Source organism: Mycobacterium sp. SMC-13 (assembly GCF_045311035.1).
Classification (GTDB): domain Bacteria; phylum Actinomycetota; class Actinomycetes; order Mycobacteriales; family Mycobacteriaceae; genus Mycobacterium.
Genome location: NZ_JBJIAI010000002.1, coordinates 501778 through 557835, shown reverse-complemented (window position 1 = coordinate 557835; position 56058 = coordinate 501778). Strand labels below are relative to the sequence as shown.

The 56058-nt window shown below is 68.5% G+C and carries 56 protein-coding genes (2 of these 56 cut by a window edge); 34 read left to right on the top strand and 22 right to left on the bottom strand.

Annotation, left to right across the window (positions count from 1 at the left end; genetic code table 11):
* The 4 genes from ACJH6I_RS05895 to ACJH6I_RS05880 all read right to left on the bottom strand — a co-directional run.
* Window positions 1-3416: the 5' portion of an ATP-dependent helicase gene (locus ACJH6I_RS05895; protein ID WP_318986408.1), read on the bottom strand. Its footprint begins 1078 nt before the window's first position; 3416 of the gene's 4494 nt are visible here — the first part of the coding sequence; it begins with the start codon at window positions 3414-3416; the stop codon falls past the left edge of the window.
* 91 nt (window positions 3417-3507) lie between these two features.
* A complete protein-coding gene (locus tag ACJH6I_RS05890; protein ID WP_318986409.1) occupies window positions 3508-4296 on the bottom strand; it encodes an SDR family oxidoreductase in 789 nt (262 codons plus the stop codon).
* Window positions 4297-4311: 15 nt separating this feature from the next.
* Window positions 4312-5862, bottom strand: coding sequence for an aldehyde dehydrogenase family protein (locus tag ACJH6I_RS05885; RefSeq protein ID WP_318986410.1), 1551 nt, complete (start codon window positions 5860-5862; stop codon window positions 4312-4314).
* Window positions 5859-7058, bottom strand: a complete 1200-nt coding sequence (locus ACJH6I_RS05880; protein ID WP_318986411.1) for a VOC family protein — start codon at window positions 7056-7058, stop codon at window positions 5859-5861. Before ACJH6I_RS05880 ends, ACJH6I_RS05885 begins: the two co-directional genes overlap by 4 nt.
* A 27-nt stretch (window positions 7059-7085) precedes the next feature.
* Here ACJH6I_RS05880 and ACJH6I_RS05875 point away from each other — a divergent pair, with 27 nt between their 5' ends.
* Window positions 7086-7547: an Lrp/AsnC family transcriptional regulator gene (locus ACJH6I_RS05875; RefSeq protein ID WP_133426946.1), complete on the top strand. Its 462-nt coding sequence runs from the start codon at window positions 7086-7088 to the stop codon at window positions 7545-7547.
* Window positions 7548-7596: 49 nt separating this feature from the next.
* Window positions 7597-8928: an L-lysine 6-transaminase gene (gene lat, locus ACJH6I_RS05870; RefSeq protein ID WP_318986412.1), complete on the top strand. Its 1332-nt coding sequence runs from the start codon at window positions 7597-7599 to the stop codon at window positions 8926-8928.
* Here the strand turns inward: lat and ACJH6I_RS05865 are convergent.
* Window positions 8914-9459 (bottom strand): restriction endonuclease, encoded by a 546-nt coding sequence (locus tag ACJH6I_RS05865; protein WP_406783837.1) that lies wholly within the window; start codon window positions 9457-9459, stop codon window positions 8914-8916. The genes lat and ACJH6I_RS05865 overlap by 15 nt on opposite strands.
* A 73-nt stretch (window positions 9460-9532) precedes the next feature.
* Here ACJH6I_RS05865 and ACJH6I_RS05860 point away from each other — a divergent pair, with 73 nt between their 5' ends.
* From ACJH6I_RS05860 to ACJH6I_RS05845, 4 genes are all read left to right on the top strand, one after another.
* Window positions 9533-9964, top strand: a complete 432-nt coding sequence (locus ACJH6I_RS05860) for a hypothetical protein (protein ID WP_318986413.1) — start codon at window positions 9533-9535, stop codon at window positions 9962-9964.
* Between the two features lie 65 nt (window positions 9965-10029).
* Window positions 10030-10461 carry an SRPBCC family protein gene (locus tag ACJH6I_RS05855; RefSeq protein WP_318986414.1) on the top strand — a complete coding sequence of 144 codons (432 nt, stop codon included), beginning with the start codon at window positions 10030-10032 and terminating at the stop codon, window positions 10459-10461.
* Window positions 10462-10472: 11 nt separating this feature from the next.
* Window positions 10473-10784, top strand: a complete 312-nt coding sequence (locus ACJH6I_RS05850; protein ID WP_318986450.1) for a metalloregulator ArsR/SmtB family transcription factor — start codon at window positions 10473-10475, stop codon at window positions 10782-10784.
* A gap of 37 nt (window positions 10785-10821) precedes the next feature.
* On the top strand, window positions 10822-11172 hold the full coding sequence (locus ACJH6I_RS05845) for a hypothetical protein (protein ID WP_318986415.1): 351 nt from the start codon (window positions 10822-10824) through the stop codon (window positions 11170-11172).
* Between the two features lie 10 nt (window positions 11173-11182).
* Here the strand turns inward: ACJH6I_RS05845 and ACJH6I_RS05840 are convergent, their stop codons facing one another.
* Together ACJH6I_RS05840 and ACJH6I_RS05835 are read right to left on the bottom strand one after the other, a co-directional pair.
* Window positions 11183-11500: a hypothetical protein gene (locus tag ACJH6I_RS05840; RefSeq protein WP_318986416.1), complete on the bottom strand. Its 318-nt coding sequence runs from the start codon at window positions 11498-11500 to the stop codon at window positions 11183-11185.
* 78 nt (window positions 11501-11578) lie between these two features.
* Window positions 11579-13378, bottom strand: a complete 1800-nt coding sequence (locus tag ACJH6I_RS05835) for an acetyl/propionyl/methylcrotonyl-CoA carboxylase subunit alpha (protein ID WP_318986417.1) — start codon at window positions 13376-13378, stop codon at window positions 11579-11581.
* Window positions 13379-13558: 180 nt separating this feature from the next.
* On the opposite strand from ACJH6I_RS05835, the gene ACJH6I_RS05830 reads away from it, so the two are divergent.
* On the top strand, window positions 13559-14290 hold the full coding sequence (locus ACJH6I_RS05830; protein WP_318986418.1) for an acyltransferase: 732 nt from the start codon (window positions 13559-13561) through the stop codon (window positions 14288-14290).
* A gap of 15 nt (window positions 14291-14305) precedes the next feature.
* Here ACJH6I_RS05830 and ACJH6I_RS05825 read toward each other — a convergent pair whose 3' ends face one another.
* Both ACJH6I_RS05825 and ACJH6I_RS05820 read right to left on the bottom strand, forming a co-directional pair.
* A complete protein-coding gene (locus tag ACJH6I_RS05825; RefSeq protein ID WP_406783850.1) occupies window positions 14306-14719 on the bottom strand; it encodes a SufE family protein in 414 nt (137 codons plus the stop codon).
* 2 nt (window positions 14720-14721) lie between these two features.
* On the bottom strand, window positions 14722-15612 hold the full coding sequence (locus ACJH6I_RS05820) for a sulfurtransferase (RefSeq protein ID WP_064858492.1): 891 nt from the start codon (window positions 15610-15612) through the stop codon (window positions 14722-14724).
* 123 nt (window positions 15613-15735) lie between these two features.
* Here ACJH6I_RS05820 and ACJH6I_RS05815 point away from each other — a divergent pair, with 123 nt between their 5' ends.
* From ACJH6I_RS05815 to ACJH6I_RS05795, 5 genes are all read left to right on the top strand, one after another.
* Complete coding sequence (locus tag ACJH6I_RS05815; RefSeq protein ID WP_318986420.1) at window positions 15736-17079, top strand: nucleotide sugar dehydrogenase; 1344 nt, start codon at window positions 15736-15738, stop codon at window positions 17077-17079.
* Window positions 17072-18052 (top strand): SDR family NAD(P)-dependent oxidoreductase, encoded by a 981-nt coding sequence (locus tag ACJH6I_RS05810; protein WP_318986421.1) that lies wholly within the window; start codon window positions 17072-17074, stop codon window positions 18050-18052. The genes ACJH6I_RS05815 and ACJH6I_RS05810 overlap by 8 nt, the downstream gene beginning before the upstream one ends.
* 19 nt (window positions 18053-18071) lie before the next feature.
* Entirely contained in the window at window positions 18072-18830 is a 759-nt protein-coding gene (locus tag ACJH6I_RS05805; protein WP_318986422.1) for a DUF4333 domain-containing protein, read from the top strand.
* A 64-nt stretch (window positions 18831-18894) separates the two neighbouring features.
* The gene (locus tag ACJH6I_RS05800; protein ID WP_318986423.1) at window positions 18895-20253 is read left to right on the top strand and encodes a TIGR01777 family oxidoreductase; all 1359 of its coding nucleotides are present in this window, start codon (window positions 18895-18897) and stop codon (window positions 20251-20253) included.
* Window positions 20250-20681, top strand: coding sequence for an SRPBCC family protein (locus ACJH6I_RS05795; RefSeq protein WP_318986424.1), 432 nt, complete (start codon window positions 20250-20252; stop codon window positions 20679-20681). The genes ACJH6I_RS05800 and ACJH6I_RS05795 overlap by 4 nt, the downstream gene beginning before the upstream one ends.
* 15 nt (window positions 20682-20696) lie before the next feature.
* Here ACJH6I_RS05795 and ACJH6I_RS05790 read toward each other — a convergent pair whose 3' ends face one another.
* The 10 genes from ACJH6I_RS05790 to ACJH6I_RS05745 all read right to left on the bottom strand — a co-directional run bounded on the left by ACJH6I_RS05790 (window position 20697) and on the right by ACJH6I_RS05745 (window position 29719).
* A complete protein-coding gene (locus ACJH6I_RS05790; protein ID WP_318986425.1) occupies window positions 20697-21647 on the bottom strand; it encodes an SDR family NAD(P)-dependent oxidoreductase in 951 nt (316 codons plus the stop codon).
* Window positions 21647-22393, bottom strand: coding sequence for an anti-sigma factor (locus ACJH6I_RS05785; protein WP_318986426.1), 747 nt, complete (start codon window positions 22391-22393; stop codon window positions 21647-21649). Before ACJH6I_RS05785 ends, ACJH6I_RS05790 begins: the two co-directional genes overlap by 1 nt.
* On the bottom strand, window positions 22386-23024 hold the full coding sequence (gene sigK / locus ACJH6I_RS05780; protein ID WP_318986427.1) for an ECF RNA polymerase sigma factor SigK: 639 nt from the start codon (window positions 23022-23024) through the stop codon (window positions 22386-22388). Before sigK ends, ACJH6I_RS05785 begins: the two co-directional genes overlap by 8 nt.
* On the bottom strand, window positions 23021-24313 hold the full coding sequence (locus ACJH6I_RS05775) for a cyclopropane-fatty-acyl-phospholipid synthase family protein (protein WP_318986428.1): 1293 nt from the start codon (window positions 24311-24313) through the stop codon (window positions 23021-23023). The genes sigK and ACJH6I_RS05775 overlap by 4 nt, the downstream gene beginning before the upstream one ends.
* Window positions 24310-25032: a DUF1365 domain-containing protein gene (locus tag ACJH6I_RS05770; RefSeq protein WP_318986429.1), complete on the bottom strand. Its 723-nt coding sequence runs from the start codon at window positions 25030-25032 to the stop codon at window positions 24310-24312. Before ACJH6I_RS05770 ends, ACJH6I_RS05775 begins: the two co-directional genes overlap by 4 nt.
* On the bottom strand, window positions 25029-26333 hold the full coding sequence (locus ACJH6I_RS05765) for an FAD-dependent oxidoreductase (protein ID WP_318986451.1): 1305 nt from the start codon (window positions 26331-26333) through the stop codon (window positions 25029-25031). The genes ACJH6I_RS05770 and ACJH6I_RS05765 overlap by 4 nt, the downstream gene beginning before the upstream one ends.
* 83 nt (window positions 26334-26416) lie before the next feature.
* Entirely contained in the window at window positions 26417-27055 is a 639-nt protein-coding gene (locus tag ACJH6I_RS05760) for a nucleoside triphosphate pyrophosphatase (protein ID WP_318986430.1), read from the bottom strand.
* The gene (locus ACJH6I_RS05755; protein ID WP_318986431.1) at window positions 27052-27306 is read right to left on the bottom strand and encodes an acyl-CoA carboxylase subunit epsilon; all 255 of its coding nucleotides are present in this window, start codon (window positions 27304-27306) and stop codon (window positions 27052-27054) included. The genes ACJH6I_RS05760 and ACJH6I_RS05755 overlap by 4 nt, the downstream gene beginning before the upstream one ends.
* Window positions 27303-28931 carry an acyl-CoA carboxylase subunit beta gene (locus ACJH6I_RS05750; protein ID WP_318986432.1) on the bottom strand — a complete coding sequence of 543 codons (1629 nt, stop codon included), beginning with the start codon at window positions 28929-28931 and terminating at the stop codon, window positions 27303-27305. The genes ACJH6I_RS05755 and ACJH6I_RS05750 overlap by 4 nt, the downstream gene beginning before the upstream one ends.
* A 59-nt stretch (window positions 28932-28990) precedes the next feature.
* Window positions 28991-29719, bottom strand: coding sequence for a class I SAM-dependent methyltransferase (locus ACJH6I_RS05745; protein ID WP_318986433.1), 729 nt, complete (start codon window positions 29717-29719; stop codon window positions 28991-28993).
* Window positions 29720-30163: 444 nt separating this feature from the next.
* On the opposite strand from ACJH6I_RS05745, the gene ACJH6I_RS05740 reads away from it, so the two are divergent.
* From ACJH6I_RS05740 to ACJH6I_RS05715, 6 genes are read left to right on the top strand one after another with little or no spacing between them, the layout of a single operon-like run.
* On the top strand, window positions 30164-31312 hold the full coding sequence (locus ACJH6I_RS05740; protein WP_244872810.1) for a glycosyltransferase: 1149 nt from the start codon (window positions 30164-30166) through the stop codon (window positions 31310-31312).
* On the top strand, window positions 31312-32457 hold the full coding sequence (locus tag ACJH6I_RS05735; protein WP_212806619.1) for a glycosyltransferase family 4 protein: 1146 nt from the start codon (window positions 31312-31314) through the stop codon (window positions 32455-32457). The genes ACJH6I_RS05740 and ACJH6I_RS05735 overlap by 1 nt, the downstream gene beginning before the upstream one ends.
* A 54-nt stretch (window positions 32458-32511) precedes the next feature.
* On the top strand, window positions 32512-33189 hold the full coding sequence (locus tag ACJH6I_RS05730; protein WP_318986434.1) for an acyltransferase: 678 nt from the start codon (window positions 32512-32514) through the stop codon (window positions 33187-33189).
* Window positions 33189-34316 carry a glycosyltransferase family 4 protein gene (locus ACJH6I_RS05725; protein WP_318986435.1) on the top strand — a complete coding sequence of 376 codons (1128 nt, stop codon included), beginning with the start codon at window positions 33189-33191 and terminating at the stop codon, window positions 34314-34316. The genes ACJH6I_RS05730 and ACJH6I_RS05725 overlap by 1 nt, the downstream gene beginning before the upstream one ends.
* Before the next feature lie 31 nt (window positions 34317-34347).
* On the top strand, window positions 34348-35484 hold the full coding sequence (locus ACJH6I_RS05720; RefSeq protein ID WP_318986436.1) for a hypothetical protein: 1137 nt from the start codon (window positions 34348-34350) through the stop codon (window positions 35482-35484).
* Window positions 35481-36623 carry a glycosyltransferase family 4 protein gene (locus ACJH6I_RS05715; protein ID WP_318986437.1) on the top strand — a complete coding sequence of 381 codons (1143 nt, stop codon included), beginning with the start codon at window positions 35481-35483 and terminating at the stop codon, window positions 36621-36623. Before ACJH6I_RS05720 ends, ACJH6I_RS05715 begins: the two co-directional genes overlap by 4 nt.
* Here ACJH6I_RS05715 and ACJH6I_RS05710 read toward each other — a convergent pair.
* A complete protein-coding gene (locus ACJH6I_RS05710; RefSeq protein ID WP_318986438.1) occupies window positions 36614-38110 on the bottom strand; it encodes a cellulase family glycosylhydrolase in 1497 nt (498 codons plus the stop codon). The genes ACJH6I_RS05715 and ACJH6I_RS05710 overlap by 10 nt on opposite strands.
* Window positions 38111-38206: 96 nt before the next feature.
* Entirely contained in the window at window positions 38207-39625 is a 1419-nt protein-coding gene (locus ACJH6I_RS05705; protein ID WP_061000789.1) for an O-antigen ligase, read from the bottom strand.
* Between the two features lie 132 nt (window positions 39626-39757).
* On the opposite strand from ACJH6I_RS05705, the gene ACJH6I_RS05700 reads away from it, so the two are divergent.
* The 12 genes from ACJH6I_RS05700 to ACJH6I_RS05645 all read left to right on the top strand — a co-directional run bounded on the left by ACJH6I_RS05700 (window position 39758) and on the right by ACJH6I_RS05645 (window position 52580).
* Window positions 39758-41233: a polysaccharide biosynthesis tyrosine autokinase gene (locus ACJH6I_RS05700; RefSeq protein ID WP_061000788.1), complete on the top strand. Its 1476-nt coding sequence runs from the start codon at window positions 39758-39760 to the stop codon at window positions 41231-41233.
* Complete coding sequence (locus tag ACJH6I_RS05695; RefSeq protein WP_131808698.1) at window positions 41233-42516, top strand: lipase family protein; 1284 nt, start codon at window positions 41233-41235, stop codon at window positions 42514-42516. The genes ACJH6I_RS05700 and ACJH6I_RS05695 overlap by 1 nt, the downstream gene beginning before the upstream one ends.
* Complete coding sequence (locus ACJH6I_RS05690) at window positions 42513-43181, top strand: YveK family protein (protein WP_293016904.1); 669 nt, start codon at window positions 42513-42515, stop codon at window positions 43179-43181. The genes ACJH6I_RS05695 and ACJH6I_RS05690 overlap by 4 nt, the downstream gene beginning before the upstream one ends.
* Window positions 43178-44431, top strand: coding sequence for an alpha/beta fold hydrolase (locus tag ACJH6I_RS05685; RefSeq protein WP_293016905.1), 1254 nt, complete (start codon window positions 43178-43180; stop codon window positions 44429-44431). Before ACJH6I_RS05690 ends, ACJH6I_RS05685 begins: the two co-directional genes overlap by 4 nt.
* Window positions 44428-45657 (top strand): acyltransferase, encoded by a 1230-nt coding sequence (locus tag ACJH6I_RS05680; protein ID WP_061000781.1) that lies wholly within the window; start codon window positions 44428-44430, stop codon window positions 45655-45657. Before ACJH6I_RS05685 ends, ACJH6I_RS05680 begins: the two co-directional genes overlap by 4 nt.
* Window positions 45658-46914 carry a lipase family protein gene (locus ACJH6I_RS05675; RefSeq protein WP_406783836.1) on the top strand — a complete coding sequence of 419 codons (1257 nt, stop codon included), beginning with the start codon at window positions 45658-45660 and terminating at the stop codon, window positions 46912-46914.
* On the top strand, window positions 46886-47782 hold the full coding sequence (locus ACJH6I_RS05670; protein WP_064858287.1) for a sialate O-acetylesterase: 897 nt from the start codon (window positions 46886-46888) through the stop codon (window positions 47780-47782). Before ACJH6I_RS05675 ends, ACJH6I_RS05670 begins: the two co-directional genes overlap by 29 nt.
* A complete protein-coding gene (locus tag ACJH6I_RS05665; RefSeq protein ID WP_064858286.1) occupies window positions 47769-48344 on the top strand; it encodes a YdcF family protein in 576 nt (191 codons plus the stop codon). The genes ACJH6I_RS05670 and ACJH6I_RS05665 overlap by 14 nt, the downstream gene beginning before the upstream one ends.
* Window positions 48345-48457: 113 nt before the next feature.
* Window positions 48458-49981, top strand: coding sequence for a sugar transferase (locus tag ACJH6I_RS05660; RefSeq protein WP_244602182.1), 1524 nt, complete (start codon window positions 48458-48460; stop codon window positions 49979-49981).
* A 37-nt stretch (window positions 49982-50018) separates the two neighbouring features.
* Window positions 50019-51248 carry a lipase family protein gene (locus tag ACJH6I_RS05655; protein WP_293016906.1) on the top strand — a complete coding sequence of 410 codons (1230 nt, stop codon included), beginning with the start codon at window positions 50019-50021 and terminating at the stop codon, window positions 51246-51248.
* Window positions 51238-52041 (top strand): biotin--[acetyl-CoA-carboxylase] ligase, encoded by an 804-nt coding sequence (locus ACJH6I_RS05650; protein WP_293016907.1) that lies wholly within the window; start codon window positions 51238-51240, stop codon window positions 52039-52041. The genes ACJH6I_RS05655 and ACJH6I_RS05650 overlap by 11 nt, the downstream gene beginning before the upstream one ends.
* A gap of 20 nt (window positions 52042-52061) precedes the next feature.
* Window positions 52062-52580, top strand: coding sequence for a PH domain-containing protein (locus ACJH6I_RS05645; protein ID WP_064858282.1), 519 nt, complete (start codon window positions 52062-52064; stop codon window positions 52578-52580).
* Here the strand turns inward: ACJH6I_RS05645 and ACJH6I_RS05640 are convergent.
* The gene (locus tag ACJH6I_RS05640; RefSeq protein WP_064858281.1) at window positions 52535-53149 is read right to left on the bottom strand and encodes a GtrA family protein; all 615 of its coding nucleotides are present in this window, start codon (window positions 53147-53149) and stop codon (window positions 52535-52537) included. The genes ACJH6I_RS05645 and ACJH6I_RS05640 overlap by 46 nt on opposite strands.
* Window positions 53150-53266: 117 nt before the next feature.
* On the opposite strand from ACJH6I_RS05640, the gene ACJH6I_RS05635 reads away from it, so the two are divergent.
* The 4 genes in view from ACJH6I_RS05635 to ACJH6I_RS05620 are tightly spaced (at most 56 nt apart) and all read left to right on the top strand, a layout consistent with a single transcriptional unit that may run on beyond the window.
* Window positions 53267-54484: a 5-(carboxyamino)imidazole ribonucleotide synthase gene (locus tag ACJH6I_RS05635; protein ID WP_256370084.1), complete on the top strand. Its 1218-nt coding sequence runs from the start codon at window positions 53267-53269 to the stop codon at window positions 54482-54484.
* Window positions 54477-54992, top strand: coding sequence for a 5-(carboxyamino)imidazole ribonucleotide mutase (gene purE, locus ACJH6I_RS05630; RefSeq protein ID WP_064861128.1), 516 nt, complete (start codon window positions 54477-54479; stop codon window positions 54990-54992). The genes ACJH6I_RS05635 and purE overlap by 8 nt, the downstream gene beginning before the upstream one ends.
* Window positions 54993-55003: 11 nt before the next feature.
* The gene (locus tag ACJH6I_RS05625) at window positions 55004-55828 is read left to right on the top strand and encodes a class I SAM-dependent methyltransferase (protein ID WP_061000759.1); all 825 of its coding nucleotides are present in this window, start codon (window positions 55004-55006) and stop codon (window positions 55826-55828) included.
* A gap of 56 nt (window positions 55829-55884) precedes the next feature.
* A protein-coding gene (locus tag ACJH6I_RS05620) for an acyl-CoA dehydrogenase (protein WP_064861130.1) crosses the window boundary here: on the top strand, window positions 55885-56058 show its 5' end (the start). The gene runs 987 nt beyond the window's last position; the window shows 174 of its 1161 coding nt (coding positions 1-174); the start codon lies at window positions 55885-55887; the stop codon falls past the right edge of the window.

Genomic DNA, 56058 nt, shown 5'->3' with positions numbered 1-56058 from the left:
AGCATCGCCGGCTGATAGTCCGACACCCGCTGGCCGAACACGAGCGGCTCGACCGCGGACGCCGGAATCGGCACGCCCGCAAGCTGTTCGATGACCGACGCCAGGCCGTCGATGCCGCGGGCATCACCGAACTGCTGCCAGGCCGGCAGAAACCGGGCGTACGCGGCGGTGCTGACGGGTTCGATCTGGGCCCGCAGTGCGGCCAGCGACCGGCGCCGCAGAATCTTGAGCACCGTGGCGTCACACCACTGCTGGTCGACGCTGTCCGGCAGATCGGTGAACTCACCGCGAATGAGCTTGCCGTCCAGAACCATCCGACTCAGGGCATCAGCGGTCACCCGGTGACCGAGACCGAACCGGGCGGCGGCCTGCGTCGTCGTGAACGGGCCGTTGGTTCGGGCGTAGCGGCCGAGCAGTTCACCCAGCGGGTCGGTCACCGTGGCGGTGAAACTGGCCGGCACGCCGACCGGCACCGCGACACCGAGGCCGTCGCGCAGCAGGCCCATGTCTTCGACGGCGGCCCACCAGCTCTGGCCGGCGAAGGTCACCGAGACGGCGCGCTTGGCAGCTTGCAGGGTGGCGCACCAGGCCTCGACATCGCTTGCGGTGCAACGCTGCCGGAGTTCCTCGGTGGTGAGCGGCCCGAGCAGCCGCAGGAGGTCGGCGATGCCTTCGGCGTCGCGCGCGGCCCGGTCTTCGGTCAGATGTTGCAGTTGCCGGATGGTGGCGGTGACCACGTCCGGGTCGAGCAGTTCCCGTAGCTCGACGCGGCCCAGGAGCTCGGCCAACAGGGTGGCGTCCAACGACAGTGCGGCAGCCCGGCGTTCGGCGAGCGGGCTGTCGCCCTCGTACATGAACGCGCCGACGTAACCGAACAGCAGCGATGCGGCGAACGGCGACGGCGTGGCGGTCTGCACGTCGAGCACCCGGATGCGGCGTTGTGCGACGCGGCGCATCAACTCGATGAGCATCGGCACGTCGTAGACGTCCTGTAGGCATTCCCGCACCGTCTCCAGCACGATCGGGAAATCCGGGTACTTGCGGGCGATGTCGAGCAGCTGCGCGGCGCGCTGCCGCTGATGCCACAGCGGCGACCGCTTGCCGGGATGGCGTCGCGGCAGCAGCAGCGCCCGTGCCGCGCATTCACGGAAACGCGACGCGAACAGTGCCGACCCGCCGACCTCAGCGGTGACGATGGGCTCGATCTCGTCGGCATCGAAGACGAAAATGTCTGCGCCGGGCGGGTTTTCCCCGGTGTCGGGCAGCCGCAGCACGATGCCGTCGTCGGATGCGGTGGGCTTCTCGTCGATGCCGTACCGCTCCATGATGCGTCGGCCGACCGCCAGCGCCAGCGGCCCGTGCACCCGCAGCCCGTAGGGGGAGTGCAGGACGATCCGCCAGTCGCCGAGCTCGTCGCGGAACCGTTCCACCACGAACGTGGTGTCGGTGGGCACCGTACCGGTGGCCTGCCGCTGCTCGTCGAGCAGCTGCCACAAGTTGTCGGTGGCGTAGCCGTTGAAACCCATTGTGCTGCAGTAGTCGTCGAACTCGGCGCGAGGCAGTCCGGCGAGCTTCCCGGTGAAGGCGCCGATCGCCGCACCCAGCTCGGCGGGACGGCCGACGGCGTCGCCGCGCCAGAACGGCAACCGCGCGGGCTGGCCGGGCGCGGGCAGCACCAGCACCCGGTCGTGGGTGATCTCGGTGATCCGCCAGCTGGTGGCGCCCAGGGAGATGACGTCGCCGGGCCGTGACTCGTAGACCATCTCCTCATCGAGTTCACCTACCCGCGAAGGCTTTTCGTCACCCGTGGCCAGGTAGACGGTGAACATGCCGCGGTCCGGGATCGCCCCGCCGGACGTGACCGCCAGCCGTTGCGCGCCCGGCCGGGCGGTCAGGGTGCCGGTGTCGCGGTCGTAGACCAGACGCGGCCGCAGCTCGGCGAACTCGGTCGAGGGGTACTTGCCGGCCAGCAGGTCGAGCGTCGCTTCGAAGGCGGTGCGCGGCAGGGCGGCGAACGGGGCACTACGGCGGACGGCTTCGAACCAGCGGTCGGCATCGAGGGGCTCGAGAGCCGCCGCCGCGACGGTGTGCTGGGCCAGCACGTCGAGGGGATTGGTGGGCACCTGCAGGGTCTCGATCTCGCCCGCGCGCATCCGCTGCACGGTGACGGCGCAGTCGATCAGATCGGTGCGGTGCTTGGGCAGCAGCACACCCTCGGAGATTTCACCGACCTGGTGGCCGGCGCGGCCGATGCGCTGCAGACCACTGGCCACCGAAGGCGGCGCCTCGACCTGGATGACCAGGTCGACGGCGCCCATGTCGATACCGAGTTCCAGGCTGGAGGTGGCGACGACGGCTTTGAGCCGGCCGCTCTTGAGATCCTCTTCGACCTGCGCCCGGGCCTCCTTGCTGACCGAGCCGTGGTGGGCCTTGGCCAGCAGGCTCGGCGCGCCGAAGGTCTGCCCGCTGGCCATGAGGTTGGCGGGCGCGCCGCCACCGACCTGCGGGTTGCGTTCATTGGGCAGTTCGATGCCCGAGCGGGCGGCGTGAATCTCGTTGAGCCGCGCGGTGAGCCGTTCGGCCAGGCGCCGGGAGTTGGCAAACACCAGCGACGAATTGTGTGACTCGATCAGGTCGACGATGCGTTCCTCGACATCGGGCCAGATGGTGCCGCCGTCGAGGTTGGCCATGTCCGGCACCGGTACTTCGACGCTCAGGTCGAAGGTCTTGGCGGCCGGCGGTTTGACGATGCTGGTGGGGGCCGCTCCCGACAGGAACCGGGCGACCTCCTCGGGTGGCTTGACGGTCGCGGACAGGCCGATCCGCTGGGCGGGCTTGTCGAGCAGCTCGTCGAGACGTTCCAGCGACAGGGCCAGGTGTGCGCCGCGCTTGGTGGCGGCGACGGCGTGTACCTCGTCGACGATGACGGTCCGCACCGTCGCCAGCGTCTCGCGGGCTGCCGACGTCAGCATGAGGAAAAGCGACTCGGGTGTGGTGATCAGGATGTCCGGCGGCGTCGCGATCAGCTGGCGCCGCTGCGCCGGCGACGTGTCACCCGACCGCACCCCGACGGTGATCTCGGGCGCGGGTGCGCCCACGCGCTCGGCCACCCGCGTGATGCCGGTGAGCGGCGTGGACAGGTTGCGCTCGACGTCGACCGCGAGGGCCTTCAGCGGCGAGACGTAGAGGACTTTTGTGCCCTTGGCGCCGTTGGTGTTGGCGGGCTCCTGCGCCAGCTGGTCGATGGCCCAGAGGAACGCCGCCAACGTCTTGCCGGACCCGGTCGGGGCGATGACCAGCGTGTTGTGGCCGTCGGCGATGGCCTGCCAGGCCTGCTCCTGGGCCGGGGTGGGCGTGCTGAAGGCAGCCGCGAACCACTCCCGGGTCAGGTCACTGAACCTGTCGAGTGGATTCACGTGTCCATACTGCCCGTCGGGTCTGACATGCCTGAGGGATTTGTGCACGAAAATCCGCGGTCAGCGCGGAAAATCGTGCACAAATCGCAGGTCAGAGGGTCCGCTGGTAGCGCCGCATGCCGGCGATCCAGCGGTCGTAGTCGGCGCCCTTGTGGCGGTACATCTCCAGCACCTCGGGGTGCGGGAGGACCAGGAACGTGCCGTCCTCGATGGCCTTGACCACCAGGCCGGCGACGTGATCGGGCCCGACGACGTTACCCGCGTGGGTCACGGCGTTGCCGGCCACCCGGATCGCGGAATCGGGGGAGTCCGTCATGCCGCGCAGCAGGGGCGTGTCGACACCCATCGGGCAGACGCAGCTGACGCCGATGCCCTGGTCGCCGTACGTGATGGTCAGCCACTCCGCGAACCCGACGGCGGCGTGCTTGGTGACGCTGTACCCGGCCGCACCGAGCTGGGTGAGCAGGCCGGCGGCGGAGGCGACAGCGACGAAATGCCCGCCGCCGCGCTCGACCCATTCCGGCACAAGGGCTTTCGCCGCGCGGATGTGCCCGCGCAGGTTGATGTCGATGATGCGGTCCCAGGCGGCTTCGTCGTCGCCCAGTCCGGGTTCGCCGGTGATGCCGGCGTTGGCGACGTAGATGTCGACGGGCCCGTACGCCGCGCGGGCGGCGTCGAGCAGTGTCGCGATGCCGTCGACCGACGACGCGTCCGCGCCGATGCCGACGCCGCCGTAGCCCGCGGCCGTCTCGGCGGCGGCTTCGGCATTGATGTCGCCGGCCACGACCGATGCGCCCGCGGCCGCCAGCGCCGTCGCGATGGACCTGCCGATGCCCGAGCCCGCTCCGGTGACGACGGCCACCGCACCTTCGATCTTCACGGGCTCATGTCTACCTCAGCCGAACTGCACGCCTTGAGCCAGCGGCAGTTCCGAGGAGTAGTTGACGGTGTTGGTGGCCCGGCGCATGTAGGCCTTCCAGGAATCGGAACCGGATTCGCGGCCGCCGCCGGTCTGCTTCTCGCCACCGAACGCGCCGCCGATCTCCGCGCCGGAGGTGCCGATGTTGACGTTGGCGATGCCGCAGTCCGACCCGTCGGCGGCCATGAAGCGTTCGGCCTCCCGGATGTCGGTGGTGAAGATGGCCGACGAAAGGCCTTGGGGAACAGCATTGTTGAGAGCGATGGCCTCGTCGAGGGTGTCGTACGTCAGCACGTACAGGATCGGCGCGAACGTCTCCTGGTGCACGATGGCCGTCTGCCCGGGCATCCGGACCACCGCCGGCGTGACGTAGTAAGAGCTGGGGTGCAGCTGGACGCGTTCGCCGCCGGTCACCTCGCCGCCTTCGGCCTGCGCCTGTTCCAGCGCGCCCACCATGTCGCGGTACGACCGCTCGTGGATCAGTGGCCCGATCAGCGTTCCCTCGGCAGACGGGTCACCGACGGGCAGGCTCTGATACGCGGTGACGATGCGCTGCACCAGCGTGTCCACCACGCTGTGGTGCGCGATGACGCGGCGCAGCGTGGTGCACCGCTGGCCTGCGGTGCCGGCGGCGGCGAACACGATGCCGCGCACCGCGAGATCGAGATCGGCCGACGGCGTGACGATGGTCGCGTTGTTGCCGCCGAGTTCCAGCAGCACCTTGCCGAACCGCTGGGCCACCCGCGGGCCGATCTCCTGACCCATCCGCACTGATCCCGTCGCACTCAGCAGCGCGACGCGGGGGTCGTCCACCAGCTGTTCGCCGATGTCGCGGCCGCCCAGCACCAACCGGCCGACATGCGCGGGTGCACCGACGTCGGCCGCGGCGCGCTCGAGCAGCGCCTGGCAGGCGACGGCGGTCAGCGGGGTGAGCTCGGAGGGCTTCCACACCACGGTGTCGCCGCACACCAGCGCGATGGCGGCGTTCCAGGCCCACACGGCGACGGGGAAATTGAACGCGGTGATGACGCCGACGATCCCCAGCGGATGCCAGTTCTCCATGAGCCGGTGGCCGGGCCGCTCCGAGGCGATGGTGCGCCCGTACAGCTGGCGCGAGAGACCGACCGCGAACTGGCAGACATCGATCATCTCCTGCACTTCGCCGAGGGCCTCGGAGGTGATCTTGCCGGCCTCGATGGTCACCAGCGTGCCCAGATCGGCCTTGTGCTCGACGAGCAGCTCACCCAGCCGGGCCACGAGCGCGCCGCGCACCGGTGCCGGGGTGGTGCGCCACGTGGAAAAGGCCTGCGCCGCTTCGGCGATCGCCGCATCCGTATCGGCGGAGGTGCTCTCCGGAATGGTGAAGAGCACTTCGCCGGTGATGGGCGTGCTGGCGTGCAAGCCGTGGTCGCCGGGCTCACCCAGTGTGACGTGGGCACCGACGGCCTGCAGCGCGGTACGCACGCGGTCGCGGAGTTGATCGGCAGTCGGGAGGAGATTCTGCACTTGCGGTCGAAGGGGAGTCATGATGCCGCTTTCTCGTAGAGGTCGTACGGGTCATGGATGTGATGGCCGATGGCACCGGCCATCCAGTCGAGGCTGTAGTCGGAGTGGTCGTCGGCGGCTGCCGGCTGCGCATCCCGGTCCAGGTTCGACCGGAAGATGCCGGCCGCGGAGGCCGGCAGGAAGTCCTCGTAGACAACGGGTTTCGTGGGGTCGCCGCCGCGGTAGTAGGCCAGGCCCTGTGTCGCCATCTCGGCGTCGGTGGCGGGAAAGTACCGGTCCCAGTTTTCCTGGTCGGCCATCGCGGCGTCGTAGCGCTCCCGGCCGGCGCGGGTCAGCGCCACTCCGCGGGCTTCGACCTCACCGAAGCGCACTCGCAGACTCCCGTCGAACACCGTGCCGTCGGGGTTGCGGAACGTGCGTGGCTCGGCCAGGGCCCGAAACGAGGTCTGCCGCAACAGGACCTGCGGTCCGGCTGTGTGGGGCGGACCTTGGATCGCGTCGATCATGGTGATGCCGCGGTCCGTCATCCGCCGGTACAGCTCGTCGATGTCGAGCACGCGCGGCGTCAGATGGTTGATGTGGGTCGTGGCCACACCGGCGATGTCCGCGGCGACGGCCGAGACCTCACTGAGTTCGTCGTACCAGGCCTTGTCGATCGGCGTGCGGGACAACGCGAAAGCGGCGGTGCAGCGGCGGACGAAATCGTCGGCATCATGGTCCGGGCAGCCGTCGGCGGCGATCCGGCGGGCCTGGGCGATCAGCGCTGGGTCGAACAGCCGGCGTTGCCCGAGGAACCGCTGCACCCGGGCGCGCAGATCGGGGGAGAAGAAGCGGGCATCCTCGGTGGCCAGCATCGAGGTGAACACCCGAAACGGGTTGCGGTCCAGCTCTTCTGCGTCGATGGGACGGAACGCGGTGGAGACCACGGGCACCGGTGAGGCGGCCTCGCGCAGGTCGTAGAAGCCGACGGGGTACATGCCGAAGGCTGCGAAAAGGGCTGCGACGTCAGCGACTTCGGCGGGGCTGCCGACTCTTATCGCGCCGTGGCGTTCGGCGGTCACGCGGTCGAGGGAACCGAGCCGGCCGTCGGTGGCGCAGTCCCGGTTCACGGCCGTGCTGACCTCGACCAGCGTGGTGTACGCCGGAACCTCGGTACCGTACATCCGCGACAGCGCGGCGGCGAACGCGGCGCGCAGCTCCCAGGTCTGGACCGTCATGGCACGACCTGCGGGTAGTCTCCGGCCATGGCCGAAGCCGAGCAGCTAGACGATGTCGACCGAATCCTGGTGCGGGAGCTGATGGCCGACGGCCGCGCGACGCTGGCACACCTCGCGACGGCGGCGGGACTGTCGGTGTCGGCGGTGCAGTCGCGCGTGCGCAGGCTCGAATCCCGCGGAGTGATCACCGGATACACGGCGCGGATCAACCCCGAGGCCGTCGGCCACATGCTGTCGGCGTTCGTTGCGATCACCCCACTCGATCCTTCCCAACCTGATGATGCCCCGGCGCGGCTGCAACCCTTCCCCGAAATCGAGTCCTGCCATTCGGTGGCCGGCGAGGAGAGTTACGTCCTGCTGGTGCGGGTCGCCTCGGCGCGGGCGCTGGAGGGCCTGCTGCAGCGGATCCGCACGGTCGCCAACGTTCGCACGCGAAGCACCATCATCTTACAGACTTTTTACGATGATCAGGTGTCACTACCGGAATAGTTCCTGTCAGATGGCGGGCAAGCTGTAAATATTGCGTTAGAATGGCGCCATGACCGCTGTTCTGACTTCTGGTGACGGGCTGTCGGCGAGCAGCGCCCGCGACGTGCGCGACGTGCTGGGGCGCAGCATCCTGACCGACGGCCTGGATCTCGTGCTCGATCTGGACCGGTCGGGTGGCTCGTATCTCGTCGACGCCCGTGACGGCACCCGGTACCTCGACATGTTCACGTTCTTCGCGTCGTCGGCGCTGGGGATGAACCATCCGGCGCTCACCGATGCGGCCTTCCGCGCCGAACTGGCGCAGGCGGCGGTGAACAAGCCGAGCAACTCCGACGTGTACAGCGTGCCGATGGCGCGCTTCGTGCAGACGTTCGCGCGGGTGCTCGGCGACCCGGCGCTGCCGCACCTGTTCTTCGTCGACGGTGGGGCGCTGGCCGTGGAGAACGCGCTGAAGGTGGCGTTCGACTGGAAGAGCCGCCTCAACGAGTCGCGCGGCATCGACCCGGCGCTGGGCACCCGGGTACTACATCTGCGCGGCGCGTTCCATGGCCGCAGTGGCTACACCATGTCGCTGACCAACACCGACCCCAACAAGGTCGCCCGGTTCCCGAAGTTCGACTGGCCGCGTATCGATGCCCCGGTGGTGACGCCGGACGCGGATATCGTTGCGCTGGAACGTGAATCGCTGCGCCAGGCCAGGGCGGCCTTCGAGGCGTACCCGCACGACATCGCCTGCTTCATCGCCGAGCCGATCCAGGGTGAGGGTGGCGACCGGCACATGCGTCCCGAGTTCTTCGCGGCGATGCGGGAGTTGTGCGTCGAGTACGACGCGCTGCTGATCTTCGACGAGGTGCAGACGGGCGTCGGGATGACCGGAACCCCTTGGGCCTACCAGCAATTGGGCGTCACACCCGACGTCGTGGCGTTCGGGAAGAAGGCCCAGGTGTGTGGTGTGATGGCCGGTGGTCGCGTCGATGACGTCCCCGACAACGTCTTCCGCGTCAGTTCACGGATCAACTCCACCTGGGGCGGCAACCTGACCGACATGGTGCGGGCCCGCCGCATCCTCGAGGTCATCGAGGCCGATGGGCTGATCGACAACGCCGTGCGCATGGGCTGGTACCTGGTGGGGCAATTGCGCTGCCTGGCAAGCGAATTCCCGGCGCTGGTACTCAATCCGCGCGGGCGTGGGTTGATGTGTGCGTTCAGCATGCCGTCGGCTGCGCAGCGCGACGAGGTGATCAGGCGGCTGTGGCAGCACCATGTCATCCTGCTGGCCAGCGGCACCGACTCCGTGCGGTTCCGGCCGGCGCTGACGGTGTCGCGGACCGAGATCGATGAAGCGGTTCAGGCGGTGCGGGACGTGCTAGCGGCGCTCTAGGACCTGCTGCCGGATCAGTCCGCGCAGCCGGGTCAGCTCGCTGCCGCTGACGAGAGTGCAGTCGTGCAACTCGGCCAATTTCCGTGCGGCCGGGGTGAAGTCGTTGTTGGTGACCACCATGGTGTGCGCGCAGTCCTGCATGGGTGCGCCGGCGACGACCTCCTGGACGGCGCCGGGGCCGACGGGCCGGGACAGCCGCTTGCATTGGATGGCAAGGCGATTGGGCCGCGTCCCGACGATGAGGTCGACGCCCCAGTCTCCCGACAGCTCGGTCATGATGACGGGGACGCCGCAGGACCGGGCGATCCGGGCGACGTAGTCCTCGAATTCGGTGCCGGACATGTCGTGCACGGGATCTTCGTGGCGGCTCGGGGTGCGCATCCCGGTGATGACGTGCGGAACGGCGGCGAGGAGCAGCGGCACGCCGACGGCCACGCCCAGCGCCGGTTCCCAGGTCCAGCCGTGCAGATACGCCGCGCCGCCCGAGAACAGCCCGGCCGCGCCCAAGAGTTTCATCCGCACGCCAGGCATCGTAGGGCCAACCCCTGACAGGTCTTTACAGAACGGCACCTGTTTACTACCGTGCGTAGTAGAGGTGATCCGAATGACTGGTGAATCCAGGAATTGGCAACGTAACTTCGATTGGGCCGCAGGCTTTTTGGCTGTCGCGCTGCTGCTGCACGGCGCTGATCACATGCGGCGGGGGATGAACGTCGTCCCACCGGCGGTGATGGTGGGCGGCACGCTGCAGCTGATTCTCGCGGCGGTCACGATCACGTTGGTGTTCAAGCGGAACCGGTGGGCACCGCTCGCGGCGGTCGGTATCGGCTATGCCGGCGCGGTGGGATTCGCTGCGGCACATCTGCTTCCGAAGTGGGGATTCTTCAGCGACAGCTTCATCAATGCGCCGCCGTGGGCGCGCGTGACGGCGTTCTCGTGGGTGACCGCGATTCTGGAGATCGCGGCCAACCTGGTGTTCGGCACCATCGGCCTGATGCTGGTGCGAGAGCGGCGCGCGACCGCAAGTGCAATCTGAGGGTTGCAGTACGGGCTGGCGTGTGCAACTCTGGAGTTGCACATCACGTCGCTCGAAGGGGAATCATGGACACGCTGGACATCACCCGCAGCATCGACATCAACGCGCCGATCCAGCGGGTCTGGGATGCTCTGACGAAAGCCGAGCTCATCGCGCAATGGTTCGGTGACGCAGCCGAACTCGAGCCGATCCCCGGCGGCACCGGGTTCTTCGGCTGGAACGCCCACGGCAAGTTCCGGGTCGTCGTCGAGAGTGCCGAGGCGCCGCACACGCTGGTCTATCGGTGGGCGCACCGCGAAGCCGACGCCGACCCGACCCCGGAAAACTCCACGGTCGTCCGCTTCGACCTCACCGAGATCGACGGCGGCACCCGGCTCGATCTGCGCGAGACGGGTTTCGAGAACCTGGCCGATCCGCAGACCGCGCACTCCGAGAACAGCGGCGGCTGGACCGCCGAACTCGACGACCTGGTGGCGTACCTGCAGGCGGCGGTGTGACCGACACCCACATGCCGGCGGTGCTGGCGGTGCTCGCCGACGAGACCCGGTGGCGCATCCTGACCGAGCTGGGCGCCGACGACCTGTCGGCGAGCGCGCTGGCCGGCCGGTTGCCCGTGAGTCGGCAGGCCATCGCCAAGCACCTGTCGGTGCTGGCCGATGCGGGGCTGGTCGAGCCCGTCAAAGTGGGGCGGGAGATTCGCTACCGGGCGCTGGGCGCCAAGCTCAGCGCCCTGGGCAGTGAGCTGGAAACCCTTGGCAGGCAATGGGATCGGCGTCTTGCCGCGATCAAGCGGATCGCCGAGGGCCCACTGGCGCCCTGAGGCCACCAGGCGCATACTGGGGTTGGCGGTGATAGTGATGCTCAGCCCGACAACCGATCGCTTCCGCGACGACGATCCCAGCGTGCATCAGGCCGCGCGATTCGGTCTGGTGATGGGGAGCGTCGGCGTCGGATTCATGGTGCTGGCGGCCGTCTGGGTCCGGCACTGCCACGGTTACGACACCGCCGCGTGCAGCATGCCGTACCGCACCGTCCTGGCGCTGGCAGGCCCGCTGTTCCTGTTCGGCAGCGGGGTGTGGGCCTTCGTGCGCACCTACCGGGCGTGGCGCGGCGACAAGGTCTGGTGGGCCTGGCAGGGCGCCGGGTGGTTCCTGTTGCTGCTGATGGCCATCGTGTTGACGATGAGCCTGCCGGTGCTGCTGTTCTGACCGTGACGTGTCAGCCCAGCATCGCGGCCGCGAAGCGGCGCACGGATTCGACGCCCGTCGCGGCGGCGTCGTCGAACCCCTCGCGGGTGCGTACGGAAATCTCCCGCGTGGCGGGGTCCAAGGTGATCTCGGCCAGCAGCTCGCCGGTCGTCGGCTCGCAGACCGCCCACGAGTACAGCGTGTCGGATTCCCATTGCGCCGTACGGGTTTCGACGTGATCGGGGGAGTGCTCACCCAAGTCCGCGAGTGACGGCCGGTCATCCATGCGGTCGTCGGCACGCAGGGCGCGCAGGTACCAGGCTCCGGCGTTGATTTCGATGGGTTCCATGACGCTCCTCAAATGCAACTCAGGGCTGCGATCCGCGGTGGATCGCAGCCCTGAGTCGTAAAACCAGCGGACTGGAAACTAGTCCTTCAGCTCGGCGATGACGGTGCCCTGCGTGATGGCGGCGCCGGCCTCGACCGACAGGCCGGTCACGGTGCCGTCCTTGTGCGCGGTCACCGGGTTCTCCATCTTCATGGCCTCCAGCACCACGATCAGATCACCCGCGGAGACCTGCTGGCCCTCCTCGACGGCGACCTTCACGACGGTGCCCTGCATCGGCGCGGTGACCGAGTCGCCCGAGGCGGCCTTGCCGCCGGCGGCGCCACGCTTACGCGGCTTCGGCTTCTTCTTGATGACGCCGGTGGCCGCGCCACCACCGCCACCACCGATGGCCAGATCGCCGGGCAGCGACACCTCGACGCGACGGCCACCGACCTCGACGACGACCTTCTGACGCGGCGCGGCGTCTTCGTCGTCCAGCGCCTCGCCACCGGTGAACGGCTCGACCGTGTTGTTCCACTCGGTCTCGATCCAGCGGGTGTGCACGTCGAACTTGTCGCCGTCACCGATGAAGGCCGGGTCGGAGACCACGGCGCGGTGGAACGGGATGACCGTGGCCAGACCCTCGACGTTGAACTCCGCCAGCGCACGACGCGAGCGGGCCAGGGCCTCTTCGCGGGTGGCGCCGGTGACGATCAGCTTGGCCAGCATCGAGTCGAACTGACCGCCGATGACCGAGCCGGACTCCACGCCCGAGTCCATGCGGACGCCGGGGCCGGTCGGCGCCTCGAACTTGGTGACCGGGCCGGGGGCCGGCAGGAAGCCGCGACCGGCGTCCTCGCCGTTGATGCGGAACTCGAACGAGTGGCCGCGCGGGGCCGGGTCCTCGGTGATGTCCAGGGCCTCGCCGTTGGCGATCTTGAACTGCTGCAGCACCAGGTCGATGCCCGAGGTCTCCTCGGTGACCGGGTGTTCCACCTGCAGACGGGTGTTGACCTCGAGGAACGAGATCAGGCCGTCCTGGCCGACCAGGTACTCGACGGTGCCCGCACCGTAGTAGCCGGCTTCCTTGCAGATGCGCTTGGCCGACTCGTGGATTTCCTTGCGCTGCGCGTCGGACAGGAACGGCGCGGGGGCCTCCTCGACGAGCTTCTGGAAGCGGCGCTGCAGCGAGCAGTCGCGGGTACCGGCGACGACGACGTTGCCGTGGGTGTCGGCGATGACCTGGGCCTCGACGTGGCGCGGCTTGTCCAGGTAGCGCTCGACGAAGCACTCACCACGGCCGAAGGCGGCGACGGCCTCACGGGTGGCCGAGTCGAACAGCTCGGGGATCTCCTCGAGGGTGCGGGCGACCTTCATGCCGCGGCCGCCACCACCGAAGGCGGCCTTGATGGCGATCGGCAGGCCGTGCTCCTTGGCGAAGGCCAGGATTTCGTCGGCGTCCTTGACCGGGTCCGGGGTACCCGGCACCAGCGGCGCGTTGGCCTTGGCGGCGATGTGGCGCGCGGTGACCTTGTCACCGAGGTCGCGGATGGACTGCGGGCTCGGCCCGATCCAGATCAGCCCGGCGTCGAGGACGGCCTGGGCGAAGTCGGCGTTCTCGGACAGGAAGCCGTAGCCCGGGTGGATGGCGTTGGCGCCGGACTTGGCGGCGGCGTCGAGGATCTTGTCGAAGACGAGGTAGGACTCGGCCGAGGTCTGGCCACCCAGGGCGAAGGCCTCGTCGGCCAGCCGCACGTGCGGCGCGTCGGCGTCCGGCTCGGCGTAAACGGCGACGCTGGCCAGTCCGGCGTCCTTGGCAGCCCGGATGACCCGGACGGCAATCTCTCCACGGTTGGCGACTAGCACCTTGGAGATCTTGGAACTGGCGTGGTTGGCCACAGTGCCTCCTGACGGCGGTTCTCTAAGAAATGTCTTTAAGAATGTATCGCGTGCAGTGTAAGGCCTAACCGGCGGATCCCCACTTCGGGATACGCGGGCGCCGGGACGTTTTCTTAGAGATTGCCCAATCGACCCACTTGACCCGCGCTTTCTCACCGAACATCTGCTTGGGTGATACTGGTGCCGCACCGGACCCGCCGGGGAGCCACGAGTAAGGGGACACCGTTGTTCGTCGAGCCGCAGGCCTCAGACCCCGAATTGATCGCGCGCAAGCGGGCGGTCAACCCGAACGTCCGCATCCCACCGAAGATGCAGTGGGTGACCGACGAGGACGGCAACATCCTCAAGCACGAGCTGCCGGGCGAGACGCTGTGGCACCGAATCCGGGACACCTACGCCGCGCTGTTCTACAGCTCGATCGTCACCCACATCCCGTTCCACTTCATCCGGCTGGGCTACCTCCGGCTGTTCGGGGCGAAGATCGGCAAGGGCACCGCGATCAACCGCGGCACCAGCGTCTGGTCCATTCCGTACCTGGTGATCGGCGACCGGGTGTCCATCGGCTTCCGCTGCCTGCTGGACGCGCGCGCGGGCATCGCGATCGGCAACGACGTCGTCATCGCCAGCGACACGCACATCATCGCCGGCGGTCACGACATCAATCACCCGAACTTCGTGCCGGCACCCAACCCCCCGGACCCCATCGTGATCGACGACCACGTGTGGATCGCGACGCGCGCCATGATCCTGCCGTGCCTGCTCGGCCGCGGCGCTGTGGTGGCCGCACACACCGTCGTCAACAAAGAGGTGCCGCCGTTCGGCATCGTCGGCGGCGTGCCCGGCAAGATCATCGGCCAGCGCAACCCGGACGCGCTGCACTACAGCGGCAAGTTCAAGCTGCCGTTCTTCTGAGCCGTACCCGGCGGGCTATGCCGCTTCGCGCAGGCGGCGCTTGATGCGCGTCAGCATCGCCGACATGCCGCGCAGGCGCAGCGGGCTGATCAGCTTGGCCAGCCCGAGGTCGGCGTAGAAATCGTCGGGCACCGCCAGGATGTCGGCCGCCGGCAGACCATCCAGGCCCGCCGCGAGGATGGCCGCGAAACCACGCGTCGTCGGGGCCTCGGCCGGTGCGCTGAAGTACAGCCGCACATGCTCGGGGTCGTCGGCGTCGACGTGCAGGAACAACGGCGACTGGCACTCCGGCACCGGCTCCATGGCGGCTTCCTCGAGCGACGGCGGGAGTGCCGGCAACTCGTTGGCGAACTCCAGCAGCAGCGCCAGCTTGTCCTGCCCCTGCATCTCGGAGAACTCCGACACGACCTCGGCCAGAGCCGCGGGCATGGTCACGAAGGCGCGTCCCCCGGTTCCTCACCGACAGCAACGGGCACCCGCACGGCGTTGCCCCACTCGGTCCAGGAACCGTCGTAGTTGCGGACGGCGGGCAGGCCGATCAGGTGCGTCAGCACGAACCAGGTGTGGCTGGAGCGCTCACCGATGCGGCAGTAGGCGACGGCCTTGTCGTCGGGGGAGATGAAGCCGTACAGCTCGTCGAGCTCGGCGCGGCTACGGAACCGGCCGCTGTCGTCGACGGCCTTTGCCCACGGGATGGACCGCGCGGTGGGGATGTGGCCGCCGCGCAGCGCACCCTCCTCCGGGTAGTCGGGCATGTGAGTGCGCTCGCCGGTGTACTCCTGCGGCGAGCGAACGTCGATGAGCGGCTCTTTGCCGAGGATCGCGAGGACGTCGTCCTTGAAAGCGCGGATCGGGGCGTCGTTGCGCTCGACCACCGGGTACCCGGTGGTCTGCTTGCTCGGGACGTCCAGGGTGGTGTCGCGGCCGTTGGTGATCCACAGGTCGCGGCCCCCGTCGAGGAGGCGGACGTCCGGGTGCCCGAAGAGCGTGAACACCCACAGCGCGTAGGCCGCCCACCAGTTGCTCTTGTCGCCGTAGATCACCACGGTGTCGTCGCGGCTGATGCCCTTGCGATCCATCAGCGCGGCGAACTGTGCGCCGTCGATGTAATCGCGGACATGCGGGTCATTGAGGTCGGTATGCCAGTCGATCTTGACGGCGCCGGGGATGTGGCCGGTGTCGTACAGCAGGACGTCTTCGTCGGATTCGACGATGGCCAAACCGGGGCGGCCGATGTTGCCTGACAGCCAGTCGGCGGTCACCAGGCGATCGGGATGCGCATAGGTGGCGAAAGCGGGATGTGGGTCTGCGGGCAGCGGCACACTGTGAGCGTACCTAGGCCCGAAATGCGCCGCCGACCCGTAAGGTCGAAACTTGTTTGCGCGACAACCGCTGCGGTATGACATCAGCCGTCTCCCACAGGGCTGACCGGAGGGATTGAGGATTTGCCAGAGAAATACGACGTCGGAATCATCGGCCTGGGATATGTGGGCCTGACGCTGGCCACCGTGCTGGCCGAGGCCGGCAACTCCGTCATCGGAATCGAGACCCGTCAGGAATTGGTCGATATGACCAATCAGGGTTTGCCGCATTTCACCGAGACCGGCCTGCCCGACGCCCTCGAGGGCGTCACCCGATTCGGGAAACTGAAGGCCGTCACCGCATTTGACGACAGCTTCTCGTGCGATACGTACATCATCACCGTCGGCACCCCGCTGTCGGCGGACGGTGTCGCGCGCGTCGACATGATCGAGGCCGCGGCCCGTGACATCGCCGGAAACATGCAGGACGGCGCGCTCGTGATCCTGCGGTCGACGGTCAAGGTCGGCACCACCCGCGACGTGGTCGCGCCGATGCTGGCCGCCAGCGGCAAGAGCTTCGACATCGCGATGTGCCCCGAGCGCACCCTGGAAGGCAAGGCGCTGCAGGAATTGCGCGAGCTGCCGCAGATCGTCGGTGCCGACGACCCGGCGGTCGCCGACCGGGCCGCCGCGGTATTCCGGAAACTCACCAGCTCGATCGTGCTGGTCTCCGATATCGAGACCGCCGAGATCATCAAATTGGTGAGCAACACCTTCCGCGATGTTCAGTTCGCGTTTGCCAACGAAGTCGCCCGCATTTGCGACGCATTCGGTGTCAGCGCCTATGAGGTGATCTCGGCGGGCAAACTCGGATACAACCGCACCAATATCCCGTTGCCGGGTCTGGTGGGCGGGCCGTGCCTGGAGAAGGACCCGCACATCCTGATGGAGAGCGTCCGCGAACGCGGCGTCACGCTGGACATCACCGCCGCCGGCCGCCTGGTCAACGAGCGCCAGCCCGCCGAGACGGTGCGCTTCATCAGCAGCGAGATCGCCCGCCGGAAGCTGGGCGCCGAAGGGCCGCTGAAGATCAACCTGCTGGGCATGGCGTTCAAGGGCCAGCCCGAGACCAGCGACCTGCGTGGGTCGATGTCGATCAAGGTGTTCAATGAGCTGAAGGCCGCGCACCCGGATGCCGAGATCGGCGTGTACGACCCGGTGACGCCGAATGACGTTCTGGCCGAAGCCTTCCCGGGCCACAAGGTGTACAACCGGTTCGGCGACGCGGTGAGTGGCGCGGACGTCGTCGTCCTCGGCAACAACCACCCGTCGCTGGGCACCATCTCGCCGCGCACCATCAGCGAGTTCATCAGCCCCGACGGCTTCGTCTTCGACTACTGGAACCACTACAGCCACCTGCCGCCCACCGAGCTGGGCGACAGCTACTTCGCCGTCGGCCGCAGCGGAAAGGTCGTCGAGCGTGTCTGAGAAGGTCGTTGTCACCGGTGGTGGCGGATTCATCGGCGCCTACCTGGTCAAGCGGCTGGTGCGGGACGGCTGGCAGGTCGCCGTCGTGGACTCCATGGTCCGCGGCGATGCCAGCCGATTCGCCGAAGTCGCTTCGGACGTCGAGCTTTTCACGTGTGACGTCCGCGATCAGGACGCCCTCGAGAAGGCGTTCGCCGGCGCCGAGGTGGTCATGCACCTCGCCGCCATCAACGGCACCGAGAACTTCTACAAACAACCGGAACTGGTGCTCGACGTCGGCCTGCGCGGCGCGCTCGCCGTGACCAACGCCGGCCGCGCGGCGGGGGTGCCGGACCTCATCGTCGCCTCGACCGCCGAGGTCTACCAGACGCCGGCGATCATCCCGACGCCCGAGACCATCCCGCTGATGCTGCCGGACAGCCTCAACCCCCGGTACTCGTACGGCGGCGGCAAGATCGTCAGCGAGCTGATCGCCTTCAACTACGGGCAGGACCACTACCGGCAGGTGCAGGTCTTCCGGCCGCACAACGTGTTCGGGCCCAACATGGGGTGGAAGCACGTCGAGCCCCAGTTCATCCTGCGGGCGCTGGGCTGCCAGGAGGCTGGTGACCCGACCTTCCCGATCCAGGGTGACGGCAGTGAGACGCGTTCGTTCTGCTACGTCGACGACATCGTCCAGGGCATCTTGACGATGTACGAAAAGGGCGGTCACCGCGAGGTCTACCACATCGGCAGCGACGAGGAACTCAGCGTCCGGGAGCTGGCGGAGCGCATCGGCCGGGCCGTCGGCGTCGAGCTCGAGATCAAGCCCGGCGAGTTGCAGGCCGGCGGCACGCCGCGCCGGTGCCCCGACATCTCGAAGATGCGGGCGCTGGGCTGGTCGCCGCAGGTGGCCCTCGACGACGGTCTGGCGCGCACCGTGGCGTGGTACCGCGAGCACCGAAATGACGTGCCCGCAAACGACCTGATGTAGCCCGGGCACAATAGCGGGTATGAGGGCGCGCATCCTGGCACTTGTCGTCATCGCTGGGCTGCTGCTGACGGGGCTCGCGGCGCTGGTCTACAGCCTCACGCGCCCCGAACCCGAAGCCGTTCAGGCCAAGCCGTCGGCGCAGTTGCCGATGGTGGACAAGGCGTCGCTGGAGCGCGCGATCCACGACGCCTTCACGAGCCAGCCGCCGCAGGCGGTGATCTGCGAGCGCGGCCTCATCGCGAAGGTCGGGCAGAGCACGCGGTGCGACGTCACGATGTCACCGGCCTACGGCATCCAGCCGACCATCACGGTGTCCGGGGTCGAGGGCGGCAAGGTCAGCTATTCGATGACCCCGGCGGTCTCCAAGACGCAGTTGGAGGCGGCCGTGGCGGACATGGTGACCCGCACCCGCAAGGCGGCCCCGGACTCGGTGACGTGCCTGTCGGGACTGGAGGGCAAGCAGGGCGCGGTGGCGCTGTGCGACATCACCGACGACGGGTTCACCAGCCGGCGCACCGCCCTGGTGAGCGAAGTGTCCGGGCTCGCAATGAATTACGGCCTGACGCCCGTGCTGGAGAAGTCCGTGGCCGAGAGCTCCCTCGCCTCGCAACTGGGCCAGAGCCCGAACACCGTCACGTGCGCCGGCGATGTGGACAGCAAGGTCGGGGCGACGCAGCGCTGCACCGCGGTCGTCGGCGGCCAGAACCGGGCCTACACCCTGACGGTCACCGACGTCGCCGACGGCAAGGTGTCGTTCAGCTACAAGCCGGCCAACTGACCAGACCCATCCGCCGGCCGGTTGGCGCCGAATCCCACTGAGACCGAATCAACTCGGAGGTTTGATGGGAATCGAGTACAGCAGCGTGGTCGACGCGCCACGCGACGACGTGTTCGCCTGGCACGCGCGGCCGGGGGCAATCCACCGGATGCTGCCGCCGTGGCAGCCCATGAGCGTGGTTGCCGAAGCGGCGTCGCTGGCCGACGGGCGCGCCGTGCTCGGCCTGCCCGGCGGGTTGCGCTGGAGCGCACAGCACAATCCCGCCGACTATGCGCCGCCCGCACGGTTCGTCGATGAGTTGAGCCGCGACGGATTGCGTTCGCTGCCAACACAGTTGATCGGGCACTGGCGGCACGAACACTGCTTCGACGCCGTCGGCGACGGGCGCACCCGGGTCACCGACCGTGTCGATGCGCCGGTCCCCGGGCACCTCCTCGAGCCGACGTTCCGCTACCGCCATCGCCAGCTGAGCGACGACCTGGCCGCCCACCGGTGGGCGCGCGAGCACGGCGAGCGTCCCGGCTCGGTGGCGGTGACCGGGGCATCAGGCCTGATCGGCAGCGCCCTGACCGCCTTCCTGTCGACCGGCGGTTACCGCGTCATCAGGCTGGTGCGCCGCGAACCGCGCGACGACACCGAGCGTCGCTGGGATCCCGAATCACCCGCCGACGACCTGCTCGACGGCATCGACGCCGTGGTGCACCTGGCGGGCGCATCGATTGCCGGCCGGTTCACCGACGCGCACAAGAAAGCGGTGCGCGGCAGCCGGATCGAGCCGACCCGCCGGCTGGCCGAGTGCGCCGCAGCAGCGACGGACGGGCCGTCGGTCTTCGTCAGCGCGTCGGCCGTCGGCTGGTACGGGGACGACCGAGCCGACGAGCGCCTCGACGAAGCGGCACAACCGGGCGAGGGGTTCCTGGCCGACGTCGTCGCCGACTGGGAAGCGGCGACGGCGCCGGCAACCGCGGCCGGACTGCGCGTCGTCAACGTGCGCACCGGGATCGTGCAGACGCCGCGCGGCGGCACGCTGCAACTGATGCGGCCGCTGTTCGCCGCCGGTCTCGGCGGACCGCTCGGCAACGGGCGGCAGTGGCTGTCGTGGATCGACATCGACGACCTGATCGATGTGTACCACCGCGCCCTCGTCGACGCCGGGCTGTCCGGTCCGGTGAATGCCGTTGCCCCGCAACCGGTCCGCAACGCGGACTACACGCGGACCCTGGCCGGGGTGCTGCACCGTCCGGCCGTGCTGCCCGTGCCCGCCCTTGGACCGGCGCTGATGCTCGGCCGGCAGGGGGCGCGCGAGCTGGCCATGGCCAGTCAACGCGTCGTACCCGGCCGGCTCATCGACGCCGGGCACCGCTTCCGGCGCCCGGATCTCGAACAGTGCCTGCGGCACCAGCTGGGAAAGGCGGCCCGATGATCGACGCGCAACGTCAGTTGGTGGTGGCCGCGCCTGCGGACGCCGTCTTCGCGTATCTGGCGGACTTCACCACCACGACGCAGTGGGACCCCGGCACCGTGCACACCGAACGCATCGCCGGCGACGGCGGCGTGGGTACCCGCTACGCGAACACGTCGCGCTTCGCCGGTCGCACGTCGGAGATCACGTACGAAGTCACCAGCCTGACGCCGGGGCAGTCGATCGAACTGCGCGGCGTCAATCAGTACCTGATCGCGCGCGACACCATCACGGTGGTGCCGCACGTCGACGGTACCCAGGTCACCTACCGGATCAGGTTCGCGTTCCAGGGGTGGCTGCGGTGGCTCGAGCCGGTGCTGCAACTCGCGGTGGCGCACCTCCTCGACGACGGGGCGCGCGGGCTCCGCCGCGAACTCGCCCGAATCTGATTGCGCGACAAGCCCTCACAAACCGATGGCAGCGGCGCAGTACTGCCACACCTGCCGCACCCGGGCGTCGTCGTCTCGGGTGGGCAAGTAGTGCGTGGGACGGATGCGGCGGTCGTGCCAGAACTGTCCGGAGACCGGGGCGGGTTCGGTGGCGGTCAACCAGACCGCGGTGTCGGCGGCCTGCTCGGACGTCCGCAGGATCGGGCGCGTCAGGCGGCGGAACCCGGGCAGTGACTGCGCGACGCCCGGGGTATCGGCCCAACCGGGATGCATGGCGGCCACCATCAATTCGGGCCAGCGCCGCGCCAGCAGCGGCGTCAACGCGACCTGGACGCGTTTACTGCGCGCGTACGCCGTGGCGCCGCGGTAATGCCCGCGCCGGTACTCGATGTCGTCGACGGGAAGCGACTGGGTGTACATGCCGCCCGAGGACATCAGGACCACCCGCGGGTCGGGCGCCGCGGTGAGCGCCGGCAGCAGAAGCTCCGTCAGCAACACCGGGCCCAGGACGTGGGTTGCCAGCGAAAGCTCGTGTCCTTCCGCGCTTTCCGTCCGCTCCTCGGGCATCACCCCGGCGTTGTGGATCACGGCGTCCAGCCGTGGCCGCCGGGAGAGCAGGTCCGCGGCGAACGACCGGACGGCGGCCAGGTGCGATACGTCGCACACCTCCACCGCCACCTCGGCTCCCGGTACGACGGCGAGTACGTCGCGCCGGGCGGCCTCGCCGCGGGCCCGGTCGCGCACCGTCATCAGCACTGTCGCCCCGAGCGCCGCGAGTTCGGTGGCGATGGCCTTGCCGATACCGGAATTCGCCCCGGTGACCAGCACGGTGCGGCCGGCGAGTGCCTCGGCCGGCAGCGCGGGCGTCTGCCAGAACTGTTGCCGCACAGCCAGACCCACGCGGGAGTAGCCGAGCACGACGGTGCGGTCCAGCAGATCGTCGAAGAAGGCGCCGACCATGGTCATCAGGTCAGGGAGACGACGACGACCGGATTGCTCGTCGGCTGGCTGGACCCGGAGCCCGGCTCGACCGTCACGGCCACCTTGGCGGCCGCGTCCAGTGCCGGTATCACCTCGCCGCCGGGCGGTGGCATGGTGTCCGCGCTCATGGTGCCGGCGGACCGCGGCGCACCCGACGCCGGGATGAACCACATCTGGTAGACGTGGCCCGCCGGTGGCGCAGGCACATTCGCCATGGCCACCACCACGGCATTCGCCTGCTGCGACGCACTGAGCGTGATTGTGCCCCCGGCGACCGGCGCGGAATACGTGCGGATGTCCGGGTTGGCCAGCACCTGCGACACCGTCGGCTGTCCCGGGTGCTCGGTGAAGCGGTCGGCGACGACCGTCGTGCCGATGACGATCGCGCAGATCACCGCGGCGGCCGCCGCGAGCCGGACGATCATTCGGCGTCGCCGGGTTCGCCTGAGCGCCAACTCATCCGAAGTGCGCTCGGCCGACTGGATGCCGATGGCCTGCAGGATGCGCGCGCGCAGTTCGGCGGGCGGCGTCAGGATGTCTCCCGCGGTGAGCAGTGCCATGGTCTCCTGGGTGTCGCCGACGATCCGGGCGAACGCCTGCGCGGTGTGCGGCGCGGCGACGCCGAGGCGGCCGGCGATGTCCGAGCGTTCGGCCTCGGACACCGCATCGAGTGCGTATACGTACGCCAGATCGAGCAGTTGCTGTTCGTCGTCGGTGTAGCTGTCAGGCATCGGTGCCCACCCCCAAGCAGTTCTTCAGGCGGATCAGGCCGTCCCGGATACGGGCCTTGATGGTGGGGAGGGTGACGGCGAGGTGCTCGGCGACCTCCCGATAGGTGTGGCCGCTGTAGTACGCCAGGCCGATGGCTTCGCGCTGGACGGCGGTCAGCCCGTCGAGGCAGTCGGTGACCTCCTGCTCGTCGAGTCGCTGTCCCACCTCGTCGGCGACGGTGTCGTGCTCGCGGCCGAGGTTCGAGGCGCCGTACGCGTGGTTGCGGTCGGCCGCGGACTGTTCGGAGCGGACCCGGTCGATACTGCGGCGGTGGGTCAATGTCATGAGCCAGCCGATCGGACTGGCCAGCGCCGGGTCGTATTGCCGTGCCGCCGAGGACCACACCTGGAGGAACACCTCCTGCACGACGTCCTCGGCCAGGGTCCGGTCCCGCACGACGCGATAGGCGAGGCCGAACACCCGTGGCGAGGTCAGATCGTAGAACTCGGCGAACGCCGCCCTGTCGCCGTCGGCGATCGCGGTGAGCAGAGCTGCGCGGTCCGGCTCGCCCTCCATGCGGGAATCGTCGCACGGCGGCGCGGGAACCGGGGCGATCTGGCGCAACCCGTCGGGTCCGGGCGGCGTGCTCACGATCGAGCCTTCGGACGCAGGACCAGTTGGTGCAGGTCCAGGTAGCCCGAGGCGAAGCCCGCCTCGGAGTAAGCGAGGTAGAAGCGCCACATCCGCCGGAAGATGCGGTCGAATCCCAGGGCATCGGCGCCGGCGCTGTTCGCGGTGAAGCGTTGCAGCCACAGTCGCAGGGTGTGGGCGTAATGCGGTCCGAACGAATGCCGGTCGGTGATACGCAGTGCGGTGTGCGCGCTGATCGACTTCTCGACGAGCTTGACCGACGGCAGGAATCCGCCCGGGAAGATGTACTTGTGCACCCAGGTGTAGGTGTCGCGGGACGCCAGCATGCGCTTGTGCGGCATGGTGATCAGCTGCAGTCCGACCCGGCCGTCGACATCGAGGAGGCGCTCCAGCGTGCGTAGATAGGCCGGCAGGTAGCGATACCCGACGGCCTCGATCATCTCGACGGAGATGATCGCGTCGTACTTCCCGGTGATGTCGCGGTAGTCGCACAGCTCGACGGTGATGCGGTCGGCCAGCCCGGCGGCGGCGATGCGCTCGCGCGCCAGCAGCTGCTGCTCGCGCGACAGGGTGACGGTGTGGACGTGCGCGCCGCGCTGCGCGGCACGGATGGCCAATTCGCCCCAGCCGGTGCCGATTTCGAGCAGCCGCGTGCCGGCGCCGACGCCGGTGGCATCCAGCAGCCGGTCGATCTTGCGGTGCTGCGCGGCCGCCAGGTCGCGCCATGACGGCGGCGGATCGAGCGTGTCGAACAGCGCGCACGAATAGGTCAGCGTCGGATCGAGGAACATGCTGAAGAACTCGTTCGACAGGTCGTAGTGATGGGCGATGTTCGCACGCGTATCCGCTTGCGCCCCATGGTGGTTGCGTGGTGTGCGCGGCAGGAGCACGGAACGCAGTCCCTGGAAGGCCGCCGGCACGATCGTGTCGATGCGCGATGCCAGCGCGGTCAGCACGGCGGTGAGCTCGGGCGCGGACCAGTCACCGACCATGTACGCCTCCCCGAAGCCGATCAGGCCACTGTTCGCGACGCGGCCGAAGAAATCGTCGGGGCGGTGCAACAACATTCGCGGTGCGGCCGGATCATCGGCGCCGGCCGCGCCCTGGACGGTGCCGTCCGGATACTCCACCCGCACCGGCAGGTCCCGTACCGCGGCCCGGAACAAGGCCCGCGTGACGGGCGTACCCAGCCGGGTACGCAGACTGCTTGGCACCTGCGCGATTTCGGTCCACCTGGCCGGCAGGAACGGATCGTACGCGGCGGCACCGTCATGGAGTTGATTCGTCATAGGGCGGCCTCCTGGGGGCGGGGGTGCAGTTGCAGGCCGCGCGCCCAGAGGCGCACGCCCTGCCAGCGGATGCGTGCGAGAACCAGCAGCGGCGCCAGCGGCGCTGCCAGTGCGGTGGTCAAAACGGTTGCGGGACGGGCGGGGTGGACGGATCCGGTCCAGGTGGCGGTCATGACCACCCCGCCGGACGCGTCGAGCAGGGTGACCGCCACGTTGAGCCGGCCCCGCGCCGGTTCCGGGATGCGCAGCACGTATCGGCCACTGACCGGGTTGAACGGCGAGACGTAGAACACCTTCGGCACGACCACCGTGCCGCGATGATCGGTGTGCAGCAGGTAGCGGTGGCGTCCGCCGTAGGTGTTGTGCACCTCGGCGATGGCACAGACCAGTGCGCCGGCGGCGTCATGGCACCAGTAGACGGTCAAGGGGTTGAACACGAAGCCGAAGACCCTGGCATTGGCCAGCATTCGGATGGCACCGCCACCGAGGTCGATGCCGTGTTCGCCGAGATAGGCGTCGATGTTCTCGCGCAGCGTGCGCCGCGGATCGCCGGCATGGTCGGCGGCGTGGAAGCCGGCCAGCGGCCGCAGCAGGCGGGGAAACTCGGGCACGGCGTCGAGGTCGACCAGCCAGCTGTAGCTGCGGTAGGTGAACGCGTGCGGCACCGGAACGGTCCGCCTGTGGTGGATGCTGGTTCGCACGATCTGTGGTGGGCTCATGCCACGTTCCCCGCCGGGCGCAGCAGGGGCGGCACGGGACCGCTCCAGCTGCCACCGAGACGTTCCGCCGCGGCGACGCCGGACACCGCACCGTCTTCGTGAAAGCCCCAGCCGTGATACGCGCCGGCGAACGCCAACCGGTGATCGCCGAGCGTGTGCAGCCGCTGTTGCGCGGCGCGGAACTCGGGGGAGTACTGCGGATGGTCGTAGAGCATGGTCGCGATGACCTGGCCCGGGTCGACCCGACCGCCGCCGCCCAGCGTCACCACGAACCGCCGGTCGGTGCTCGCGTCGAGTCGCTGTAGCCGGTTGAGGTCGTAACTGACCAGGACGTCGCCGGCTTGGACGGTGCACGACGGCATCCGGTAGTTCCACGATGCACGGGCGCCCCGGCGACGCGGCAGCAGCGACGTATCGGTGTGCAGCACAGTGTGATTGATCGAGTACCGCAGGGCGCCGAGGATGTCGACCTCGTCGGCCGACGGCCGGTCCAGGATCGAGAGGGCCTGATTCGGATGCGTCGCGATGACCGCCGCGTCGAACGGTTCGACCCGGTCCGCGTCGTCACGCACCAGCACCCCGTCGGTGGTCCGGGTGACGGTGCGGACGGGTACGCCGGCGCGTACCGACGGCAGGCGCGTGGTGATCGCCTCGACGTACCGTGCCGAGCCCCCGGTCACCGTCCGCCACGTCGGTGACCCGAACACCGTCAGCATCCCGTGGTGGTCGAGGAACGCCAGCAGGTAGCCGACGGGGTAGTCGAGCGCGACGTCCGGCGGGCACGACCAGACCGCAGCGACCAGCGGGACCATGAAATGCGCGACGAAGTAGCGGGAAAACCCTGCGGCCCCGAGGAATTCGCCGAGGGTTCGGCCGTCTGCCACGTCGCGCGCCAGTTCGGCGCGGGCGAGCCGGTGGAAGCGCGTCACCTCGGCGAGCAGGCGCAGATAGCGCGGTGAGAGCACCGCGCCCGGCGTGGCGAACAGGCCTGTCAGCCCCTTCGCGCCGGCGTACTCCAGGCCGCACCCTTCGCAGCAGACCGACATCGACATGTCGGATTCCTGGGTCCGGACACCGAGTTCGGCGAACAGCCGCAGCAGCGTGGGATAGGTGCGGTCGTTGTGCACGATGAAGCCGGAGTCGACGCCGACGACATCGGTGCTGCCGCGACGGGCCGCCAGTTCATGGGTGTGGGCGTGGCCACCGCATCGCGGTTGCGCCTCGAAGAGGGTGACTTCCGCGTCGCGGGCGAGCACCCACGCCGCGGTGAGCCCCGATATGCCGCTGCCGACCACTGCTATCCGCCGCACCGTGCCGTCCTTCCTGGTTTGTCACCAGGAGTTCGGTGCGGGATGCGGTGCGGATAGGTGGATTCGGGAAAAACCTACTGGGGCCGGTTGGCGGCCCACAGGTCCGCGACGGACACGCCGAGGCGGGCCAGCATACGGCGGAGCAGGGGCAGGCTCAGGCCGATGACGTTGGAGGGGTCGCCCTCGATGCCGTCGATGAACCAGCTGCCCAGGCCGTCGAGGGTGAAAGCGCCTGCCACCCAGAGGGGTTCGCCGGTGCCGATGTAGGCATCCAGGTCGGTGGTGCCGGGCTCGCCGAAACGCACTGTGGTGGAGCCGAGTTCGCTGACCTGAGCGGTGACGGCGCCGTCGCTCAGGCGCAGGACGCTGTGGCCGGTGTGCAGGACGGCGCTGCGGCCGGCCATCGAGAGCCATTGCCGCCGGGCCACCTCGGGGGCGCCCGGCTTGCCGGTCAGCCGGCCGTCGAACTCGAGCATCGAATCACAGCCGATGACAACGCAATCCGATGACAGGGTCGCGTCGAGTGATTCGGCGACCCGCTGCGCCTTGGCTGTCGCCAGGGCACGTACGACGTCGCCGGGGCCGGCGTCGCCGAGAGCCGCGATGATCGCGTCCTCGTCGACGTCGGATACCAGCACGACCGGTTCCACACCGGCCTTGCGCAGCACACTGAGCCGGCCCGCGGAGGCCGAGCCCAGGACCACCCGGGTCATCGCCGGATGAAGGTGCGCTCCACCAGGGTCACCAGCTGCCAGCTGGTGTACGCGTACCGCAGCTTGGAGACGGGGTGGCCCCAGTCGTTGCGGTCACCGGCCTCGGGGGCACCGCCGCCGCCCGAGGCGCCGGCCAGCACCGTCACCAGCGCAGCGAGCTCCTCGTCGGACGGGTTGCCTTTGACGACCTGGAACAGCGGAGCCACCGGGGCCTGCGTCTCGGTCTCGTCGACCACAGATTCGGCGCTCACAGGGGGATGTTCCCGTGCTTCTTCGGCGGCGTCTGGACGATCTTGCGCTCCAGCAGCCGCAGCGAGTTGGCGATGTAGCCGCGGGTGTGCGACGGCGGGATGACGGCGTCGACGTAACCGCGCTCGGCGGCGACGTACGGGTTCACCAGGGTGTCCTCGTACTCCTGCTGCAGCTGCAGGCGCAGGGCGTCGACGTCCTCGCCCTTGGCCTCGGCGGCCTTGAGCTCCTGGCGGTAGACGAAGCCGACCGCACCCGAGGCACCCATGACGGCGATCTGGGCCGTCGGCCAGGCCAGGTTGACGTCGCAACCCATGTCCTTGGAGCCCATGACGCAGTAGGCGCCGCCGTAGGCCTTGCGGGTGATGACGGTGATCTTGGCGACGGTGGCCTCACCGTAGGCGTACAGCAGCTTGGCGCCGCGGCGGATGATGCCGTTGTACTCCTGCTCGGTGCCCGGCAGGAAGCCCGGGACGTCCACCAGCATGATGATCGGGATGTTGAAGGCGTCGCAGGTGCGGACGAACCGCGCGGCCTTCTCCGAGGCGTTGATGTCCAGGCAGCCGGCGAACTGCGTCGGCTGGTTGGCCACGACGCCGACGGGGCGACCGTCGATGCGGCCGAAGCCGATCACGATGTTCTGCGCGTAGCCGGGCTGGATCTCTAGGAACTCGTCGTCGTCGAGGATGCGCGAGATGACCTCGTGCATGTCGTACGGCTGGTTCGGCGAATCCGGGATCAGCGTGTCGAGCTCGAGGTCCTCTTCGGTGAGGTTGTCCTCGACGGCGCCCGGGTGCGGCGGCGCCGGGTAGCGCGGCGGCTCGGCGTAGTTGTTCGGGGGCAGGTAGCTCAGCAGGTCGCGGACGTAGTCCAGGGCGTCCTGCTCGCCCGAGGCGACGTAGTGCACGGTGCCGGACTTGGCCTCATGGGTGTGGGCGCCGCCCAGTTCCTCCATGGTGACCTCTTCACCGGTGACGGTCTTGATGACGTCCGGACCGGTGATGAACATCTGGCTGGTCTGGTCGACCATGATGATGAAGTCGGTGAGCGCGGGCGAGTACACGTGGCCACCGGCCGCGGCACCCATGATGAGCGAAATCTGGGGGATGACACCCGACGCCAGGATGTTGTTGCGGAAGATGCGGCTGTACAGGCCGAGCGAGACCACACCCTCCTGGATGCGGGCGCCGGCGCCGTCGTTGATGCCGATCAGCGGGCGGCCGGTCTTGATGGCCAGCTCCTGGACCTTGACGATCTTCTCGCCGTAGACCTCACCGAGGCTGCCGCCGAAGACGGTGGCGTCCTGGCTGAAGATGCAGACCTCGCGGCCGTCGATGGTGCCGTAGCCGGTCACCACACCGTCGCCGAGCGGGTGCTTGTCGGCCAGGCCGAAGTTGGTGCTGCGGTGTTTGGCCAGCGCGTCGAGTTCGACGAACGAGCCCTCGTCCAGCAGCGCCAGGATGCGCTCGCGGGCGGTGAGCTTGCCCTTCTGGTGGACCTTCTCCACAGCGGCCTCGCCGACGGGGTGCAGGGTCTCTTCGGTACGCCTACGCAGGTCTTCCAGCTTGCCCGCGGTGGTGTGGATGTCGATCGCCTTGTCCACCGGTGGCTCGGTCACGCTCGTCATGGCGACGATGTTAACGGTTCTCTAAGAAAGTTGTGAAGGTGGGGTGCCCACTCGGCGGGTCACGCCGGTTTGCGCAGGACCACAGCCGCGAAACTCGTGAGCGCCGGCACCGGGTGCTTAAGAAGGAAACGGCTCTTCGCGCGCTCGAGGGCGTCGAGCGGGGGGAGCACCCGGTAGTAGCCGTGGCCGTAGGAGCCCGACCAGGATTCGACCTGGAAACCCACGCTCTCGTAGCGCTTGATGGCCTTCTTGGTGGGTCCGGTGGTCCAGCGGTAGTAGGCCGGGAACTTCTCGTGATGCGGGTTCTGCAACCGGCCGGGCTGCAGCTTGCTGATGACGGTGCGCGCCGCCTGCTCCGGGATGAGCAGGTTCACCACGAACGGGAACGCGAACAGCGTCGGGAAGAAGTGCACCGAAAGTCCGCCCGGGCGAAGGAGTTTGAAGCAGTTCTCGTGGAACGTGCGGGCGTCGGGCAGGTGCTCGCAGAGCATCTTGGAGAACACCAGGTCGTATGCATTGAGCTCGGTGTCGATCGGTTTGCACAGATCGGCGACGCGGGTGTGCACGCGGCTGTTGGCCTTGGCCAGTTCGGTGGCCGAGATGTCGATGACGACGCGCTCGTCGGCGAAGCTCCAGTCGTCACCGCCGATGATCGGGTTGGCGCCGCCACCGAGTTCGGCGACGGCCCTGACGCCTTCGCGCTCGGCCAAGCTGCGGACAGACTCGTCGTAGCCCTGCCAGAGGGTGTCGAGGTCCTTGTAATGGACGTCCACGTGTGTACCGCTCATTTGCGCACCGTTCATAGATTCTTCCGCCCCCGCGGCTTGCACGTCCTGCGTCAGCAGTTTGCTGGTAAGTCAATATACACTTCCCGCGCTGGTCCCGCCCATGACTCGCGTTGAACACCGTTCAGGCTGGGGGATTTGCTGAGCGGGCCTTGAGCGCGACGGCGCCGGGCGTCGCGGGCGCAGGGGTGAATTGCCTGGTCGCAATGGCGCAGACCAGGTGTTGCGGCCCGGTTGTGCGACCGTCGAGGCCAGATCTCCGGTGGTGAAATCCACTTAGCTGAGCCGGTGCGTGCGCACTGCCGGGGGCGCGTCCTGCGCAGGCGCGATGCATTTAGCTTGTCAATTGCGTAAGTTTGCGGTTCGATATGCGTGCCCGGCATTTGCGGGCAGCTGACTTCACGACCGCGAGACGATCACCAGATCGGCGCAGGGGGATACTCAACAGTGCATTCGACGCGCAAGTACGACGGAGTGGACGGGCCCAAGGTGGCCATCGCCCACGACTATCTGACCCAGTTCGGCGGCGCGGAAAAAGTTGTCCTCTCGATGACGAAGGCGTTCCCGGACGCCCCGCTGTACACGATGTTGTACGACCCCGAGCTGACCTACCCGGAGTTTGCCGACCTCGACATCCGGGTGTCCGCACTCAACAAGGTGGGTCTGGCCCGCAAGTACCACCGGGCCGCCCTGCCGATCTATCCGCGCGTGGCCGAGTCCATGTTCGTCGACGCCGACATCGTGCTGGCGAGCTGCAGTGGCTGGTCGCACGGCTTCCGGACCAACGGCAAGAAGCTCATCTACTGCTACAACCCGGCGCGCTGGCTCTACCAGACCGAGGCCTACCTCGGGGACCACGCGAACCCGATCAAGCGCCTGGGCCTCAAGCTCACCAAGAAGCGCCTGCTCGACTGGGACCGCCGGCAGGCGCTCGCGGCCGACAAGTACCTCGCGATCTCGACCATGATCAGCGGATACGTCAAGAAGGCCTACGACATCGACGCCGAGGTGATGTTCGCGCCGGTGGCGATGTCGCGGTCGTACGCCGTCGAACCCGTCGAGGAGCTCGAGGACAAGGTCGATCTGAGCGACCCGGACGGCAGCTTCTACCTCGTCGTGTGCCGGCTGCTGCCGTACAAGAACGTCGATGTCATCGTGCGGGCGTTCGCGGGTAGTGACCGGCAGCTCGTGGTGGTCGGCAACGGGCCCGAAGCCGAGCGCCTGCGGTCGATGAAGACCGACAATGTCACCATGCTGCACAACCTCACCGACGGGCAGATGGCCTGGCTCTACAAGAACTGCCGGGCGCTGATGTCGTCGAGTTTCGAGGACTACGGTCTGACCCCGATCGAAGCGGGCGTGTGGGGCCGGCCGAGCGTCGCGCTGCGGTTCGGCGGCTTCCTCGACACCATCGACGAGGGCACCACCGGCCTGTATTTCGATGAACCGCAACCGGATTCGGTGCGCGAGGCGCTGGACCGATTCGAGTCGGCGACGTGGGACCAGGAGAAGATCAAGCACCACGTCTCCCAGTTCACCGAGGACGCGTTCAGCGCTCGGCTGCATGAGGCAGTCGACAAGCTGGCCGGGTACTGATGGCGCCAGAAGCGGCGCCGGTCGCCACGCTGAAGGACTACCGCCTGGTGTACGTCGGTCCGGCGGACCACGAGACGGCGGTGGGTGACTACGCCGAGAACCTGACGCGGGCGCTGCGGCCCCACGTCGGCGAACTGGTCGAGCACCGCACGCTGGGACCGGGTTCCGACAGCGCGCGGGAAATCCTGGGGCACCGGCGCGCGGTCGCCGAGCTGGTGGCCGGCGGCAAGCCGGGCCGGGTGCTGGTGCATGCGGAGCTGGCGGCCGGTGCGGTGTCGGCGTTCTGGTCCATCGCGGGGTTGCGCGGCGTGCCGGTGACGGCGACGGTGCACGATCCGCCGCAGGGCATCTGGTGGCCGGGGCGCACGAAGTTCGTGGCGCGGCACAAGCTGGTGATGCACGGCCTGCACTACCCGCTGCGTCCGGTGTCGCGGATGCTCGAGGGCATGGTCAACGGGGACCGGACGTTGTTCGCCCTCAGCCAGATCGGCGCGCAGTCCATTCGCGATGTGTACCCGAACACCGATGTGGCGTATGCCCCTTACCTCGTGTGCGAGCGGCCCCGGGTGCGCCCGGTGATCGAGCGGCCGAAGGCCGTGGGTTTCTTCGGGCATGTGTACCGGGGCAAGGGATTCGAGCAGATCGCGCGCATTCGCCGGGAGCTGCCCGACGACATCGTGATCCGGGTGGCGGGCCGGGGGACCGAGGCGCTGCCCGGCGGCCCGGGGGTGGAGATCGTGGGCGCCGTCGACGGTGATGCCGAGGACGCGTTCTTCGATTCGGTGCGCGCCGTGGTGATTCCGTACGGCAAGCGCCACTTCTACGCCGAGACCTACCCCGCCTCGTCGGTCGCGGCCCACGCGATGGCCTACCGCACCCCGGTGGTGTGCACCGACTACGGCTCTCTGGCCGAGTTCGGCACCGAGACCGGCGCGGTCGTCGTGCCCATGGACTCCGACGACCCCAAGGCACTGCCGGCCGGGTTCTCGGCGGCCATCGCGGCCTTGCTCAACGACGAGACGCGGCTCAAGGAACTCGAGGCGAATGCCGACCGGACGCGCCAGGAGCGGTCGCCGGAGAACGTCGCCGCCGCCTACGCCGCAAAGTGGTCGGAGATGCTGACGCGCCAGGGCCGGCTGCACTGACGAGGCCGAAACACTGTGGTTAACTCGGAATCCGGGACGACGGGAGCGAAGAACGTGATTGGCGAGCCGGCAACGGCAGACCCGGCAGATGTGGCACGCAAGAAAGCGGCCGCACCGACTTTGAAATTGCCGCCGGATCCGGAATGGAAACTCGGCGAGGACGGCCGCGTCACCTACTACAAGATGCAGAGCATGGGCGTCGCCCGCAAGGCGCGCAACCGAATTGGCGAACTGCTGTTCAACATGTTCATCACGCACATCCCGTCGCACACCATCCGCCAGGGCTTCCTGCGGCTGTTCGGCGCGACCATCGGTGAGTGGTCGACCATCATGCGCGGCACCACCATCCTGGACATCGAATTCCTGACGATCGGCAACGGCACCACCATCGGCTTCCGCTGCCTGCTCGACGCGCGCGCCGGCCTGTGGATCGGCGACAACGTGACCATCGCCAGCGACGTCCACCTGCTCGGCGGTGGGCACGACATCAACCACCCGGACTTCCTGCCGATCCCGATCCCGACCGTGATCGAGGACTACGTCTGGATCGCGAGCCGGGCCATGGTGCTGCCCGCCCTGATCGGCCGCGGCGCCGTCGTCGCCGCGCAGGCGCTCGTGGTCAAGGACGTGGCCCCGCTCGACGTGGTCGGCGGCAACCCCGCCAAAGTGTTCGCCAAGCGTAATCCGGATGCATTGGGCTACAGCGCAAAGTACCGGCCGTTGTTCTGCTGATGCCGGTCGATCTACGCGAATACCGGTTGGTCTACATCGGTCCGGCCGAAGGCCAGACCGCGGTGGGCGACTACGCCGAGAACTTCGTCAACGCCGTGCAGCCGCTGTTCGGTGAGGTCGTGCAACGCCGCACCCTCGGCCCGGGGGCCGAGACGGTGGCCCAGGTACGAGGCCACCGGCGCGCGGTCGCCGAACTCGTTGCCGGCGGTAAGCCGGGCCGGGTCTTGGTGCATGCCGAGCTGGCGGCCGGTGCGGTGTCGGCGTTCTGGTCCATCGCGGGGCTGCGCGGCGTGCCGGTGACGGCGACGGTGCACGATCCGCCGCAGGGCATCTGGTGGCCGGCGCGGACCCGGTTCGTGGCGCAGCACCGGCTCGTCATGCACGGCCTGCACTACCCCCTGCGCCCGCTGTCGCGGCGAATCGAGGGCATGGTCAACGGGGACCGGACGATGGTCGCGCTGAGCCAGATCGGCGCGGACTCCATCAAGGCCATCTACCCCGGCACCACGGTCGCCGCCGTGCCGCACATCATCTCCGAACGGCCGCGGCTGCGCCCGCTCACCGAGCGGCCCAAGGCCGTCGGTTTCTTCGGGCATGTCTACCGCGGCAAGGGTTTCGAGCAGATCGCCCGCATTCGCCGGGAGCTGCCCGACGACATCGTCATCCGGGTGGCGGGCCGGGGAACCGAGGCACTGACGGGTGGCCCGGGCGTGGAGATCGTCGGCCCCGTCGACGGGCCGGCCGAGGACGCGTTCTTCGATTCGGTACGGGCCGTGGTGATTCCGTACGGCAAGCGCCACTTCTACGCCGAGACCTACCCGGCGTCCGGTTCGGTCGCCCACGCGATGGCGTACCGCACCCCCGTCGTCTGCACCGACTACGGCGCCCTGGCCGAACTGGACGAGCGCGCCGGCGCCCTCGTCGTCCGCATCGGCGACCAGAACCCCGAACAGGTGGCGTCGTCGTTGGCCAAGGCCATCGTGTCCCTCGTCGACGACGATGAGCGACTGGCCGAGTTCGGCCGGCACGTCGAGGCCTACCGCGAGGCCTGCTCCGGGCCGCGGACGGCCGAGGCGTTCGGCCGCGTGTGGACCGACATGTTGGCCCGAGCATCTGTGAGCGTGTGACCTGACTGCCCCCGAAGCGCCCACCCGCAATGTGGCGAAGACGCTCATCTCGCTGATCTGGATCTACGGCGGTCGCGGGGTCGGCCTGCTGTGGACGCTGATCCTCGTGCAGCGCCTCGGCGTCTCCGAGTACGGCCTGTACGCCATGGCGACGGTGCTCAACGGCATCGTCGGCAACACCGTCGACAACTCCTTCGCGGTCCGGGCCATCCGGGAATCCGAGGAGCACTTCCTGCGTGAGCGCACCATGCGCTATCTCGTCGCAGTGGGGCTGGTCGCCACCGGCGCGGTCACGTTCGACGTCAACTACGTCATCGGCTTCGGTCTGATGGTGGCCGGCGGCGAGATCGCCCTCAACGTCGTCAAGAGTCAGTCGGCGCGAGATGGCCACCCGGACAAGGTGTATCGGCTCGACACCGCGCGGCAGTTCTCCAGCGCCGGCATCGGCGCGGTGTACCTGTACACCTCGGCGCACCCGACGCTCACCCACGCCTCGCTGCTGTACTGCACGCCCTACGTGCTGATCCTGCTGGTCGGGGCCAAGCTGGCCATCGGCCACCGGCCCGCACCACCCGGGCCGCCGCGGTTGATCGCGGCGCTGACCGGCGAAATGCTCGGCACCACGCTGTATCTCGGCGGTGACGTGCTGCTGCTCGGCACCCTGGTGGACACCACGGCAGCGGGCTACTACCAGCTCGCGTGGGTCGTCGCGGCCGCGGTGGCGGCCGCCGGCCAGTCCTTCGGCATGACCTATCACGAGCCGCTGCGGGAGAGCGGCGGTGACCTGTCCGCCGCCCCACCGCTGCGCAACATCCTGCGGATGGCGGCACTCGGCGGCTCGCTGCTGCTGATCATCGGTGGCTGCCTGTTCGCCTTCGGGGCACCGACCCAGCTCGCCACGACCATGATGATCATGGGCGGCTTCGCCGCGCTGCGTATCTGCATCTTCGTGCTGCAGGTGATCCTCTACACCCAGCGGCGCGACGTCTTCCGGCTCACCATCGCCGTCGGCCTGGTGCCGGTGAAACTCGGCATGGTCGCCGCCCTCGCGACACTGACACCGCTCGGCGCGGTGGGCGCGGCCATCGCGGCCACCGTCGCCGACGCGATCATGCTCGCCGGGTTCACGTGGGCGGTCTACCGGCCGCGCGAGGTGGTGGAGGCATGACCACGCCGAAGACCGCGTTCATCCTGTCGAAAGACCCGGTGCTCGAACACACCGGTGACGTCGCGCTGGCCCGGATGCTCATGCAGCTGGCCGCCGACTCGTCCGAGGTGTCGGCCATCGCGCTGTCACCCCTACCGGGCACCGTCACCGCCGACCTGATTCCCGGTGGCCTGCCCCTGGAGCGGGTCCACAAGCCGGCCGTGCGTCCGCACCGGCTGCTCATCGACTCCCTGCGGCGCCGGCGCAGCCTGGTGCATGTCCGATTCGACACTGACGAACTGGTCCGGGCGATCGATCGCAGCGACGCCGACGTGTTCGTCGCCGAACACAGCTACATGGCCGAATCGTTCTTCCGCAGCACGCATTTCGGGAAGAAGCGATTCGTCGTCAACACCAACGTGAGCGAGTCGCTGGTCTGGCGGGCGTCGCGCGGCGCGCTCGGCCGCGTCGAGGAACCGCGCCTGGTCCGCGACGAGCTGCGCGTCGCGCGCGCGGCCGACGCCGTCAGCACCTACGACGCCGAGGAAGCCGAGTACTACCGCGACAACGGCGTCGCCGATGCCCGGTTCATGGACATCACGATGCCGCCCGGTACGCAGGTCGACGTCGCGACCTCCCCGCCGCGGCTGGTGTTCATGGGCACCCGCGACTGGCCGCCCAACCAGGAGGGGTTCCTGCGGGCTCTCGAACTGTGGCCGCGGATCTCCGCCGGGATCCCCGGCGCCGAACTGTGCATCATCGGGGCCAAGAAACCTGGTGCGGCCGACCCGGTCTATCCCGACGGGGTCCGCGACCTCGGATTCGTCGACGACCTCGGGGCGTTCCTGGGCACGTGCCGTGCCCTCATCGCGCCGATTCGCACCGGCGGGGGAGTCCGGGTCAAGCTGCTCGACACCATCCGCATCGGGCTGCCGGCCGTCGCCACCACCGCGGCCATCGGATCACTCGGGCCGATCTTCGGGCTGCGCCCGCTGGACGACGACGCCGCGTTCATCGCCGAGTGCCGACGACTGCTCACCGACGTGCCGGCCGCCGTCGACCTGGGAAACCAGCTGTACGAGATCAACCGGCAGCGGTGGCAGGACCGGTTGCCGCACAAGGCGGTTGCCGGTCTGCTGCGCGGCGACACTCAGGTGTAGTAGACCTTCACGCCGACCCACGGCGCCCAGACCATGTAACCGTGCTGGAAGTCGACGCGGTTGGACCCGTTGACGTAGCGCTCGTCGCTGGTGGCCAGGCCCAGCTGCGGCTTCCAGGCCTGCGCGAAAGCGCTCGAGGCCCAATGGGCGCCGGTCTCGGGCGACCACCACACGCGGAACGCCTGGCCACCGGTGAAGTCCTGTTGGCCATTGGCGAACACGCTCGCGGGCACCGAGTTGCGCTGCATCGCGATGTCGGCCACCGGCCGCGGCGACGACACGTAGCCGCTCGGCATCTCGTAGATGGTGTTGACCGTGCGGACCTGCGCCCACACCGTCTTGGTGGCCCTGAACACCGGGCTCAGGACCGAGCCGTGCGCCGGGTCGGTGATCTGCGAAAAGCGCAGGAACTCCGGCGATTTCGGTACCCCGGCGGCGATGGTCGCCGCCAGTTCGGCGGCCGCGGGCTTCGGGGTCCAGTCGCTGCGGTAGAGCCCCACGGTGGCGTCGGCCTGGTTGCTTCCGGTCTTGCGGTCACGCGTGGTGTAGACCATCAGCGGGCCGGTGTACGGCATCTCCTGCCACTTGGTGTAGATGTCCTTGAGGTAGGCGGCCTGCGTGGTCTCGTTGACGACCGAGGTGGGTTCGCCGTACTCGGTGGCCCAGATCCGCTTGCCCTCGTCGCCGTTGTCGATCATCACCTGGCGCATCTGAACCAACTGCAGGACAGGCGAATTCGCGATCAGCATGCCGTCGGAGAACTTCAGGTTGTAGTTGTACGGGTGGAACGACAGCGCGTCGAAGTTCCCCTTGGCGCCGGCGGCGTACATCCCGGCGATGAAACGCACCGGATTGATCGACCACGAGCCGAAATCCACCACGGCGCCGACGACACCGCCGATCACCGTCGCGTCCGGGTCGACGGCCTTGATGCGTGGATAGGCCGACTTGAGCAGATCGGTGTAGCCCGCGGGATCCGGTGCGGGACTGTAGAAGAACACCGCGTTGGGCTCGTTCCAGATCTCGTACGCGGAGATCTTCCCCTTGTAGCGGGTGGCCACCTTCGTCATGAAATTGCCGTAGGCGTCCGGATCCGACGGCCGGCTGCTCAGCGGCAGGCCGCCCTGCGACATGGCCCAGGGTGGGGTGGCGTTGACGAATGCGATGATCGACATGTTCATGGCGGCAGCGGCATTCACCGTCTTGTCGACCAGGCTCCAGTCGAGTTGGCCCAGGATCGGCTCGACGCCGGCCCACGGAATCATCAACCTGATGGTGTTCACCCGGTTGTTGGCCATCAGGGCCAGGGTCCGGTTCACGTCGTCCTGCGACAGGCCGTAGATGTCGGAGTCGGCGAAGCCGATGGTGGTCGGCAGGTTGACGACGTTGGCCCGCTCGGCGATCCTGACCCGCTCAGGGGTGTCCCCTGGGATGCCGGTCAAGACGATGAGGGCGCAGACCATGCTGCCGGCGATCGCCGATGCCACGCTCGAGAAACGGCGGGCGGATCGTCGGGGGCGCTTCCCGGGCATCGTGCAACCGCCCTTCACCTATGAAGTGCGTCGCGAGGCGCAAACGCGCACTCAGTGTGCAGCAGCCAAGGGCGTTTGCTGTGAATCTGCTTGGGCGTGTCGCAGTCTTACCTGTTCCTGCCGTTCTCGGTCTATATGCACCAGGAACGCCAGCAAAATGGAGAACTTGAGGGTGGCCGGGGGGATGCCGACCACGGGGTGATCGAGTTGGAGCGCGACAACACAGAATCCGATGTAGATGCCGCCATATCCGGCCCAGGCAAATGAATTCGAGCGAATCGCGCGGTAGCTCATGACGCAACCGATCACCATGATCGCAAAGAACGCCAGACCGGGGAAAATGCCGCCGCGGTAAATCGTCAGCAATGGCGCGTTCGACACATGGTTCAGCACGAACGCATAGTTTCCGTCCCGGAATTCGAGCCGGTTCCAGCCTTTTCCGAACAACCAGTAACCGGCCATGGTGTCGGGGAATTCACGGATGGCATCAATTCGGGAAGTGGAGCCGACATCGTCACTGCTGAACGAGTGCGCGAATCTGGTCCGCACTTCCGGTATCGCCGCCGCGGCTCCGATCGCGGCCACCATCGCGGCGATGGCCAAACCGCGGTCCCGGGACCGCATGGTGTGGAAGGCCAGCACCAGCACCGCCCCGCCGACGATGGTGAACATGCCGGCCCGGCTCAAGGTGAGCAGCAGCGCGACGAGGAAGATGCCGGTCACGACGATGCGCTGCCAGCCCGCCAGGACAACCAGGCCGACGGCGATCGACACCACCAGTGCGATGCCCTCGGCGTTGGGGTCCACCGACGTGCCGCCGAGTCGCATGGACCTTTCGGCACCGCCTTCGGCGAACGCGAAGCGCGTCGCGGTGTATTCCGCCGCGTAACCGAATACCCGCAGATACCTGAACGAGGTCTGGTTGGGGTCGAATGCCACGATGTACAGGCCGAAGACCGCATTGGCCAGCGTCGCGTAGACGAATATGCGGCCGAACTTCTCCAGATGTTGCCCCGACAGACTGCTCAGTGCGATCGCGACCAAGGTGACCACCGACCACCGGACGATCTGGATGACGTCGCCCACGCCCACGCCGGTTACCGCGACCGACGCGATCGATGTGATCACGAGCGCGATGATCGCCCATTCCAGCGGATGAATCGGACGGGCCAGTCGCGGATGCACAAACAACGCGACCACCGCACCGAATGCGAACGGCAGATATAAGGGCACGTGAACGCCCGGGAAATATCCGAAAGGCAGTGCCCCGGTGACGACCGCCAATCCGTACAAGAACCACAGCGGATGCCGCAATCCGACATAGATGCCGACAACCAGTGCGGCAATAGCGACAATGCCCAACAGGGTGACCTGGCCAAAAGACGTCGCCAACCAGACCAGGCCCAAGATCACGGCCAGAATCCCGACCGATGATTTAAGATTGCCGAGTTGACCCAAACGGGCGTTCATGCCGACTATGTTCTCAGCTCGACCAGCTAAGCTCAAGCAGGTTGCCCGGACCCGTGGCGCGCCTGAATGGTCGGTCCGGTTCCCAGCCGCTAATCTGTGAGCCGTCGCATTGCTGAAATAAGGGGCACGACCTTGGAGATCAAAGAGTACCTGCGGATATTCGGCCGGTACTGGTGGGCGATCGTGGCGCTGACGGTTGTCGGAGGTGTCGCGGGCTGGTCGTGGTGGGAATTCGGTGATCGCGAATACCAGTCCAGCGCGACGCTTTTCGTGGCGACCCAGAACGGCACGTCGGTCACCGAGGCCTACCAGAACAACCTGTTCTCCCAGGACCGCGTGAACTCCTACGCCACCCTCGCCATGAGCGAGCAGGTGGCCGCCCGCGCGGTGGACCAGCTGAAGGCGACCATCTCGGCGGGCGAACTGCGGGCCAAGGTCACCGCCGTCCCGCTGCCGAAGACCGTGTTGCTGCAGGTGTCGGTCACCGACAAGGACCCGGGCCAGGCGCAGACCTACGCCAGTGCGGTGGCCGATCAGCTCGCCGGCCTGGTGGGGGAGCTGGAGACGTCCCGCCGTGGCGGCAGCCCCGCCGCGGGCGCCATCGTGGTGGACGAGGCCGGCTATCCGACCAAGCCCCTGGGCTATTCGATGGTCACCCGCATCGGGATGGGGCTGGCCGGTGGCCTCGTCCTCGGCCTGCTGGCGGCCATCGTGCTCGGCATCATCGACCGCCGCGTGCGCGGCCGCGACCGCGTGGCCGACGCCAGTGGTTCGCTGCTCATGGGCGCGCTGCCCGCGGACTCGGCCCGCAGCCATGCGCCGGTGGTCGACCTGACCGCCGAGGGTGCCTATCCGGAGGCGCTGCGCGAGCTCCGCAACAATTTGCGGTTCACCGTGCCGGCAAATCGTGATGAAGCCGCTCGGGTGATCGCGGTAGCCAGTCCGTCGCCGTCCGACGGGCGGACGACGGTGGCGATCGATCTGGCCGCCGTGCTGGCCGAGACCGGCAGAAGCGTGGTGCTGGTGGACGGTGACCTGCGCAACCCGGCGGTGGCGCAGCGCCTGGACCTGACCCCGGCGGCCCGTCAAGGCGCGGCCGACCGCGGCCTGAGCACCGTGCTGGTCGGCGAGAACACCGTCGCCGAGAGCCTGATCCCCGAGGTCTCCGTCGGTCAGCACCGGATCGCGGTGTTGCCCGCGGGCCCCGCGACCACGCGTCCGGGCGAGTTGTGGGCCGGCGACCATACCGAGAGCCTGTTCGCCGACCTGTCCGGCCAGTTCGACTACGTCGTCGTGGATACGCCGCCGCTGGGCAAGTACAACGACGGTGCCGTCGCCGCCGCACTGTCGGACGGGGCTCTGCTGGTCGGCCGCATCCGGCACACGACGAGCAATGCGCTCACGCGTGCCGTGCAGACCCTGAAGTCCGCCAACGCGGTACTGATCGGTTCGGTCGCCACCGACGAACCGGTCGAGTTCAAGCTTCACATCGGCGGGTCCGACGGCCCCAAGTCCGGTGGCGGCAAGAGCAAGAAGGCGGCGCCCAAGGCCGCCGCCAAGGCTGCATCGCAGCCCGAGGCCAAGACGGCGGCGCACCAGAAGCCGTGATGCGTCAGGTTGAGTTGCGGCGCACGGTACTGGCACTGGCTGCAGTGCTGGTCACCGTCGCTGCGTGCGGCCAGTCGGGTCCGGTGCCGCCACGGCCGGGTGACGACGTGCGTCCCACCCGGGACCTCACCCCGATGTTTCCGGGGGCCGAGGCACTCCCGCCGCCCGACCTCACCGACGACGGCCCGGGTTCCCTGGTCGAGCTGAAGCCCGTCAAAGGTGACCCCAGCTTCGACGAGGCCGGCGCCACCGCGGCACGCATCGTGTACCGGTCCACGAGCGGCGTGGACGGCCGTCCCATCCAGGTCAGCGGCCTGATCGCGGTGCCCCCGGGCCCGGCGCCCAAGGGCGGCTGGCCCATCATCTCGTTCGGGCACGACACCACCGGGCTGCTGCCCAAGTGCGCGCCGACCCTCGCGCCGCAATTCTGGGGCTACTCGACCGGGATGACGGTGTATCTGCGGCGCGGCTTCGCCATCGTCCTGTCCGACTACCAGGGGCTGGGCATCGACCCGGGCTCCAGTGCCCGGCAGCACTCCATCCTGGATGCGAACAGCCTGGGGAACAGCATCATCGACGCCGCCCGCGCGATCCATCGCGCCGCTCCGTCCACCAGCACCAACTGGGGTGCGCTGGGCGCCGGCGAAGGCGGCCTGGCCGCGTGGGCCGCGGCCGAACGCAACGGGACCTACGGCGCCGGCATGAACATGGTCGGCGCGGTGGCGGTCAACCCGATCGCGGATCTGGCGCCGCTCGCCGACCCGGACCGCACCGCCGCGCTGGCGACCGCCGATCAGTACCGGCTGCAGATCCGGGCGCTGCAGAGCCTGGAAACCATGCAGCCCGACTTCGACCTCGACGCGCACCGCTCGGCGAAACTCAAGGACCAGTGGGACCTGTTGGTCGACTGCGCACCGCGCGACGTCGCGGCCGCCCAACTGGCGCTGAATCAGTTGACTCCCAACGACTTCCAGGCCAAGGATGCGGCCGCTGCGGCAGACCTCAAGCGTCGCCTCGGTGCCGTCGCGTTGCCCAGTCCCGGTGCGGGCCCGAACGATCCGCCGGTGCTGGTGGCGTTCGGCACGGCCGACACCGTCAACCCGGCGGCCGGCGTGCTGACGGCCACCGCGGCCGCGTGTGCCCGCGGCCAGCAGATCGTCGTGATGCGCGGCGTCGGCGACACGGGCCAGATCAACGACCAGACGATGCAGAACGCGCTGGCGTGGCTGCAGGCGCGGTTCGACGGCGAGCGCGTGGCCGATGTCTGTGTGGGGGCGACGTGATCACGCCGGCCGGAGTGCCGCGGGTGCGCGACTACGCGCTGTTCGTCAAGAACAGTTGGGTGCTGGTGTTGGTCACCACCATCGCGAGTGCACTGGTGGGCTGGGCGGGCTGGGAGCACGCCAAGCCCGAATACCGATCCACGGCATCGGTGTTCGTCCGGACCGAGGGCAGCGCATCGCCCCTGGACGCCTACTACGGCGACGCCGGCATGCTCGGCCTGATGGAGACCTACCGGAACCTGGCCACCAGCTCCCAGATCACCGCGCCCATCATCCAGAAACTGGGCCTGATCGAGTCCGACAAGGAACTCGCCGCCCGGATCGTCATATTGCCCAGTGCCACAGCGATGTTGAACGTCACGGTCACCGGCGATGATGCCGACCAGACCACGCAGATCGCGCACGAGGTCGTCAACGACCTGGTCGCGGTGGGCAACCGGCTGGCCCTGGTCGCCGGTACCAGCGCGACGCTCGTCGTCATCGACGACGCCAGCCCCGCCGAGCGGGTGGGCAGCGTGGCGTCGTATGTGATGACCGGGACGGTCCTGGGTTTCGCGCTGTGTGTCATCGCGGTCATCGCGCGGGCGCTGATCTTCGACCGGGTACAAAGTCGCCGGCACCTCGAGCGGGTTATCGGTGACGCGACCGCCGGAGCGTCGGGATGAACTCGCGGCAGCTGCGGCGTCTGGTCGCCGCGGGCCTGCTCGCCGCGGTGTGTCTGACCGCGCCGGCCTGCCAGAGTGATCCGGCACCGAAAAAGGCCGGGCCCCCTACGGCTGGGGGTATCGACCTCAAACCTGACACCACGGGCGCCGGTCACGTGCCCGGTGCGCTGGTGTCGGCGTCGACGTTCCCCACGCTGGACCTGCGGCTGAAATCGGCCGTGTCGCTGGCCGCCCGCATCGGGTACACGTCGACGTCGGGGATCACCGGTGAACACACCGAGGTGTCGGGCTCGGTCTTCGTGCCGAACGGGACACCGCCGCCGGGCGGCTGGCCGATCATCGTCTTCGGCCACGCGACGTCCGGCGTGCAACGCGACTGCGGACCGTCGGGGTCGTCGACGCTGCAGGGGCTGTCCGCGCCGATCACCACGCTGGTCAAGGCCGGCTACCTGGTGAGCCTGCCGGACTATCAGGGCCTCGGTCCGGGGACCGCCGGCCATCCGTACGCCGACGCCACGACGGTGGGCTACAACGTCATCGACTCCGTGCGCGCGGCGCACAAGCTGGTACCGCAGTCGTCGGACCGGTGGCTCGCTGTCGGGGTCTCCCAGGGCGGCCAAGCCGCTTGGGCCGCAAACGAACTCGCCGCCCGCTACGGCACCGGGCTGAACCTCGTCGGCACCGTCAGCCTCTCACCGGCCACCGATCTCACCGGTCTGGCCGCCGGAGCGGCGGCCGGCAGCCTGTCGAAGGAGCAGGGCGCCATCCTGCAGTTGATCCTGGCGTCCCTGGCGACGGAGAACCCGTCGCTGAACCTGGGGGACTACCGCCGCGGTGAGATCGTCGAGCACTGGGACGTCCTCGCCTCGTGCCGGACCGAGGACGCCGCGGCGCGGGCCGCGGCGATCGACAAGATCACGCCCGACGACCTGCGGCCCGCGAGCCCACAGGCGGAAGCGACGCTGCAGAGTCTGCTGGCCAAGCGGAGCCTGCCCAAGGAGCCGACGTCCGCGCCGATGCTGGTGCTGTACGGCGGCCAGGACACGCTGCTGCCGCCGGACTGGACGAACAAGGCGCTCGCCGCCGCGTGCCGCCTCGGCGACGTCATCGACATCATGTTCCAGCCGACCAAGGGGCACGCCGACATCGACGTGGCCATGTCCTACGACTGGATCAAGGACCGCTTCGACGGCGTCCCCGCCCCGAACAGTTGTCCGTCATTCAATTCCACGCAGGGAGCAGGACAGTGAACGCGCCGACCTCGGCACCGGTCCGGACCCGGGCCCGCATCATCGGGCTGGACGGCGCCCGCGGGCTGTCATGCCTCGGCGTCGCCGTCATGCACGTCACCGGGCACTACTCACCGCAGACGGCCTACCACTGGAAGACCAACCTGGTCGGGCTGTCGCTGATCTTCTTCTACGCGCTCAGCGGGTTCCTGCTGTTCCTGCCGTACGTACGCAACCTGATCGAGCAGCGCGAACTGCCCAGCACCGCGAACTTCGCCGTGCACCGCATCGCCCGGATTCTGCCCGGCTACCTGGTGATCTTCCTGCTGTGCAACTACCTGCTGCAGATCGTCTACATCGAGAACGCGTCGCTGCAGCCGACCCGCACCGAAGACGGCACCGGCATGATCACCGACCCGTGGCAGTTGATCGCCAACCTGACCCTGATGCAGTCGTACATCCCGAAGTACTTTCAGACCGGCCTGAACCCGTCGTGGTCGCTGACACTGGAATACGCCTTCTACCTTTCGATCCCGCTGCTCGGCATGCTGCTGTTCGCCCTCGGGCGGCGGTCGAACCTGCGGCCGTGGCTCGTCGTATCGCTCGGGCCGGCGCTGCTGATCGCACTGGGCTTCATCGGCCGGGCCTTCGTGCCGTGGATGATCTCGGCGTTGCACCTGACCGATCCGACGGAGATCAACTGGGGCGCCAACTGGGTCGCGGTCTACACCAAGACCTTCCTGACAAACTCGGACACCTTCGCGTTCGGCATGGCCGCCGCGGTGCTCGTCGTGGCCATGGAGCACAACGCGATTCGCGAGAAGCTCAGCCGCCGCGTCCGGCTGTACAGCTTCCTGGCGATGTTCCCGGCGGGTGTGGTCATGCTCGGCCTGATCGCCCTGGCCAACCCGTACGCCACGTCGGCCCTGGCCGTGCTGTGCGCGCTGGGCATCCTGGTGATCGTCGCGCCGCTGTTCCGCGGCGAGCGGTCCGGGCTGGCCGAGCTGCTCGACACCGCGCCCTTCCGGTTCGTCGGGAAGGTCTCGCTGTCGGCGTACCTCTGGCATTTCCCGCTCATGCTGTTGCTGGGACGCTGGGGCCTGATGGCCGGCGACACCGTGCCCGGCATGCTGCGCAACGTGGCGCTCGTCCTGGCGGTGACACTGGTGGTCTCGGCCGTCACGTACTACGCAGTGGAAGAGCCCGTCATGAAATTCGCCAAGCGGTACCGCACCAGGTGGTCCTGAATGCGTCGTGCGATCCAGTGGGGCGCCGCGCTCGCGGCAGTGCTCCTGATCGCGGCGTCGTTGCCGGTGATGTGGCAGGTCGGCAGCTGGGCCCTGGACAAGTTGCGGCACGGCGGTGCCGGTGACCCGGTGCCGATCCGCACGGCCGATCTGACGGGCTCGGGCCCGGGCAGCCTGATCAGCGCGATGACGATGCCGGCGCTGACCAACTCGGTGGAGGGCAAGGATTTACAGGCCGCCCGCGTGGTCTACCGATCCACCTCCGGTGACACCGACGCGCCGACGGTGGTGTCGGGGTCGGTGTTCACGCCCCGGGGCCAGGCGCCCGACGGCGGCTGGCCGGTGATCGCGCTGGCCCACGGCACCACCGGCATCGACCAGCCGTGCGCGCCGTCGCTGTCGGCGAATCTCCTCGGCAACGTGGTGTTCGTGCAGGGCTTCGTCAACCTCGGTTTCGCCGTCGTCCTCGCCGACTACCAGGGCCTTGGCGCACCCGGTGTCCACCCCTACACCGACAACCGCACCGCGGGCCGCAACGTCATCGACTCGGTGCGCGCCCTGCGCCACACGTTCCGCGACATCTCGGGCCGCTGGGCGGTGTTCGGCGGTTCGCAGGGCGGCGGTGCGGCCTGGGCCGCCGACGAACAGGCGCGCACCTATGCCCCCGAACTCGACCTGATCGGCGCGGCCGCCAGCGTGCCGTCGGCCGATGTGGCCGGCATCGTCGACAAGGCCGGCATCTTCGATCAGGGCAAAGCGGGCACCATGACCAAGGACCAGGAGGCGGCGTTCCAGGCGATCGTCGAGTCACTGGCCCGGCTGCATCCCGACCTGAACCGCGACGACTACCGCCGGGGCGCGGCGTCCAGATACTGGAAGGTGCTGTCGGCGTGCTCGGGGCCCGACGCCGCCTACCGCGCCACCGCCATCGACGCGATCGGGCCGACCGACCTGGCGCCGATCGATGCGGCGGCCGCCGACCGGCTGCGCCGGTACCTGCAGGACTGGGCCCTGCCACAGCAGCCGCTCTCGGCCCCCATGTCGGTGGTCTACGGCGGCAAGGACACCTTCCTCGACCCGGAATGGACCAAGGCCGCCATCGCCCGCGCATGTTCGCTGGGCGGTACGGTGGTCTGGAATTTCCAGCCGGACGGTGGGCACGGCGATATTGACGGACCGGGTCAATTGCGGTGGCTGGCAGAACGATTCAGGGGAGGCGAGGCGGTCAATGACTGTCCTGCGCAGGGGACCACGTAATCCCGACGGCGACAGCCCGATTCATCAGCAGTTGCTGATCGAGGCGAAATGCATCGTGAAGCGACTCATCGCGCCCCGCGGCACCGCGGTCGGCGAACCCGAGCGGCCGTATCTGATCCTGCCGATCCTGGGGCAGTCCAACGCGTTCGGCATGGGGCTGCCGGTCGAGCCCGACGGGTTGGACCGCCCCCACCCGCTGGTGCACCAGTGGGCCATGTGCGGGCCCTCCAAAGGCACCGCGGTGCTGGCGACGCAACCCCTGCTGCACGAAATACCTTGCAAATACGTCGGTTTCGGCCCAACCTTCGCTAAGCAACTCGCCGACGACACCGGACGCCCGGTGCTGCTGATCCCCGGTGCCCGTGGCGACACCTCGTTCACGCCGAAGAACGGGCACACGTGGGATCCGGCCGACCGCAAGACCCGGGTGAACCTGTACCGGCGGGCCGTGGCGGCCATCGACGCGGCGCTGGCGCGGTTTCCCGGCAGTGAGATCGCCGCGGTGCTCTGGCACCAGGGGGAGACCGACGTGCCGCTGATCTCCGGCGCGCAGTACCAGGCCAAGCTCGACTCGCTGATCGGGGACCTGCGCGCGCGGTACGGCGAGAGCCTGCCGTTCGTCCTGGGGCAGATGGTGCCCGAGGAGATGGAGCTGAGCGGCAAGCCCTACGCCGCGATCGACGCCGTGCACGCCGATACCCCGAACCGGTGGCCGCTCTGCACCTTCGTGCCCGGCCCGCGCGATTCGTACAACAGTCCCGACGATCGCCACTACAGCGCTGCCGGGCAGCGCGAGTTGGGTCGCCGGATGTGGCAGCAGTACCGAGAGATGTGCGCCGAACAACTGGCGGACTATGGCGCGCGGTGAACTCGGCCGGGTCATCCGCCGTGTCATCGGTGTGGTCACGATCGTCGTGCTCGTCGATGTCGGGCTGGCCGGGCTGGTGCTGTTCGCGGGCGCCAAGTCCGATCAGCTCCAGCGGGCCGACGCGATCATCGTGCTGGCCGGCGAACACGACGGCCGCGAACAGTACGGGCTGAGCCTGGCCCGGCAGGGCTGGGCCCGCACCGTGGTGCTGTCCAACCCGTACGTGCCGGGCGACCCTCAGATGAAGAGCGCCTGCGCGCCGGCCACCGACATCGAGGTGATCTGCCGCAAGCCGGAGATCCTGACGACCCGCGGCGAGGCCATGATGATGCGCCAACTCTCCGAGGGCCGATCCTGGCACCGGATCATCGTCGTCAGCTGGCGGTACCACCTGCCGCGCGCCCGCCTGATCTTCCGGCAGTGCTATTCCCCGGACCACGGTTCGGTTGTCGCGGTGGCTTTGCCCAGGGACTATGACTTCTCGCCGGTCGGGTGGGAGCTGACGTTCTTCTATCAGTTTGCCGGGTTCGCTAAGGCCGCGCTGCAGGGTCGCTGCGGTTGACCTGCCTATTTTTCTGATCGGTGGTATTTTCGAGCAAACGATGCGATAGTAGTCGCAGTTCGCTGAGCGGGGGCTATAGCGAACAGCCAGCAAATGGGAGGGAGTACGCGTCAGTGTCAGTGGCAGAAGAACTCTACGTTCCCGAGGCTTCTCCCGCGCGTCCCGTACGGGCCGTCGCGCCTTTAGCTGACCGGGCCTGGCAGACGCGGTACCGCTGGTGCCTCATCGCATTCGATCTGGTCGTGGTCGTGTTGGCCCTGGCGAGTGCCCAGTTCGTCAAGCTCGGTACACCCGACGCCTCCCTGGAATTCACTTCGACGTATCTGCACGTCTTCTCGTACTACTCGGTCCTCTCGCTGTTCGTCGCCGTGATCTGGCTGGCCATGCTGGCCGCATACCGCACCCGATCGCCGCGCATCGTCGGCGCCGGCGTCGAGGAGTACCGCCGGGTCTTCTCCGCGACGCTGGCCACTGTCGGCATCATCGCCGTCGCACTGATGATCTTCCGCCCTGAGTACGCTCGCGGCTACTTGGCGGTCGCGCTGCCGCTCGGTCTCGTCGGCCTCGTCGTGGGCCGGACCATCTGCCGCCGGGTGCTCGCCCGGCTGCGCCGGCGCAACAAGTGCGTCGCCAACGTGCTGGCGGTCGGTGACCCGCGCGCCGTGAGCAACCTGGTGCAGTCCCTGCACCGCGAGTGGTGGTACGGCTACTCGGTCCGCGGCGTCTGCCTCACCGGACGGCCCGCCGGCGGCACCTTCGAGGTGGCGGGGGTCGGCGAGTTGCCGGTGCTCGGCAACGAGACCCAGGTGTCCGACGCCATCACCCAGGCCGCCTTCGACGCCGTCGCACTGACCACGACCGACCACCTCGGGCCCGAGGGAGTGCGCGAACTGTCGTGGGAGCTCGACAAGCTGGGCATGGACATGGTCGTGTCCCCGAGCGTCATCGACGTCGCCGGCCCCCGGCTCACCATGCGTCCCGTCGCCGGTCTGCCGCTGATCCACGTGGAGCGTCCGCAGTACAGCGGGACCAAGAAACTCCAGAAGCGCGCCTTCGACGTGTTCGTCGCGCTGTTCGCGCTCACCGTGACCTCGCCGCTGATGGTGTTGTCGGCCATCGCGATCAAGCTCACCAGCCGTGGTCCGGTCTTCTACCGCTCCGAGCGAATCGGCTTGGACGGCAAGCCGTTCCAGATGACGAAGTTCCGCACCATGGTGCAGGGCGCCGACCGCATGGTCGACGACCTGATCAGCCTGGACCTCAACGAGAGCGGCAGCGGCGTGCTGTTCAAGATTCACGAGGACCCGCGCGTCACGCTGGTCGGAAAGTACCTGCGGCGCTACAGCATCGACGAACTGCCGCAGTTCTTCAACGTGCTGCGCCGCGACATGAGCGTCGTCGGGCCGCGCCCGCCGCTGCGCCGTGAATTCGACACGTACAACGAGCAGGTGCGCCGTCGGCTGCTGGTGCTCCCCGGCATCACGGGGCTGTGGCAGGTGAGCGGCCGGGCCGACCTGTCGTGGGAGGACTCGGTACGGCTCGACCTGTCGTACGTCGAGAACTGGTCCATCACCAACGATCTGCTGATCGCGGCCAAGACCTTCCGCACCATCATCGGCGGTTCTGGCGCCTACTGACTCCGGACGGGCGACCGTCGGTGAATAATCCCCTTTGATGCGTAAAGCCCTGCCGTGGATAGTGGTGGCCGTCCTGGTCGTCGGTGGTCTGACGGCCGCGACCTACCTGCGACCGCTGGCGCTGATCGGGACCTCGAAGGTCCTCGACATGTTCATTCCGCTCTCGGGCGCGCCGGAGCCGATCGGTTCGGCCGATCTCGCCGGCTCCGGCCCGGGCACCCTGCTGTCGGCGACGACCATGCCGGGCGTCACCAGCACCTTCACCGGGCAGGGGATTCGTGCGGCCCGCGTGGTGTATCACTCCACCTCGGGTGACACCGGCGCGCAGACCGTCGTCTCGGGCGCGGTGCTCACGCCGCTGGGCCAGGCGCCCAAGGGCGGCTGGCCGGTGGTGGCCCTCGGGCACGGCACCCTGGGCATCGACAACAACTGCGGGCCGTCGCTATCGCCGACCTTGATGAACCTGCTGCCCATCGCGAAAGTCGTGATCAATCTCGGGTACGCCGTCGCCCTGGCCGACTATCAGGGACTGGGCGTCAAGGGCGTGCACCCGTACTCCGACGCCCGCACCGCGGGCCTCAACATGATCGACGCCGTCCGCGCGGCACGGCACGTGTTCGGTGACATCTCCACGACGTGGGCGGCGTTCGGCGATTCGCAGGGTGGCGCGGCGGCCTGGGCCGCCGACGAGCAGGCCGAGCCCTATGCCCCGGAACTGAACTTGGTGGGTGCGGTCGCCGTGGCGCCCGCCGCCGATATCAGCGGTCTTGTGGCCAAATCGCAGACCGGCACGTTGACCAGTGAGCAGCGGCCGGTGCTGCAGGCGCTGATCGAATCGCTGGCCCGGCTGCACCCCGATCTGAACCGTGACGAATACCGGCACGGCGGTGCGTCCCGCTACTGGAACGTGCTGACGGACTGCAGCGCCGGTGCGGCCTACAAGCGTGCCGTCGCCGCCGGACAACTCGGGCCGCGCGACTTCCTCCCGGTGTCGCCGGATGCGGCCCAGCGACTGCAGAATCTCCTGCAGGCGTGGGCAATTCCGCAGCGCCGGCTGACCGCGCCGCTGTACGTCTGGTACGGCGGTCAGGATCCGTTCATCGATTCGGTCTGGACGAAGGCGGCCATCGGGCGGGCCTGTTCGCTCGGTGGCACGGTGACGACAGAGTTCGACCCGAAGGGCGGCCACAATCCGCCCGCGGCACAGGAGATGCTCGACTGGATGGCGGATCGGTTCGCCGGGAAGAAGGTAACCAATGACTGCTGAGCTGCTGCCGCTGGACGCCGCGGCGATCCAGGCGTCCGTCGGTGACGGCTGGCGCGTCGAGGTGGTGGCCGAAACCGGTTCCACCAATGCCGATCTGGCGGCGCGGGCCCAGTCCGGCGAGAACGTGGCGGGCGTGGCGCTGTTCACCGAGGACCAGACCGCGGGCCGGGGACGCCAGGGCCGCAGCTGGACGGCGGTGCCGCGGTCGCAGATTCTGATGTCGATCGGGGTGGACACCACCGACGTGCCGAGCGAGACGTGGGGCCTGCTGTCGCTGGCGGCGGGGGTGGCTGTCGTCGAGGCCGTCGCCGAGGTGGCCGGCGTGCAGGCCGCGCTCAAGTGGCCCAACGATGTTCTGGTGGGCACCGGCAAGCTCGCCGGCATTCTCGCCGAGGTCGCGGCCCCGGCCGGCGGGTCGCCCGTCATCGTCGTCGGTATCGGTCTGAACGTGTCGCTCGCCGCCGCCGAACTGCCCGACCCGGTGGCCGTGTCCCTGCTGAGTATCGGTGTCGCGCAACCGGATCGGCAGCAGCTGGCCGTGGCGCTGCTGAACCGTCTGCACGCCCGCATCGCCGAGTGGCGCGTGGGCGGGAACGTCGAGCTGTTGGCCGTCTACCGCAAGCACAGCGCCACCCTCGGACAGTCGGTGCGGGCCGAGTTGCCCGGCGGGCGTGAGGTGGTCGGGCAGGCGACCGAAATCGACGCGGGCGGTGCGCTGGTGATCGATTCGGCCGACGGCGCGGTCGCCGTCTCGGCGGGCGACGTCGTCCATTTGCGTCCCGCCGCCGGCTGAGCACCGCCTAGAGTCTGGGTATGGGTTACCCGGACAACGTGCTGGCAGCCGACGAACATGTTGTGCTGCATCGGCACCCGCACTGGAAGCGACTGATCGGGCCGGTGCTGGTGCTGCTGGTCGCGACGGCGCTGGCCGCGTTCCTCGCGGCAGTGGTCAATCACACCAACTGGGATTCGAACGCCAAGAACATCATCTTCGCGGTGATCGGCGTGGTCTGGCTGGTGGTGATCGGCTGGCTCACCGTCTGGCCGTTCCTGACCTGGCGCTCAACGCATTTCGTGATCACCGACCGGCGGGTGATGTTCCGGCGCGGCGTGCTGACGCGGTCGGGTATCGACATTCCGCTGGCGCGCATCAACAGTGTGGAGTTCCGGCACCAGCTACTGGACCGGATACTGCGCACCGGCACGCTGATCATCGAGTCGGCATCGCAGGATCCCCTGGAATTCCATGACATTCCGCGGGTGGAGCAGGTCCACTCGCTGCTGTATCACGAAGTCTTCGACACCTTGGGTTCCGAGGAGTCGCCCAGCTGAGGGTCGTCGCCGAGTTCGTCGTAGGCCTCGGCGAAACCACCGGCGGTGATCGTCGCCTCGAGCGTCATGTCGGGTGCGTGCTTGGCCATTTCGTCGGGGAACACCCAGCGCCGGAACGCCCAGAACCGGAACGCCATCTGCAGCAGGTTGCCGATGATGTACGCCGACACGAAGTCGGCGATGTTCTCGATGGTCAGCGACACGTTGGGTTGCCGCAGCTGCAGCACGTAACTGGACACCCACAGCGGGGCCATGCTCAGCAGCACGCCGACGCCACTGACGGCGAAGAACAGCAGTGCCTCGTGGTGACGCAGGCGGCCACCGCGGTTCTGGAAGCTCCATTCGCGGTTCAGCACGTACGACGCGATGACCGCGACGATGCCCGCGATGATCTTGGCGGTGACGGGCTTCGGTTCGAGCACCGTGAGCTTGAGGGTGTAGAAGATGCCCGAGTCGATGACGAACGTGGTGGCGCCGACGATGGCGAACTTGATGAGCTCGTGATGCCGCTCGGCAAACGGCCGAATCACTCGCGGGAGCCGCGCAATCGTGGCCTCGGTGAACGACATAAGCGGCCAGTTTACGGAAAGTACCTGCATTTCACGTACCCGTGCAGGTAGCGGGCGGTAGCTAGTCGGCATAGGCAGATTCGGGGGACACCCGCGGTGCGTGACAAACTAGGCGCCGTGACGCAACCCCCCGTCGTGGCAATGATCGGTGGCGGCCAGTTGGCCCGCATGACCCACCAGGCCGCCATCGCGCTCGGTCAGACCCTGCGGGTCCTGGCGGTTTCCGCCGACGAGCCGGCCGCCCAGGTGAGCCCCGCGGTGGTGCTGGGCTCGCACACCGACCTCGAGGCGCTGCGCCAGGTGGCCGCCGGTGCGTCGGCCCTGACGTTCGATCACGAGCACGTGCCGACCGAGCTGCTGCAGACCCTGGTCGCGGACGGCGTCAACGTGGCCCCGCCGCCGTCGGCGCTGGTGCACGCCCAGGACAAGCTGGTGATGCGCCGCCGGCTGGCCGAACTCGGCGCTCCGGTGCCGCGCTACCGCGAGGTGGCGTCGACCGCTGATCTCGATGCCATCGACGAGCTCGCCGCTGAAACCGGTGGTGCGCTGGTCGTGAAGGCGAGCCGGGGCGGTTACGACGGCAAGGGCGTCACCCTGACCGACGACGTGGCACAGGCCCGCGCTGCCGCCGAGGGCTACCTGGCCGCCGGCGTGGCGGTGCTGGTGGAGGAGAAGGTCGCCATGCGCCGCGAGCTGGCCGCGCTCGTCGCGCGCTCGCCGTTCGGGCAGGGCGCGGCGTGGCCCGTCGTGCACACCGTGCAGGAGGACGGCATCTGCGTCGAAGTGATCGCGCCGGCGCCGCAGCTGCACGCCGCGGTGGCGACGGCGGCCGAACAGCTCGCGCTGCGGATCGCCGATGAGCTCGGTGTGGTCGGCGTGCTGGCGGTCGAGCTCTTCGAGACGGTCGACGGTGACCTGGTGGTCAACGAGCTGGCCATGCGGCCGCACAACTCCGGGCACTGGAGCATGGACGGCGCGACGACGAGCCAGTTCGAGCAGCATCTGCGCGCGGTCCTGGACTACCCGCTGGGGTCGACGGCACCGCTGGCGCCCGTGACGGTGATGGCGAACGTGCTGGGCGCGCCGACGCAACCCGAGATGACCATGGACGAGCGCCTGCACCACCTGTTCGGCCGGCTGCCCGAGGCCCGGGTGCACCTGTACGGCAAGGGGGAGCGGCCGGGCCGGAAGATCGGCCACGTCAACATCGTCGGCGCGCCGGGCGGCTCGCTCGACGACGAGGACTACGTGGCCGACGTGCGCGAGCGCGCCGTCCGGGCCGCGCATTGGTTGTCGCACGCTGAGTGGACCGACGGATGGAGTGGACATGAGTGAACGCGCGGGAGGCCCCCGGGTCGGCCTGATCATGGGCAGTGACAGCGACTGGTCGGTGATGGAGGACGCGGCCACCGCGCTCGCCGAGTTCGAGGTGCCGTTCGAGGTCGGCGTGGTGTCGGCGCACCGCACGCCGCAGCGCATGCTCGACTACGCCAAGACCGCCGCGGACCGCGGCGTCGAGGTGATCATCGCCGGCGCCGGTGGCGCCGCGCACCTGCCCGGCATGGTCGCGTCGGCCACTCCGCTGCCGGTGATCGGGGTGCCCGTGCCGCTGGCCCGCCTCGACGGCATGGACTCGTTGCTGTCGATCGTGCAGATGCCCGCGGGCGTGCCGGTGGCCACGGTGTCGATCGGTGGGGCGCGCAACGCGGGCCTGCTGGCGGTACGCATCCTGGGGTCGGCCGATGCCGCTTTGCGGGCGCGGATGCAGCGTTTCCAGGAGGACCTGGAGCAGATGGTGCTCGACAAGGATGAGGCGCTGCGGAATCGGTTGCTGGGCAAGTAAGCTCACGATCGATGAAATCCTCATTCGCGCGGTACCGCAGCGTCGGCCACAAACTCGTCACGGGATTCATGGAGCCGGAGGTGCTCCTGGTCGCCGGTGCGCTGGACGAGGCCCAGCGGGCCAGGTCCGTCGGCGGTGCGGTCGCCGAGATCGGTGTGCACCACGGCAAGCTGTTCATCGGCCTGAACCTGCTGCAGCGGGACGACGAAAAGTCCGTTGCCATCGACATTTTCGGCGACCAGGACCTCAACATCGATGGTTCCGGCGCCGGTGATCTGGCGAAGTTCACCAGCAACGTCGACGTCTGGTCGTCCATGGACAGCGTGGTGATCCACCAGGGTGACTCCACGAAGCTGACCCCCGAGGTGCTGCTGGAGGAGGCCGGCGGGCCCGTCCGGTTCTTCAGCGTCGACGGCGGCCACACCGAGGAGATCGTCTACAGCGACATGCAGCTGGCCGAGGCCACCCTGGCCGACGGCGGCATCGTCATCGCCGACGACGTCTTCAACGAGTTCTGGCCCGGCGTCGCGGTGGGCACGCTCAAATACCTCGATGACGGCGCCGGCCTGGCCCCGTTCGCGATCGGCTTCAACAAGGTGTTCTTCACCCAGCCGGAGTTCTGCGACTACTACCAGGCCGAACTCGAGTCGGCGGCGCACCGCTCGGCCCGGATCCAGCACACCACCTCGGTTTTCGCCGGGCATCCGGTGCTGCTGCTCGGCCCCGTGACGGCCGTCGACGTGCTGCGCCGCAGCGAGACGTTGCGCACCGTCTATCACCGCACTTACCGCGAGTTGGTCCGTGGGCTGCAGAAGGTGTCGGGTCAGGGGCGGTAAAGTAACCGGCGAGTAGCACCCCGCATCTCGCCACATGGGCAGGCAAGGAGCCATCAATGTCTATCGGTAACCCGTCATTCGATCTGTTTCAGCTGCCGGAAGAGCATCAGGAGCTGCGTGCCGCCATCCGGGCCCTCGCCGAGAAGGAGATCGCGCCGTTTGCCGCCGAGGTCGACGAGCAGGCCCGGTTCCCGCAGGAGGCCAGTGACGCGCTGACCGCGTCCGGTTTC

Excerpts from the sequence above, each read along its gene's own strand:
- ACJH6I_RS05885 (WP_318986410.1), bottom strand. The coding sequence starts at position 5,862 with ATGACTCCCCTTCGACCGCAAGTGCAGAATCTCCTCCCGACTGCCGAT.
- ACJH6I_RS05880 (WP_318986411.1), bottom strand. The coding sequence starts at position 7,058 with ATGACGGTCCAGACCTGGGAGCTGCGCGCCGCGTTCGCCGCCGCGCTG.
- ACJH6I_RS05875 (WP_133426946.1), top strand. The coding sequence starts at position 7,086 with ATGGCCGAAGCCGAGCAGCTAGACGATGTCGACCGAATCCTGGTGCGG.
- lat (WP_318986412.1), top strand. The coding sequence starts at position 7,597 with ATGACCGCTGTTCTGACTTCTGGTGACGGGCTGTCGGCGAGCAGCGCC.
- ACJH6I_RS05865 (WP_406783837.1), bottom strand. The coding sequence starts at position 9,459 with ATGCCTGGCGTGCGGATGAAACTCTTGGGCGCGGCCGGGCTGTTCTCG.
- ACJH6I_RS05860 (WP_318986413.1), top strand. The coding sequence starts at position 9,533 with ATGACTGGTGAATCCAGGAATTGGCAACGTAACTTCGATTGGGCCGCA.
- ACJH6I_RS05855 (WP_318986414.1), top strand. The coding sequence starts at position 10,030 with ATGGACACGCTGGACATCACCCGCAGCATCGACATCAACGCGCCGATC.
- ACJH6I_RS05850 (WP_318986450.1), top strand. The coding sequence starts at position 10,473 with ATGCCGGCGGTGCTGGCGGTGCTCGCCGACGAGACCCGGTGGCGCATC.
- ACJH6I_RS05845 (WP_318986415.1), top strand. The coding sequence starts at position 10,822 with ATGCTCAGCCCGACAACCGATCGCTTCCGCGACGACGATCCCAGCGTG.
- ACJH6I_RS05840 (WP_318986416.1), bottom strand. The coding sequence starts at position 11,500 with ATGGAACCCATCGAAATCAACGCCGGAGCCTGGTACCTGCGCGCCCTG.
- ACJH6I_RS05825 (WP_406783850.1), bottom strand. The coding sequence starts at position 14,719 with ATGCCCGCGGCTCTGGCCGAGGTCGTGTCGGAGTTCTCCGAGATGCAG.
- ACJH6I_RS05805 (WP_318986422.1), top strand. The coding sequence starts at position 18,072 with ATGAGGGCGCGCATCCTGGCACTTGTCGTCATCGCTGGGCTGCTGCTG.
- ACJH6I_RS05800 (WP_318986423.1), top strand. The coding sequence starts at position 18,895 with ATGGGAATCGAGTACAGCAGCGTGGTCGACGCGCCACGCGACGACGTG.
- ACJH6I_RS05795 (WP_318986424.1), top strand. The coding sequence starts at position 20,250 with ATGATCGACGCGCAACGTCAGTTGGTGGTGGCCGCGCCTGCGGACGCC.
- ACJH6I_RS05790 (WP_318986425.1), bottom strand. The coding sequence starts at position 21,647 with ATGACCATGGTCGGCGCCTTCTTCGACGATCTGCTGGACCGCACCGTC.
- ACJH6I_RS05785 (WP_318986426.1), bottom strand. The coding sequence starts at position 22,393 with ATGCCTGACAGCTACACCGACGACGAACAGCAACTGCTCGATCTGGCG.
- ACJH6I_RS05775 (WP_318986428.1), bottom strand. The coding sequence starts at position 24,313 with ATGACGAATCAACTCCATGACGGTGCCGCCGCGTACGATCCGTTCCTG.
- ACJH6I_RS05770 (WP_318986429.1), bottom strand. The coding sequence starts at position 25,032 with ATGAGCCCACCACAGATCGTGCGAACCAGCATCCACCACAGGCGGACC.
- ACJH6I_RS05760 (WP_318986430.1), bottom strand. The coding sequence starts at position 27,055 with ATGACCCGGGTGGTCCTGGGCTCGGCCTCCGCGGGCCGGCTCAGTGTG.
- ACJH6I_RS05750 (WP_318986432.1), bottom strand. The coding sequence starts at position 28,931 with ATGACGAGCGTGACCGAGCCACCGGTGGACAAGGCGATCGACATCCAC.
- ACJH6I_RS05745 (WP_318986433.1), bottom strand. The coding sequence starts at position 29,719 with ATGAGCGGTACACACGTGGACGTCCATTACAAGGACCTCGACACCCTC.
- ACJH6I_RS05735 (WP_212806619.1), top strand. The coding sequence starts at position 31,312 with ATGGCGCCAGAAGCGGCGCCGGTCGCCACGCTGAAGGACTACCGCCTG.
- ACJH6I_RS05725 (WP_318986435.1), top strand. The coding sequence starts at position 33,189 with ATGCCGGTCGATCTACGCGAATACCGGTTGGTCTACATCGGTCCGGCC.
- ACJH6I_RS05715 (WP_318986437.1), top strand. The coding sequence starts at position 35,481 with ATGACCACGCCGAAGACCGCGTTCATCCTGTCGAAAGACCCGGTGCTC.
- ACJH6I_RS05705 (WP_061000789.1), bottom strand. The coding sequence starts at position 39,625 with ATGAACGCCCGTTTGGGTCAACTCGGCAATCTTAAATCATCGGTCGGG.
- ACJH6I_RS05695 (WP_131808698.1), top strand. The coding sequence starts at position 41,233 with ATGCGTCAGGTTGAGTTGCGGCGCACGGTACTGGCACTGGCTGCAGTG.
- ACJH6I_RS05685 (WP_293016905.1), top strand. The coding sequence starts at position 43,178 with ATGAACTCGCGGCAGCTGCGGCGTCTGGTCGCCGCGGGCCTGCTCGCC.
- ACJH6I_RS05675 (WP_406783836.1), top strand. The coding sequence starts at position 45,658 with ATGCGTCGTGCGATCCAGTGGGGCGCCGCGCTCGCGGCAGTGCTCCTG.
- ACJH6I_RS05670 (WP_064858287.1), top strand. The coding sequence starts at position 46,886 with ATGACTGTCCTGCGCAGGGGACCACGTAATCCCGACGGCGACAGCCCG.
- ACJH6I_RS05665 (WP_064858286.1), top strand. The coding sequence starts at position 47,769 with ATGGCGCGCGGTGAACTCGGCCGGGTCATCCGCCGTGTCATCGGTGTG.
- ACJH6I_RS05655 (WP_293016906.1), top strand. The coding sequence starts at position 50,019 with ATGCGTAAAGCCCTGCCGTGGATAGTGGTGGCCGTCCTGGTCGTCGGT.
- ACJH6I_RS05650 (WP_293016907.1), top strand. The coding sequence starts at position 51,238 with ATGACTGCTGAGCTGCTGCCGCTGGACGCCGCGGCGATCCAGGCGTCC.
- ACJH6I_RS05645 (WP_064858282.1), top strand. The coding sequence starts at position 52,062 with ATGGGTTACCCGGACAACGTGCTGGCAGCCGACGAACATGTTGTGCTG.
- ACJH6I_RS05640 (WP_064858281.1), bottom strand. The coding sequence starts at position 53,149 with ATGTCGTTCACCGAGGCCACGATTGCGCGGCTCCCGCGAGTGATTCGG.
- purE (WP_064861128.1), top strand. The coding sequence starts at position 54,477 with ATGAGTGAACGCGCGGGAGGCCCCCGGGTCGGCCTGATCATGGGCAGT.
- ACJH6I_RS05625 (WP_061000759.1), top strand. The coding sequence starts at position 55,004 with ATGAAATCCTCATTCGCGCGGTACCGCAGCGTCGGCCACAAACTCGTC.